General features: G+C 34.2%; 38 protein-coding genes and 1 tRNA gene (2 of these 39 running past the window's edge). 16 read left to right on the forward strand and 23 right to left on the reverse strand.

Annotated features, from left to right (window positions below):
- The 5 genes from ACNQGN_RS05085 to ACNQGN_RS05105 form a co-directional block, all read right to left on the reverse strand.
- A protein-coding gene (locus ACNQGN_RS05085) for a VCBS repeat-containing protein (protein WP_417986767.1) crosses the window boundary here: on the reverse strand, nucleotides 1-1,954 show its 5' portion. It extends 1,307 nt beyond the left edge of the window; 1,954 of the gene's 3,261 nt are visible here — the first part of the coding sequence; the start codon lies at nucleotides 1,952-1,954; the stop codon falls past the left edge of the window.
- Nucleotides 1,947-5,264, reverse strand: a complete 3,318-nt coding sequence (locus ACNQGN_RS05090) for a VCBS repeat-containing protein (protein ID WP_417986768.1) — start codon at nucleotides 5,262-5,264, stop codon at nucleotides 1,947-1,949. Before ACNQGN_RS05090 ends, ACNQGN_RS05085 begins: the two co-directional genes overlap by 8 nt.
- Nucleotides 5,265-5,443: 179 nt before the next feature.
- Complete coding sequence (locus ACNQGN_RS05095; protein WP_417986769.1) at nucleotides 5,444-6,988, reverse strand: RagB/SusD family nutrient uptake outer membrane protein; 1,545 nt, start codon at nucleotides 6,986-6,988, stop codon at nucleotides 5,444-5,446.
- Nucleotides 6,989-6,999: 11 nt separating this feature from the next.
- Nucleotides 7,000-9,993, reverse strand: a complete 2,994-nt coding sequence (locus ACNQGN_RS05100) for a SusC/RagA family TonB-linked outer membrane protein (protein WP_417986770.1) — start codon at nucleotides 9,991-9,993, stop codon at nucleotides 7,000-7,002.
- A 536-nt stretch (nucleotides 9,994-10,529) separates the two neighbouring features.
- A complete protein-coding gene (locus ACNQGN_RS05105) occupies nucleotides 10,530-12,536 on the reverse strand; it encodes a glycosyl hydrolase family 95 catalytic domain-containing protein (RefSeq protein ID WP_417986771.1) in 2,007 nt (668 codons plus the stop codon).
- A 196-nt stretch (nucleotides 12,537-12,732) separates the two neighbouring features.
- Between ACNQGN_RS05105 and ACNQGN_RS05110 the strand changes: the two genes are divergently transcribed.
- From ACNQGN_RS05110 to ACNQGN_RS05135, 6 genes are all read left to right on the forward strand, one after another.
- A complete protein-coding gene (locus ACNQGN_RS05110) occupies nucleotides 12,733-14,322 on the forward strand; it encodes a glycoside hydrolase family 32 protein (RefSeq protein ID WP_417986772.1) in 1,590 nt (529 codons plus the stop codon).
- 50 nt (nucleotides 14,323-14,372) lie between these two features.
- Complete coding sequence (locus ACNQGN_RS05115; RefSeq protein WP_417986773.1) at nucleotides 14,373-15,704, forward strand: sugar porter family MFS transporter; 1,332 nt, start codon at nucleotides 14,373-14,375, stop codon at nucleotides 15,702-15,704.
- Nucleotides 15,697-16,611, forward strand: coding sequence for a carbohydrate kinase family protein (locus tag ACNQGN_RS05120; RefSeq protein ID WP_417986774.1), 915 nt, complete (start codon nucleotides 15,697-15,699; stop codon nucleotides 16,609-16,611). The genes ACNQGN_RS05115 and ACNQGN_RS05120 overlap by 8 nt, the downstream gene beginning before the upstream one ends.
- A gap of 29 nt (nucleotides 16,612-16,640) precedes the next feature.
- The gene (locus tag ACNQGN_RS05125) at nucleotides 16,641-18,389 is read left to right on the forward strand and encodes a glycoside hydrolase family 13 protein (RefSeq protein ID WP_417986775.1); all 1,749 of its coding nucleotides are present in this window, start codon (nucleotides 16,641-16,643) and stop codon (nucleotides 18,387-18,389) included.
- 140 nt (nucleotides 18,390-18,529) lie between these two features.
- Nucleotides 18,530-19,549 carry a LacI family DNA-binding transcriptional regulator gene (locus ACNQGN_RS05130; protein ID WP_417986776.1) on the forward strand — a complete coding sequence of 340 codons (1,020 nt, stop codon included), beginning with the start codon at nucleotides 18,530-18,532 and terminating at the stop codon, nucleotides 19,547-19,549.
- Between the two features lie 231 nt (nucleotides 19,550-19,780).
- Nucleotides 19,781-20,809: a LacI family DNA-binding transcriptional regulator gene (locus tag ACNQGN_RS05135; protein ID WP_417986777.1), complete on the forward strand. Its 1,029-nt coding sequence runs from the start codon at nucleotides 19,781-19,783 to the stop codon at nucleotides 20,807-20,809.
- Nucleotides 20,810-20,847: 38 nt separating this feature from the next.
- On the opposite strand, the gene queG is transcribed toward ACNQGN_RS05135, so the two are convergent.
- From queG to ACNQGN_RS05185, 10 genes are all read right to left on the reverse strand, one after another.
- The gene (queG, locus tag ACNQGN_RS05140) at nucleotides 20,848-21,771 is read right to left on the reverse strand and encodes a tRNA epoxyqueuosine(34) reductase QueG (protein WP_417986850.1); all 924 of its coding nucleotides are present in this window, start codon (nucleotides 21,769-21,771) and stop codon (nucleotides 20,848-20,850) included.
- A gap of 93 nt (nucleotides 21,772-21,864) precedes the next feature.
- Complete coding sequence (gene ruvB, locus ACNQGN_RS05145; RefSeq protein WP_417986778.1) at nucleotides 21,865-22,887, reverse strand: Holliday junction branch migration DNA helicase RuvB; 1,023 nt, start codon at nucleotides 22,885-22,887, stop codon at nucleotides 21,865-21,867.
- A 193-nt stretch (nucleotides 22,888-23,080) separates the two neighbouring features.
- A complete protein-coding gene (locus ACNQGN_RS05150) occupies nucleotides 23,081-24,877 on the reverse strand; it encodes a cytochrome c oxidase subunit I (protein WP_417986779.1) in 1,797 nt (598 codons plus the stop codon).
- A 29-nt stretch (nucleotides 24,878-24,906) separates the two neighbouring features.
- Complete coding sequence (locus ACNQGN_RS05155; protein ID WP_417986780.1) at nucleotides 24,907-26,061, reverse strand: cytochrome c oxidase subunit II; 1,155 nt, start codon at nucleotides 26,059-26,061, stop codon at nucleotides 24,907-24,909.
- A gap of 19 nt (nucleotides 26,062-26,080) precedes the next feature.
- Nucleotides 26,081-27,433, reverse strand: a complete 1,353-nt coding sequence (locus tag ACNQGN_RS05160) for a quinol:cytochrome C oxidoreductase (RefSeq protein ID WP_417986781.1) — start codon at nucleotides 27,431-27,433, stop codon at nucleotides 26,081-26,083.
- A 27-nt stretch (nucleotides 27,434-27,460) separates the two neighbouring features.
- On the reverse strand, nucleotides 27,461-28,006 hold the full coding sequence (locus tag ACNQGN_RS05165) for a c-type cytochrome (RefSeq protein WP_417986782.1): 546 nt from the start codon (nucleotides 28,004-28,006) through the stop codon (nucleotides 27,461-27,463).
- A gap of 8 nt (nucleotides 28,007-28,014) precedes the next feature.
- A complete protein-coding gene (locus ACNQGN_RS05170) occupies nucleotides 28,015-28,539 on the reverse strand; it encodes a DUF3341 domain-containing protein (RefSeq protein ID WP_417986783.1) in 525 nt (174 codons plus the stop codon).
- Nucleotides 28,532-29,935, reverse strand: a complete 1,404-nt coding sequence (gene nrfD / locus ACNQGN_RS05175; protein ID WP_314898424.1) for an NrfD/PsrC family molybdoenzyme membrane anchor subunit — start codon at nucleotides 29,933-29,935, stop codon at nucleotides 28,532-28,534. Before nrfD ends, ACNQGN_RS05170 begins: the two co-directional genes overlap by 8 nt.
- 38 nt (nucleotides 29,936-29,973) lie before the next feature.
- Nucleotides 29,974-33,030 carry a TAT-variant-translocated molybdopterin oxidoreductase gene (locus ACNQGN_RS05180; RefSeq protein ID WP_417986784.1) on the reverse strand — a complete coding sequence of 1,019 codons (3,057 nt, stop codon included), beginning with the start codon at nucleotides 33,028-33,030 and terminating at the stop codon, nucleotides 29,974-29,976.
- A gap of 29 nt (nucleotides 33,031-33,059) precedes the next feature.
- On the reverse strand, nucleotides 33,060-34,391 hold the full coding sequence (locus ACNQGN_RS05185) for a c-type cytochrome (RefSeq protein WP_417986785.1): 1,332 nt from the start codon (nucleotides 34,389-34,391) through the stop codon (nucleotides 33,060-33,062).
- Between the two features lie 218 nt (nucleotides 34,392-34,609).
- Between ACNQGN_RS05185 and ACNQGN_RS05190 the strand changes: the two genes are divergently transcribed.
- A complete protein-coding gene (locus ACNQGN_RS05190) occupies nucleotides 34,610-34,999 on the forward strand; it encodes an SPOR domain-containing protein (RefSeq protein ID WP_417986786.1) in 390 nt (129 codons plus the stop codon).
- A 1,043-nt stretch (nucleotides 35,000-36,042) separates the two neighbouring features.
- Here ACNQGN_RS05190 and infB read toward each other — a convergent pair.
- The 3 genes from infB to rimP form a co-directional block, all read right to left on the reverse strand.
- Complete coding sequence (infB, locus tag ACNQGN_RS05195; RefSeq protein WP_417986787.1) at nucleotides 36,043-38,970, reverse strand: translation initiation factor IF-2; 2,928 nt, start codon at nucleotides 38,968-38,970, stop codon at nucleotides 36,043-36,045.
- A 100-nt stretch (nucleotides 38,971-39,070) separates the two neighbouring features.
- Nucleotides 39,071-40,324: a transcription termination factor NusA gene (gene nusA / locus ACNQGN_RS05200; RefSeq protein ID WP_143385956.1), complete on the reverse strand. Its 1,254-nt coding sequence runs from the start codon at nucleotides 40,322-40,324 to the stop codon at nucleotides 39,071-39,073.
- A gap of 13 nt (nucleotides 40,325-40,337) precedes the next feature.
- Nucleotides 40,338-40,802 carry a ribosome assembly cofactor RimP gene (gene rimP, locus ACNQGN_RS05205; protein WP_417986851.1) on the reverse strand — a complete coding sequence of 155 codons (465 nt, stop codon included), beginning with the start codon at nucleotides 40,800-40,802 and terminating at the stop codon, nucleotides 40,338-40,340.
- Between the two features lie 176 nt (nucleotides 40,803-40,978).
- Between rimP and ACNQGN_RS05210 the strand changes: the two genes are divergently transcribed.
- Complete coding sequence (locus ACNQGN_RS05210; RefSeq protein ID WP_417986788.1) at nucleotides 40,979-41,803, forward strand: universal stress protein; 825 nt, start codon at nucleotides 40,979-40,981, stop codon at nucleotides 41,801-41,803.
- Nucleotides 41,804-41,941: 138 nt separating this feature from the next.
- Here the strand turns inward: ACNQGN_RS05210 and ACNQGN_RS05215 are convergent.
- Nucleotides 41,942-42,012, reverse strand: a tRNA-Gln gene (locus ACNQGN_RS05215).
- Nucleotides 42,013-42,259: 247 nt separating this feature from the next.
- On the opposite strand from ACNQGN_RS05215, the gene ACNQGN_RS05220 reads away from it, so the two are divergent.
- The gene (locus tag ACNQGN_RS05220; RefSeq protein WP_417986789.1) at nucleotides 42,260-45,535 is read left to right on the forward strand and encodes a glycosyltransferase family 117 protein; all 3,276 of its coding nucleotides are present in this window, start codon (nucleotides 42,260-42,262) and stop codon (nucleotides 45,533-45,535) included.
- An 84-nt stretch (nucleotides 45,536-45,619) separates the two neighbouring features.
- Entirely contained in the window at nucleotides 45,620-46,273 is a 654-nt protein-coding gene (locus ACNQGN_RS05225) for a polysaccharide deacetylase family protein (RefSeq protein ID WP_417986790.1), read from the forward strand.
- A gap of 8 nt (nucleotides 46,274-46,281) precedes the next feature.
- On the opposite strand, the gene ACNQGN_RS05230 is transcribed toward ACNQGN_RS05225, so the two are convergent.
- The 3 genes from ACNQGN_RS05230 to ACNQGN_RS05240 form a co-directional block, all read right to left on the reverse strand.
- Nucleotides 46,282-46,578, reverse strand: coding sequence for a thioredoxin family protein (locus tag ACNQGN_RS05230; protein ID WP_039108730.1), 297 nt, complete (start codon nucleotides 46,576-46,578; stop codon nucleotides 46,282-46,284).
- Between the two features lie 73 nt (nucleotides 46,579-46,651).
- On the reverse strand, nucleotides 46,652-47,887 hold the full coding sequence (locus ACNQGN_RS05235; RefSeq protein WP_417986791.1) for a metallophosphoesterase: 1,236 nt from the start codon (nucleotides 47,885-47,887) through the stop codon (nucleotides 46,652-46,654).
- Nucleotides 47,888-48,257: 370 nt separating this feature from the next.
- Nucleotides 48,258-49,757 (reverse strand): autotransporter outer membrane beta-barrel domain-containing protein, encoded by a 1,500-nt coding sequence (locus tag ACNQGN_RS05240; RefSeq protein WP_417986792.1) that lies wholly within the window; start codon nucleotides 49,755-49,757, stop codon nucleotides 48,258-48,260.
- Between the two features lie 368 nt (nucleotides 49,758-50,125).
- Here ACNQGN_RS05240 and polA point away from each other — a divergent pair, with 368 nt between their 5' ends.
- A complete protein-coding gene (gene polA, locus ACNQGN_RS05245; RefSeq protein WP_417986793.1) occupies nucleotides 50,126-52,966 on the forward strand; it encodes a DNA polymerase I in 2,841 nt (946 codons plus the stop codon).
- Nucleotides 52,967-53,183: 217 nt separating this feature from the next.
- On the opposite strand, the gene ACNQGN_RS05250 is transcribed toward polA, so the two are convergent.
- Entirely contained in the window at nucleotides 53,184-54,209 is a 1,026-nt protein-coding gene (locus ACNQGN_RS05250; protein ID WP_417986794.1) for a LacI family DNA-binding transcriptional regulator, read from the reverse strand.
- Between the two features lie 346 nt (nucleotides 54,210-54,555).
- On the opposite strand from ACNQGN_RS05250, the gene rplM reads away from it, so the two are divergent.
- The 5 genes from rplM to ACNQGN_RS05275 all read left to right on the forward strand — a co-directional run.
- Complete coding sequence (gene rplM, locus ACNQGN_RS05255; RefSeq protein ID WP_073204674.1) at nucleotides 54,556-55,011, forward strand: 50S ribosomal protein L13; 456 nt, start codon at nucleotides 54,556-54,558, stop codon at nucleotides 55,009-55,011.
- Nucleotides 55,011-55,397, forward strand: coding sequence for a 30S ribosomal protein S9 (gene rpsI / locus ACNQGN_RS05260; protein ID WP_066080508.1), 387 nt, complete (start codon nucleotides 55,011-55,013; stop codon nucleotides 55,395-55,397). The genes rplM and rpsI overlap by 1 nt, the downstream gene beginning before the upstream one ends.
- 174 nt (nucleotides 55,398-55,571) lie before the next feature.
- On the forward strand, nucleotides 55,572-56,369 hold the full coding sequence (rpsB, locus tag ACNQGN_RS05265; RefSeq protein WP_417986795.1) for a 30S ribosomal protein S2: 798 nt from the start codon (nucleotides 55,572-55,574) through the stop codon (nucleotides 56,367-56,369).
- Between the two features lie 134 nt (nucleotides 56,370-56,503).
- A complete protein-coding gene (gene tsf, locus ACNQGN_RS05270; RefSeq protein WP_417986796.1) occupies nucleotides 56,504-57,328 on the forward strand; it encodes a translation elongation factor Ts in 825 nt (274 codons plus the stop codon).
- A 130-nt stretch (nucleotides 57,329-57,458) separates the two neighbouring features.
- Nucleotides 57,459-57,671, forward strand: the 5' portion of a protein-coding gene (locus ACNQGN_RS05275; RefSeq protein ID WP_417986797.1) for a queuosine precursor transporter. The gene runs 441 nt beyond the window's last position; only the first 213 of its 654 coding nucleotides appear in the window; the start codon lies at nucleotides 57,459-57,461; its stop codon lies beyond the right edge, outside the window.

Consider the following 57,671-nt stretch of genomic DNA (forward strand, 5'->3'; position numbering starts at 1 on the left):
CATTATTCAAATCTCCAATGGCCGTTGAAGGTCCGCGATCAGAGCGTTGATATGGAATTAACTTTTGAAAAACAAAATCGATATAATCATTCTCCTGGTGCGCAAAATCAATTCCTAAACCTGTTTCCACTTTTTTGAAAATAGGTAAAACAGCGGGATGTAATTTTCGATAATCAAACAATTTTCTATTCTTATTCGCTTTGATAGTAAGTGTTTGGTTGGCCTTTACATTTTTTAAAGTTTGGAACGTCTTATCTGGCCAAACTATTACTAACGAATCTATCTTGCTTATTTTTCCATAGCCAAAATGAATCATTGGTTCTGATGAAGATTGAAATCCTCTTGTAGTTTGCAGCTCTTTAAATTGTTTTTTGTTTTTAGTATAAGAAATTACCTTAGTACCAATTCCAAAAGTATTTTTTTTACCAAACTGCAATTTCAATTTTAAATAATTTGATGCACCATTTGTTTTATTGATATATACAGAGGCAACAGCATTGGTGTTATTAGTAATTACATCTAAATCCCCATCATTGTCTATATCAGCATAGCCCGCACCATTTGAAATTATAGAATCATTTTCTATCCAGTCATTCGATCTGTTTTTGAATTGCAAATCAGCTGCACCCTGAAAAACATAATTAGTCACGCTTCCTTTTGGCATTCGCTTCAAAGCTTCTTTATCCAATAACTTTGTGGTGTTGATTTTGTTTTTTATCTGATCGTTCGAATAGTATTTCACATAATCCAAATCGTTTGGACGTTTCGGAATTCCGTTACAAACGAATATATCCTGTTCTCCATCTTGATCATAATCGGCAAACAAAGTGCTCCAACTCCAATCCGTCGCTGCTACTCCACTCAGTAAAGCAGTTTCCGTGAAATGTTTTCCGGCCTGATTCAATTGCAACATGTTTCTGGTGTACTGATAATGATACCCTAATTTCTCAGTTCTCATTTTTATCATTTGAGCGTTATCATCCCCTAATGAAGATTTCAACACTTTTTCATCTTCCGGAAGCATATCTAAGCTTAGGATATCGGGGAAACCGTCGTGATTAACATCTGCAACATCAACGCCCATCGAGAATCTGCTTGTGTGCCCGAAATATTGTTTTAAACTTTCCGTAAAGGTTCCGTCACCATTATTAATATAATAATAATCGTCTCCATGAAAATCATTTCCAACATAAATATCAGCATAACCATCTAAATTAAAATCGGAAATTGCTAATCCTAAACCATACCCATTTGCTCCCCCAAAAATTCCGGCTTGTTCGCTTACATCTACAAATTTTCCGCTGTCATTTCTAAATAATTTGTCACCACATTCGTAGTTCCTCTTATTTCTGGTATCGGCATTCCCAAAAGACAATTCAGAATGAACCGCATGATTCAACAAATACATGTCTAAATCACCGTCTAAATCATAATCAAAAAAAGCAGCCGAAGAGCTGTAATTATCGAGGTCTAATCCGTATTCGGCAGCACTTTCGGTAAACGTATTGTTTTTGTTGTTAATAAACAGTTCATTTTTTCCTTCAAATCCATTAATTCCAACCACCGCACAAACATAAATATCAAGATATCCATCACCATTTACGTCAGCCATTATGGTACCTGCATTCCAATCGCTTTGTCCCTCAACTCCTGCTTTTGCAGAAATATCTTCAAATTTAGTATTGCCTTTGTTTAAATACAATTTATTTTTTCCTTGATTGGAAGTAAAATAAACATCCACTAAACCATCATTATTGACATCGCCAAGAGCCACCCCTCCACCATTGTAATAATAGAGATAATCTAAAATGGAAATGTTTTTGGATTCTAATAATTGATTACTGAACGTAATGTTGCTTTCCTCCGAAGAGCGTTTTTCAAACAGTTGGTCTTGTTTTTTGGAACAACCGATAAGCAGCAATGAAGCCATGCCTATTCTAAAAAAATTATTCATTGCGTTTAAATATTTTAGTGGTATTATCATTTACAGCTGCAATAATTGAAAAGTCATTATTCTTATTTTTTATTATTTTGAGCTGCTTTACTTCACCTTTTATAAAAAACCCTGATTTATTATAAGGTGTCCAAGAAAAAGTTCCTTTTTTACTTCCTAAAAGCACACCGCCGTAGCTAGCATCCAGTCGAGAGAATTGTGGTTTGAATTCGTATTGATTCCCTCCTAAAATAAGGTCCAAAAACCCGTCCTTATTTACATCCAATGCACAAATAGCATTTACACAGGAAAACTGAACTTCTTTAGGAAGCGCTTTAATTTCAAATTTACCATTTCCTTTATTGATTGCAATTACACTTTCCTGAATATTTACAGTCTTTTGGATGGAATTCTCAACCACTTCCTTAGCAAATAATTCTTGAAATGTTTTTTTCGAATAATCGGCATAACTCAAATTTTTCTTTTTAATGGATGGAATTTGCTTACCCAATTCCTGTTTTAGATTTATCGGTAAATCTTTACCATCAATGGATCTGGTTGCTATTTGCTCAATGGTCCCGTTATTATCAAAATCATTGGTAAACAATTTCATTGGATTCCCATTAGTGGCTCTGTAGGGAGTATTCGTCCCTTTATTTCCAAGAATCAAATCTTTTTTACCGTCATTATTCAAATCTACGCAGCTAACTGCATTCCAAAAACCATAAAAATTAGACAGATTCGATTTGAATTCCACCAATCGTCTGCCTGTGTTTTTGAAAATCATTGGTGCAGTCCAATCTCCTACAATGATTAAATCTTTTTTGGAATCGTTATCAATATCTTCCCAAACCGCACTGGTTACCATTCCTACAGTATTTAGTTTGAATGCTTTTTTATCTGTAGTATTAGTAAAATTTCCTTTCCCATCATTTTCCAATAATAAATGTTTAGGATCTATACCATAAACGCCCGGAACACTTCGACTTCCAATGAAAACATCGATGTCTCCATCATTATCAAAATCATTTGGTGCGATTACTGATACGTTATTGTTTGTTGTTGGAATAGTAGTTTTGCTTCTTACAAAAATTCCTTTCCCATCATTCAAATACAAGCGGTTCTTATAATTTGCCTGATCGGATTTTTCATTTCCACCTGAGCCCACTAATAAATCCTGATCGCCATCATTATCAGCATCGAAAAAAGTGGCTGCAGTATCTTCAAAATTAGCATCCTTATCTAAGTCTCTTTGAGGCGAAACAACATAGTTACTATTTCCTTTATCCCAATATATTTTTCCAGCTTGCCCCTTAGCTCCACCAATAAATACATCTTCATTTCCGTCACCATTTATATCGGCAACAGCTAACGACGGACCTTCCTGCGAAAGTATTTTTGAGATTAAACCCTCATGATCAAAATCTATATATTCATTTTCTTTGTGTGCCAAAAATGGTGCTTTCTTTTCAGAAAACAATGGTTTTGACATATCTTTTTTAGGTACATAATTCAATTTAGCATCTGTAATTTTCAAATTGATCGTGCAATTGTCAGTAATTTTTTTAAGAGTCTGAAATTTGCCATTTGGCCAAATTACATGTAATGAATCTATTTTTTTGGATCCAATTCCAAAAGTCATCACATAATCAATAGAAGATTGAAAACCTCTTGAAGGAATTAACTCTTGTCTTAAAATTTCTTTACCTGAGAATAATTCAACAATACTTCCTACTCCAAATTTATTTTGTTTATCTCCTTTTAATTTTACTTTTACGAAATGATTTTTTTTGTTTTTCTCTGAATTATTTTGATATACAAAAGCTTCCATGTTCACATTATTGACAATCAAATCTAAATCGCCGTCATTATCCAAATCTCCATATGCAGCGCCGTTAGAAAAACTTGGCGTATCCAATCCCCATTGCTGAGCTTCATTGGTAAATGTCAGATTATTATTGTTTTTGAAAGCATAATTAGGAATTGCTGTGCTTGGCATTTTACTGATAATCGTTTCGATTTCTTCCTTTTTGCCCGTAACGACCATTTTCTGCATGAATTCATTGGCAAAAAAATCAACAAAATCCTGATTTGTTAAATCGTGGTATATTCCGTTGCATACGTATATATCTTTGTATCCATCATTATCCATATCAAATAACAAAGCCCCCCAACTCCAGTCGGTTTTGGAAACTCCAGCATGATTGGCTATTTCTACGAATTGATTATTCCCGATATTGAGTTGCAAAGTATTTTGCATGTATTGATTGAAAAAATCCAGATTTAATTTTCTAAGAAATAAATCATAGTTTTCAAAACTTGTGGTGGTTTTCAAACGTTCATCTGGCTCCGGCAACATATCTGTCACAAAGATATCTGCTTTACCGTCATTGTTAATATCCGCCATATCAGCACCCATTGAGGATTGACTGATGTGTGATGTCCATCCTTGAATTTGTTCAGTAAAGGTTCCGTTTTTATTGTTTATGTATAAATAATCTCTTTCATAAAAATCATTGGAAATATAGATATCCGGATACAGATCATTATTTACATCACCGACTGTAACTCCCAGACCAAAGCCTATGAGACTCCCATATATTCCTGATTCCTGACTTACGTCTGCGAATTTTCCATTATCATTACGCAGTAGTTTATCGCCTCCCCCTTTCAGGATATCAGCCACATCCCAATCTTTATCCCTTAAGTCTCTTTTATTGGAATAATTAAGGCTGCTTACTGGAATAAAGCTATTGTTTAAAATATAAACATCTAAATCTCCATCTTTATCATAATCAAAAAAAGCGGCATGCGTCGTTATTCCAGTATCAGCAAGATTATATTCATCCGCTTTCTCTGTAAAAGTAGCATTGCCATTATTGATAAAAAGTTCATTTTTTTGTTGGCTTCCCACACTGTTCCCAGCATTACAAACATAAATATCAAGTAACCCGTCGGCATTAATATCGACCATAACTACACCTGTCGACCAAATTTTAGTTCCTTCGATTCCTGCTTTTTTGGAAATATCTTCGAATTTAAATTTTCCTTTATTTAAATAAAGTTTGTTGGCACCAAGGTTGGATGTAAAATAGACATCGGATAAGCCATCATTATTGATGTCGCCAATAGCAACACCACCTCCATTGTAAAAATTTCTGTATTTGAATATATTCATATTCTCCCCATTTTTAACTTCATTAAGAAAATTAATTCCTGTTTGTGAAGCCTCAAGTTTGGTAAATAAGGAGTCTTTATTTTTTGAATTCTCTTGGGAACAATTGGAGAAAAATAGAATTATAAGTGGCAATAAGACAAAACGATTTGACATATTATAATGGTAGAATTTAGTTAGTAATTCTTTTGATTAGAATTGCCTAATTTATATAATATTGATAAAAAAAAAGAATAAAATAGATATAAAATAAAAAAAATTCGATATAAAATAAAGAGGGTAATAAATACCCTCTTTATAACTAACTCAAAACATAATAAATTGTAAGCAATTACCTAATAACCAGGGTTCTGTGTTAAATTTGCATTAAACAACGCGTCCGCTGGTATCGGGTATAAAATGTATCTTGCATCTGAAACGTAAGGCTTCAACTCTCTAGCTTCTAAGAATTTACCAAAACGAATCATGTCATTTCTTCTCCATCCTTCAAACCATAGTTCTTTTCCTCTTTCAGCATAAATAGCATCTAAAGTAGTTGGGACAGTTCCTGCCACTTTACTTCTGGTAACTAATTGTGCCAATTTTACTAAATCGTTGGTTCCGGTTCCACCTCTTAAAATAGCTTCCGCTTTCATTAGCAAAGCATCAGAATAACGCATGAAAACAAAATCATTTTCAGGAGTTCCTACATTAGCTGCATCTGGAATATACTTTTGAGCTCTAATACCTGCTGATTCAAGTGTAGCACCACCAGTAATTAACGTCACTGCAGCTGTATAAATTAACGGCTGACCAAGTTGATTATTAGAAGCATTTTTGATTCTATCACGTGCAATTTCAACTCCTCCTGGTTTGTATATTTGACCTATTTGGAATCCAACTGGATTACCAAAATTAGCAATAATTCCTGCATCAGAATATTTGATACGTTCATCATTCGGATTGAATTTGTTATAATATTCAGCTACAGTAGAAAATCCATTCCATCCATCAGGCGTCTGATTGTAGTGCATAGACATTCTCCAATGGTACTGAATTCCTCCACCTGCTCCTCCACGAATGTTTTTTGAAGAGAATAATATTTCTGGTGAAGTATTATTATCCGGCTTAAAGTTATCCCAGTAATTTGGCGCTAAGCTACTGCTAATTGCATTAACATGCTCAACAACCTTAGTCATGTCAGCAGCATCAAATGTGTACGGACCTGCTGGTGTTGCAGCCGTAAAAACACCTTTATTCAAATACAATTTAGCCAATAAGAAATGAGCTGCATCCGCATTAGCAATACTTGCATCACCTGGAGTTCTTGCAGCCAACTGTGATACAACCGCTTCCAACTCACTAATTACAAACGTTGTTGCTTCAACTCTGGTCCAAACTTTTGGATCGTCTGTCAAAACAGAACCAGGTTCTCTATACGGTGCCTGACCAAATAAATCAATTACATTATAGTAATAAAATGCTCTTAAAAAACGTGCTTGAGTTACTTCCGCAGCCGAACCATTTTCTATCACTAAATTACAGTTATATACTTGAGACAACAAGGCATTCCAAGCATTTCTAACCTCATTATGATCGGGAGCCCAAGTGTGAACGTGGATTTGTCGCCAAGTAGCATTATCATCCCAGTCACCACCTCTCGTAGGACCAACCAAAGCATCAGTTGACATTTCATCCAGGGCAAACATTTGTCCTTGAGTCTGAAAACCTCTTAGCCCCTCATAAGCACTGACCAATAATGAAGCAGTGTTAACCGTTCCACTTCCCCCTGTGTCAATAACGACACCATCTAATACTTCCTCATCTAAATTTGTACAACTTACACCAAAAACAACTGTACTGGCGAATAAGATGGTTTTTATAATATTTATTCTTTTCATTGTTTTTTTAATTAAAATGTTACGTTAAGTCCAACCGCTACGCTTTTCTCTCTAGGATACGATAAATATTCCATACCTGCAGAAGGTACTCCATTCAAAGTTTTATCAGTATCTACCTCAGGATCTGATCCGGTATAATTTGTAATTACGAATAAATTATTACCATTTACATACAAACGAGCCGATTTGATTTTGAATTTATCTAATGCCTGCCCTTTGAAAGTGTACCCCAAAGTTAAATTACCCATTCTTAAGAAATCTCCTTTTTCAAGATATTTCGTAGAAGGTGAATTAGGATCTCCTTGTGATTGTGGAGATGTTGCAGCTTCTTGAGTTGTATTTCTACCCCCTAAAAATGCTCCTTTAAAGAAATACGCATTTGTTGTATTGTTGTAAATATAGTGTCCAAATGCACCGTAGAAAGAAGCACTAGCATCAAATCCTTTGTACGTTAAGTTAGTTGAAAAACCAACATTGATTTTTGGCAAAGGTTGTTTGTCTAATACTGATTTAGCAGCGGTACCTAAACCTGTATCATTTCCGGCAGCATCTGCATAAACAGAATTTCCATCTGCATCATATCCTCTCCATTCGTATAAATAATAAGAATAAATTGGTTTATTGTTTGTTACCACTTGCGCATAAGCTCCCGATAATCCTTGTCCATTTAATCCTCCTGTTGATAAAAATCCAGTGAAATTTGTCATTTCGTTTTTCAGGAAAGACGCATTACCAGAAATATCCCAAGTCAAATCCTCTGTATCAATAACTTTATAGTTCAATGACACCTCAAACCCTTTGTTGATTAAGTTTCCAGGTAAATTTTTGAAACGTGGAGAAGGCGGACCTGGTTGCGTTGCTGCAGCTGGTATAGGAAAGATTAAATCTTTAGTATCTCTCTGGAAGTAATCTACCGACCCTGTTAATTTATTATTAATCAATTCAAAGTCTGCACCTACACCATAAGATTTAGTAGTTTCCCATTTCAAATCCTCATTTGCATTACTATCAATGTTTAAATTACCATTCAAACCATATGATCCTCTTGCTATCGCAGAGTTTGGAGCAAATTCTTGATTCCCTGTAATACCATAATTCCCTCTGATTTTGAAGCTATTTACCAAACCTTCTTTATCTTCCACTACTTTATAAGCAACACCTACAGAAGGGAAATAATCATATTTGTTGTTTACACCTAATTTAGTCGAACCGTCTGCACGTACTGTCCCTGTAATAATTAATTTTTTATACAGAGTAGCATTTATTCTACCAAAATACGATTGCAACTCCACTCTATTTCTGTAGGAAGAAGCTCTGTATTCATTTTGCAGGCCTCCTTCAATATTATCAATTAAATTCGTTTGAGCGATATTATATCCCCTGCCAAAAGTTACGTTACCGTCAGCTGTATAATCGTAATATGAATATCCTACCAAGGCATCTAAATTAAAATTATCACTAAAATCATTGTTATAATTCAACGTGTGCTCGAAAGTTTTGTTGAATTTATTTTGATTTGATATTGAAGCATAACCTCTTTTAACTTCTGTAGGAATACCATTTACACCAGTTCCAGGAACAGTTGCTTGGAATATATCTCCTTGAATTTCAATAGTTGGCAGTAATTGACTTTTTCTACTAGAAGTTGAACTTTCAATACCAAATAAGAATTGGTATTTCCAATGGCTACTAATCTTCCAAGTGGTATTGATACTTCCTAATAATTTATTAGTGTCAGTGTAATCTTTGTATGAATTTAATAAGTGAACCGGATTCAAATAGGTATTACTTACTACATTATAGCTACCATTAGCATTATAAATAGGCAACGTTGGATTCCAATACAGTGCTGTACCAACAACATTACCGATAAAACCTGCATTGTTTGACAAGATAGTCGCTTCATCTTTTATAGCAGCATAAATAATTCTTGATTCTACTTTTACAGCACCGCCAAAGAAATCATTTGAATTGTAAAGAGAAGCACTGTACTTATCTAAACCTGTGTTTTTAACAATTCCATCTGTATTAGTAGCGCCAAAAGATACTCTAGTATTAGAATTTTCTGTTGTTTTACTAAAAGACAAATCATGATTCATTGTAAAACCGGAGCGTAAAACTGCATCTTTCCAATTGTAAGATCTTGATCCTTTATCATCTCCTCCTGCCGCTACAAATTCATCACCAGTCATAACGCCAAAATCACCTGACATTTTACTGAATTGTACTGAACTGCTATACGCTAACTGTGGTTCTTTAGATTTTCCTTTTTTGGTTGTAATTACAATAACCCCATTCGCTCCACGAGAACCATAGATAGCGGTAGAAGAAGCATCTTTTAAAACAGACATACTTTCGATATCATTTTGATTCACAAAGTTTAATGGATTTCTTGAAGATGAAGAACCTAATAAATCAGCTCCACCAGCAGAAACATTTCCTCCGTCTAAAGGAACACCGTCAATAACAATTAATGGTCCATTTCCAGAACGTATTGAGGAATTCCCCCTAACTCTGATAGAAACTCCACCTCCTGGCTCCCCACTTGATTGTGTTACTTGAACTCCGGCTACCTTTCCTCTTAATAATTGAGCAGGTGACGGTGAAGCTACATTGTCAAAATCTTTAGCTCCAATTTGGTCAACAGCACCAGTAGCATCTTTCTTTCTAACTGAACCGTAACCGATAACTACTACTTCTTTTAATTCAGCTGAATCTTCTTTTAAAATAATTTTTACTGAACTTTTTCCTGCTACACTTACTTCTTGAGTTTTAAGACCAATGTAACTAAAAATCAAAACTGCGTTTGAGCCAACATTTTTGATAGTAAAATTTCCATCGAGATCTGTTTGTGCTCCATTTGATGTTCCTTTAACTAATATAGAAGCCCCTGGAAGCGGACCGCTAGAATCAGATACTGTACCTGACACATCTTGCGAGTATGTCAAACTAGTACATAACATAGTTAGAAACACCATCAAGCCTTTTAGTAGACTATTTTTCATACGTAATAAATAAGTTGGTTAATAATTTGTTTTAATGGTTTGTTTTAAAATATATAGTAAACATAATACTAATTTTATGATAATTTTAAGAAAACTACTAACTATATCGTTTTCGTTGAGTCGAAAACGTTTTCGATTTTAAAATTAATACTTTAAAATATTAATACTAAAATTAAATTAAATATAAAAAAAGCAGTTAAAAAAAACACATTATCATAATTTATCCTATTTTATCAAACTATAGACCTAAACAGGCATCCGGAGCAAGGTCTTTTATCAAAAACCATTGAAAATTCTGTAATTTAATTACCTTTTATATTCTTGTTTAACAAACAGAACTTCTAGTACTCACCCAGTTTATTCCTTGCCGAATACTTTATTTCTACTTCGGCATTTTTAGATTTTCTATTTTTTATAATACTTCTATAAATTATTGCATGGGTAATTACTATAAAAAAGGCCGCGAATACAACTTCTAAAATAATCTTAAACAGATCAAAAAGTGTATTCGCGGCCAAAAGCATAGTTTTATGCTATTATTCTATCGTGATCGTTTTATTATCTAATCCTAAACCAATTATCTTCAAGGACTTCCATTTTTTTGGCAGTAGTCCTTTATTATATTTCAATCCAAGATCTGTTTGTTCCACACCACCAAACCCATAAATAACAGCCTGAAGCATCGCTCCAGCTCCTGTGGCAAAATATGGATTATTACTGTTGGCTGACTCTGAAAACACCCCAAAAGGAGGACGACTGTTTGGTAAATAGGATTTCACAAAATAACTGTAGGCCTTTTCTTTATCCCCTAATCGCGCATATAAAACAGATAAAACTCCTGAAGCCATTGCTGGCCCGTCTTTTTTATCAATTTTTTCAGCATAATACTCCAAATCTCTTTTGATTTGATCTTTATCTGTAATTACATGTAAAGGATACGCCAATAAGTTGACATCTGCTTGCTTAATAATTTGCCCCTGATATCCCTTATAATTTTGAGTAATACCATTTTCGACATGAATTGCCAATTTACTTGACACTTCTGCCCATCTTGGATCAATTGGTTCGTTTAAAATTGTAGCTGCCTTAATCGTGTTTTTGAGCGATTCTATGGCTGAAGCATTTGTAAAGGCATTGTCATCCACGTGTTGTGCATATTCGTCCGCTCCTACAACATTTAAAATAGAAAAACTTCCATCCTGATTTTTAACCACACGGCTGACCCAAAAATCAGCGGTCTCTTTCAGCACAGCCCATTCTTTTTTCAACCAAGACTTATCTTGCGTGTAAGAGTAATAATTCCAAAAAGCAATGGAAACATCTGCGGTAATGTGTTGTTCAAAAATCCCTGTTAATGCCCAGGTCGGCGTGGCTTCTTCTCCGGTATCATCAGATTCCCACGGATACATTGCTCCTTTATACCCATAAATAAACGCTTTTTGCTTCGCCTTTTGCAAACGATCAGAACGGTAATCTAAACATGATTTTGCCATATCTGGTTGTAATGCTAGGAGCGTTGGATACATCCAAAGCTCCGTGTCCCAAAAAATATGCCCGTTATATCCTTGTGAAGACAGTCCCATGGGAGCTATACTTTGTCTGGTTTCAGGACGGATATACGAATATAAATTGTACAATGCAAAACGAACACGTTGCTGCGCATCTAAATCCCCCTCTATTTGAATATCACCTGTATTCCATAATTCAGCCCAGGCTTGCTTGTGTCGATTGAGTAATTTATCAATTCCTTCCTGCAAAGCATAAATTGGCTGTCTTTCGGATTCGTTCAAAGGATCCGTAACATCTTTTGAAGTACAAATACCTCCCGCTATTGCAAATCGGTATTTTTTTCCTTTTACTAATTTTTTGGTAAACCCAACTTCATTACCAGTTTGTTTTAAGGATTCACTTTGCCCGTCGAAAAGAAAAGTCGTAGAAGCCGCAACAGTATATTTCCCAGTTAAAGTTTTAGCAGTAGTTCCAAAAACAGGCATCATATACTGATTATCTTTTAAAACGCGAAACTGACTTTTAGCATTGTTCAACTCATCCGGAACAATCATATAATTATTAGCAATTATTTCTATGTCTTTATTAGGCATAATTTCAACAATAGCCATTGCCGAAAAAGGGATTGCTCTATTGGCCAAAATCGTATAATTAATACTTGCAAAATCTTTGAAATTAAACGAAGTTGTGCTTGTGCCTTCTTTCATAGAAACCACTTGACTCCAGTTGTCTATATTATCGGATTTGATTTCTTGATTATTTATTGTCAAATGAAGATTCAAAAATTCTATTCCTCGGACAATTCTGCTAATTCCATTTTCGGGACTGCCATCGTAAACGCCACTAAGAATAATTTCTTTCGTTTTTAAAGGTGTGTCGTCTGTAACAATTCCTATTTGGCCATTTGCCATAGCAACTCCATAATAATTTTCTCTTGAGTTCGCATATAAATGCCACTCATCTGATTTTACTTGACCAAAAACAATTGGACACGCCAAAAGCATAATGAACAAATTTCTAAATATTGAAATCATAGTTATAATTTTTAATAATATTTTCAAACTTATATAATTTATTTCTTAAAAAAATATATAATTCCATATAGTACATTGAATATAAATCGAAAACGTTTTCGACATATCGAAAACGTTTTTAATTATTCCAGATTGAATAATTAAAAAAAAGAATTCTATTTTTATAGAGATAATATAAAAATAAATCATTTTTTATATGAAGTTCACAAGTAAAATTCCATTTACATTTCTTTTCCTCGGAATCATATTCTCTCTTTTTTCTTGTAAAAAAGAAGAAAATAATGATGCCATTACAATTCGTTCTTCTGAAAAAACAGAAAGCGATTCTTCAAGAATATACAAAGAGCTCTTTCGTCCGCAATTTCATTTTTCTCCAGAAAAAAATTGGATGAATGATCCCAATGGAATGGTATATTACAAAGGTGTTTATCATTTATTTTACCAGTACTATCCCAAAGATATTGTTTGGGGACCGATGCATTGGGGGCATGCAACCAGTACCGATTTAATTCATTGGCAACAAAAAAAAATTGCCTTATTCCCTGATAAACTTGGAATGATATTTTCCGGAAGTGCTGTTGTGGACTTAAAAAATACTTCTGCTTTAGGAACAGCAACAAACCCTCCATTGATTGCTATTTTCACCTATCATGATTTGGAAGGTGAAAAATCAGGAAAGACAAATTTTCAAACACAAGGACTCGCCTACAGTTTAGATGAGGGAAATACATGGTTGAAATATGAAGGAAATCCAATTATAGAAAATGTTGGTATAAAAGATTTTAGAGATCCAAAAGTTTTTTGGAATGCAACAACAAATTTTTGGAATTTGGTTTTGGCAACTGGTGATCATGCTCAATTTTACTCCTCTAAAAACCTAATTAATTGGACATTCGAGAGCGAATTTGGAAAAGGCATCGGAGCGCAAGGTGGCGTTTGGGAATGTCCTGATATTTTCAAATTAAAAGTAACCAATTCCAATGAAGAAAAATGGGTTTTACTTATTAGTATCAATCCAGGAGCACCCAATGGCGGTTCAGGAACACAATATTTCATTGGTGATTTTGACGGAAAAATTTTTAAAACTAATCAGAAAGACATTAAATGGGTTGATTTTGGAGCAGATAATTATGCAGGTGTAACTTATAATAATGCCCCAAAAAACAAACGCATCTTTATAGCCTGGATGAGTAATTGGCTTTATGCCCGAAATACACCAACAAAAAACTGGAGAAGTGCCATGACAATTCCCAGAGAACTTTCACTGGAAAAACTAAGAGGTGATTATGTCTTAAAAAACATACCGGTTGAACAACTCAAAAAACAAGTGATTTCTGAATTTTCAAAAAAGACATTAATTATCCCCGAAAATCATGCTGTTACATTAATTTACGATAATCTTAATCAATCAGAGCTAAAATTTAAGGCGCAGTCAAAGAATCTGAAATTGATATTTTCAAATACCGTAAAAGACTCTTTAATCATTGATTACAACGCTAAACAAAATATGTTTTCTATCGACAGACGGCATTCTGGATTTGTAAATTTTGAAGAAAATTTTGGAAAAAAGATTCACAGAACTAGAATTTCGAATATCATTTCAGAAACTGTAGAGTATCGCATACTCTTAGACTGGTCCTCGATTGAAATTTTCTTAAATGGTGGCATTTATAGTTTCACAGAACAAATTTTTCCAAAAAAACCGTATACCCGTTTAAGCATTCAATCCAATGAAGGACAAGAAATTAAAAACATCACAATCAACAAAATAAAAGAAATTCGGTAAATTAATCTCCTTTCCTGGAAAATCAAAACAACAACTAAAAAATTATAAAAATGAATAACGTCAGAAATTGGTCTCTTACCGTAGCTGTAGCAGGATTTTTATTTGGTTTTGACACCGTAGTGATATCAGGTGCAAATCTGCCTATCAAAGAATTATGGAACACCACACCATTATTTCATGGGATTTTCATCATGTCTATGGCGCTATGGGGAACTGTTTTTGGCGCTTTATTCGGTGGAATTCCATGTGACAGATTGGGCCGAAAAAAGACTCTTTTCTGGATTGGTATCTTATTTTTAGCGTCAGCATTAGGTTCTGCATTAGCGCCAGATCCATACACCTTTTCATTCTTCCGTTTTATAGGAGGAATTGGCGTCGGAGCTTCCTCGGTTGCAGCGCCTATTTATATTTCTGAGATTTCTAGTGCAAAAAACAGAGGAAAGTTAGTTGCTTTATTTCAATTCAATATCGTATTTGGAATCTTGATTGCTTTCTTCTCTAATTATTTATTCGAAGGCGTTGGAGGAGCAAACGACTGGCGTTGGATGATCGGAATTGTAGCTGTTCCCGCGTTCATTTATAGCATTATCGTTTTACAAATTCCGGATAGCCCGCGTTGGTTAATCTTAAAAAAGAGAGATGATGCCGCAGGCTTGAAAGTATTGGAAATGATTTACGAAAAAGAGGAAGCTCTGGAAAGTTTTAATGAAATTAAAAAAGATGTTGTTGATGCTTCAGTGAAAGAAACTATTTTTTCAAACAAATACGAACTCCCTGTGATACTAGCATTTTTGCTTGCTTTTTTCAATCAATTATCAGGAATCAATTTCATCCTGTACTATGCTCCGGAAATACTGGAAATGGCAGGCTTAGCCTCCAAAGAGTCTTTGCTAAACTCAATTTTAATTGGATTAACAAATTTAATCTTCACTATTGTTGGCATGCGATTAATAGATGTTCTGGGAAGAAAACAACTTATGATGATAGGTTCAATTGGATATATTGTGAGTTTAGGAATGGTTGCTTTAGCATTCCACAATAATTTAGGCGCTATTATTTTAATGCTGTCTATCTTATTATTTATTGCCTCACATGCCATCGGGCAGGGTGCTGTAATTTGGGTATTTATCTCAGAAATATTCCCAAATAATGTTCGTGCCAACGGTCAATCGTTTGGAACTGGAATTCACTGGATTTTTGCAGCTTTAATTACATTGGCTGGACCGGTCGTAATTGACCTATTTAAAGAAAATCCTTGGCCAATATTTGCTTTTTTTGCCTTTATGATGGTTTTGCAATTGGTATTTGTACTATTTATGATGCCAGAAACGAAAGGATTATCTCTAGAAGAATTAGAACATAAAATGCTTAACAATGAATAATATCAAGAAAAAAATCAGTGTTGTTTGTTTTGGAGAAGTGTTATTTGACGTATTTCCAACACATAAAAAAATTGGGGGAGCACCATTGAATGTTGCGCTTCGCTTAGCCTCTCTAGGAGTCAATGCTCAAATAATAAGTCGCGTCGGGAATGATGAAATAGGCCGAGAGCTCTTAAATTTCATCAAAGAAAGTGGAGTCCCTACGACCACTATTCAAATTGACGAACACTTTTCAACCGGCGAAGTATTAGTTCAGTTAAACGAGAAAGGATCTGCATCCTACACCATCAATTATCCTGTGGCTTGGGATAAAATCGAATGCAATCCAGAAGTTGAAAGTGTAGTAAAGAAAGCCGATGCATTTGTTTATGGGAGTCTTGTCTGCAGGGATGTAATTTCGTTCAATACTTTATTAGAGTTAATAAATTATGCGAAATACAAAATATTTGATGTCAATTTACGCGCACCATTTTACACAAAAGATGTTCTTATTAGATTAATGTTACAATCAGATTTCATAAAATTTAATGATGACGAATTATATGAAATCAGTGCTTTATTAAAATCCCCTTACCATTCGCTGGAGCAAAATATTCTTTTCATTGCAGCGCATACCAGTACAAAACACATCTGCGTAACCAAAGGTAGCCATGGAGCAGTCTTGTATTACAACGAAAAAATGTATTACAATAGTGGATATAAAATTGATGTTGTTGATACCGTAGGATCAGGAGATTCATTTTTAGCCGCACTACTTTTCAAATTATTAAGTAATGAAGATCCACAAAAAGCAATTGATTTTGCCTGCGCAATGGGTGCTTTAGTAGCAAAAAATGAAGGTGCAAATCCAAAAATAACAGATGTAGCAATTCAGGCATTTATGAACCCTACAAAAAACAACAGCTAAGAATTCAGATACAATAAATACAAACAACCATGAAACCTATTATCAAATTATGCTTATTATCTGCTCTGACTCTATTCGCAACTGAGGGCACAATCGCACAAAACATATCTGTAAAAACAACTCTAAAAAATGATCATAAATGGTGGAAAGAAGCCGTTGTTTATCAAATATACCCTAGAAGTTTCAAAGATAGTGATGGTGATGGTGTCGGAGATCTGAAAGGAATCATTTCTAAATTAGATTATGTCAAAAGCTTAGGGATAGATGCGGTTTGGCTCAACCCCATTTACACCTCTCCAAATGATGATAATGGTTATGATATCAGCGATTATCGAGAAATCATGAAAGATTTTGGAACAATGGAAGATTTCGATCTTTTGCTAAAAGAGATGCACAAACGGGATATTAAACTCATCATGGATTTAGTGGTGAACCACAGCAGTGACGAGCACGAATGGTTCAAACAATCCAGAAGTTCAAGAGACAATAAATATAGAGATTATTACCACTGGTGGCCAGCAGAAAAAGGAAAACCACCTTACAGATGGAGCTTTTTTGATGTGAACAGTGACGCATGGAAATATGATGCCCAAACCGATTCTTATTACCTTCATTACTTTTCACAGAAACAACCCGATTTAAACTGGGAAAACCCAAAAGTTAGAAACGAAGTATATGATATAATGAAATTTTGGCTAGACAAGGGCATTGATGGCTTTAGAATGGATGCTTTTCAATTTGCTTCAAAAGATACCACTTGGCCAGAACTACCAAAAGGATATGAAAAAAACATCATAAAATACTATGGAGTTGGCCCGCATTTACATGACTATTTGCAAGAAATGAACAGAGAAGTTTTTAGTAAATATGATATTATGACAGTTGCTGAAGGTGCCGGCAGTACTCCTGAAGATGCTTTACTATTTGTTGATCCAGATCGAAAAGAATTAAACATGGCCTACCATTTCGAAAGTGTTGATATCGGTAAGCATCTAAATGATTTTGGTCTTGTAAAGTACAAAGATATTTTTTCTCGGTATGATCAAGCCTTTAAAGACAAAGGATGGCTTTCTATTTTTCTTGGTAATCACGATCAACCAAGGATGGTTAGTAAATTTGGTAATGACACCCCTGAATTCAGAGAAATTTCTTCAAAAATGCTTTCTACCTTCATAATGACAATGCGAGGAACTCCATATTACTATTATGGAGATGAATTAGGAATGATCAACATACGATTTAATTCCATCGAGGATTATACCGATGTAGACACACGCAACAAATATATTGGCTTAAAAAACAGAGGTGGAGATTTGCAAGCTTTCTTAGAAGGTCAAAAACAAACGTCCAGAGAAAACGGAAGAACGCCTTTTCAATGGGATGCAACTCAAAGTGCAGGTTTTACTACGGGAAAACCATGGTTAAAAGTAAACCCTAATTACAAAACCATTAATGCAGAAGCGCAAGAAAAAGATCCAAATTCAGTCTTGAATTATTTTAGAAAATTAGTACAATTACGTAAAAAAGAGCCAACGCTTGTTTATGGGAAATACACTTTATTAGACAAAGAAAATCCAAATGTATTTGCTTACACGAGAGAGTTAGATGGTAAAAAACTAGTGGTGTTATTAAATTTTTCGGATAAGAACAGCACTTACAATATTGGGGTTTCCACTGCTAAATCTAAAATAATTTTGACCAATTACGCAGGAATTAAAAAACTGAAAAACAATATTTTACGCCCTTACGAAGCACTCATAATAGCGCTCAAACAATAATTATAATCAACAAATCAGATCCAAATAAATAATTTCTAATGAAACTGTTTCTTGAAAATTGAATTACAACAAATAAATTGTAAATTCGTTTTTCAAGAAACAGTTTATTATTTGGCTTTTACTATTAGAGTATTTGAAATATGAATAATACCACGCTCAAACAAATTGCCTCTCAATTGGGAATTTCTATAACAACCGTTTCAAAGTCTTTGAAAGGGTATTCAGATGTTAGTGAAAAAACAAAAAAAGCAGTTCTCGATTTAGCAAAGCAGCTAAATTACACTCCAAATAGTTTTGCTGTAAACTTAAGGACCAGGGAGTCCAAGACAATAGGTTTGATAATCCCTACCGTTGTACATAATTTTTTTTCAAATGTGATTGAAGGAGTTCTTGAAGAAGCTGAGAAAAGAGACTATATGGTTATCATCTTACAATCAAACGAAAAACTTGAACTTGAAAAGAAACAAATTGACCTTCTCATGAATAAAAGAGTCGATGGAATTTTAATCTCTTTATCTAACGAAACTGGAGAATTTCAACATTTAAACGCCATTCTTTCTCACAACACCCCTCTTGTACTTTTTGATAAAATTGCAAAGCTTGTTAATTGTTCCAAAGTGACAATCAATGATAAAAAAGCAGCTTACGATGCTGTGTCTTATCTTATAAAAAAAGGATATAAAAAAATTGCCCATTTTAGAGGCTCTTATCTGCCCCAAAATTCTATAGACCGCTTTTTAGGCTACAAAAAAGCATTAGAAGACAACAACATAGCATACGATTCCTCTTTAGTTTTTGTTTGCGAAAACAATATGGATTTTGAAGATGGTTACGAAAATGCTAGAAAGGCTGTTATGGAACATCCTGAAATTGACGCGATTTTTGCAGTAACTGATTTGGTTGCGATAGGGATTATTAAATATTTAAATGACGTCGAAATTGCAATTCCAAAACAAATTGCTGTTTTTGGTTTCAGCAATTGGTTTATGTCAAGTGTAATAAGCCCTAAACTTTCAACAATTGACCAGCCTGGTTTTGAAATTGGAAGAAAATCCGCTGCTGTTTTATTCGATGAAATTAATTTAAAAAAGAATAATTCACCTATAGTTTTTCAGTCAATTGAATTGGAAACTAGCATAATTGAAAGAGAGTCAACTTAAAATCTCTACTATTTTAAAATAGTTAACCCTACTATTTACTTAACTGATTATTACTAATTTGTTTATTTTGATAAAAAAAACAGAAATATAATAAAAATTAATACCTTGTAAAAGAATATATGAAAGCATAGTCATTTTTCATAAACATAAAAGAAAGGCTCATTAAGTCTTAAAAGAGAAGCTGTTTCTAAAAAATATTTTTATAAAATTAAATACATAGAAATCCGATTCATGAAAGACATCACTCTTAAAGAAATTGCAACGAAATTAGGTATTTCGATAACAACTGTTTCAAAAGCTTTGAAAAACTACCCAGATGTTAGTGCAAAAACGAAACAAGCAGTAATTGATCTTGCCCAAAATCTACACTATACTCCTAACAGTTTTGCTGTAAATCTAAGAACAAAGGAATCAAAAACTATTGGTTTAATTATTCCTGAAGTAGTACATCATTTTTTCTCAAATGTGGTAAATGCCATCATTGATGAAGCCGAAAAAAATGGTTATTTAGTTATTATTTTACAATCGAACGAATCATTAACTCTAGAGAAAAAGCAGGTAGAACTTTTGATCAAAAAAAGAGTTGATGGCATAATTATTTCACTTTCCAATGAGTCAAATAATGATGATCATTTAAAAGAAATCATCGACAGGAACATTCCTTTTGTCATGTTTGATAAAATCAACAAATTAATCAACTGTTCAAAAGTAATTATAGATGACCAAAAAGCTGCATTTAATGCTGTTCAGCACTTAATTACTACTGGCTGTAAAAAAATCGCTCACATTCGCGGCCCTTTAAATCCACAAAATTCAATTGACCGTTACATTGGATATAAGAAAGCATTAGAAAAAAGCAATATCCCTTTTGATGCCAGATTAGTTTACACATGCGAAACCGTGACTTTTCAAGAAGGATTAGATTTTGCAAAACAAATACTACATGACCACCCTGATGTTGATGGTATATTTGCAGTTACAGATTTGGTTGCAGTGGGCGTATTATCTTATTTCAATGACCATAAAATTAAAGTTCCACAACAAGTTTCGGTAATTGGTTTCAGCAATTGGTTTATGTCACAAGTCCTAACACCTAAATTGAGTACTATAGATCAGCCAAGTCACGAAATGGGAATTGAGTCTTTTAACTTACTATTAGAAGAAATGAATTGTCATAAAGAAGACATTCCATTTATACCAAGAACTATTGAATTACCAACAAATATTATTATACGAGAATCTACTATCAAATCTAATTAACTTCATCTAACTTAAAGTCAGTCAATTAGAAACTGGATTTATTGTAAAAAATCAATGTTTCGCTTAATTCCCTGAAATTTTGCTCTTTTAAGAGGCGAATTTTTAAACACAATTTTAAATGTTTCTTCAGTAACGTCTTTCCAGTCTTTTTTGGACATCGAAAGCAATTCTGGATTTGGATTTAACAACGGTTCACTATGTGCTTTTGAAAACTTATTCCATGGACAAACATCCTGGCATACGTCACAACCAAAAGCCCAATCATCAAATTTTCCTTTCATTTCTTGTGGAATATTTTCTTTTAGCTCTATTGTAAAATAAGAAATGCATTTACTGCCATCCACAATATACGGTGCCACAATCGCTTCCGTTGGACAAGCGTCAATACAAGCCGTACAAGTTCCACAATGATCTGTTGTAGCATTATCATATTCTAATTCTAAGTCGATAATAAGCTCGGCAATAAAGTAAAAAGATCCTGTTTTCTGAGTCAACAAATTACTGTTTTTACCGACCCATCCTAAACCACTTTTTGCAGCCCAAGCTTTATCGAGCACCGGCGCAGAATCTACAAAAGCACGTCCTGAAACTTCACCTATAGTTGCTTGAATAGAAAATAAAAATTCTTTAAGTTTTTCTTTAATTACAAAATGATAATCCTGCCCATAGGCATACTTTGAAATCTTATACGAATCAGCATTTTGAATCTGTTCCGGAAAATAATTTAATAAAAGAGAAACAACGCTTTTCGCATCATCAACCAGTAAAGTAGGATTTAAGCGTTTGTCAAAATGGCTTTCCATGTATGCCATTTCACCATTTCTTTTATTAGTAAGCCAAGCTTCTAACCGAGGCGCTTCCTCCTCTAAAAACCCGGCCTTAGAAATACCACATGACAAAAAACCGAGACGTTTAGCTTCGGCTTTAATGAACTGAGTGTATTTAGATTTGTGAATAATGATACAAAAGTTAAAATTAATAGTTTATCAAACTCCTGACAGAAGTGCCAAAACTATCTCATATTTTTAATAGCCAGCTGAAAAAAGTTCCTAAAATTAAAACAAGCCGCCTTGAATATTTGTATTTAATTTTCCTAAATGTTTATAAGCTTTATCGGTAACTTCCCTACCTCTAGGGGTCCTCATGATAAACCCTTCTTGAATAAGAAACGGTTCGTATACTTCTTCTATTGTTTCGCTACTTTCGGATACGGCTGTTGCCAAAGTTGACAAACCTACGGGTCCGCCCTTGAACTTTTCAATAATTGTTGTAAGTATTTTATTGTCCATTTCATCTAATCCATGAGCATCTACGTTAAGTGCTTTTAGTGCATAACGGGCAATTTCAATATCAATTTTACCATTGCCTTTTATTTGCGCAAAATCACGAACACGACGCAATAATGCATTGGCAATACGTGGCGTCCCTCTACTTCTACCTGCAATTTCAATCGCTGCTTCCATAGTGATAGGCATTTTGAATATGGCAGCGCTTCGTTCCACGATTGTGGTTAATAGCTCCGTAGTATAATATTGCAACCGTGATGATATTCCAAAGCGGGCTCTCATGGGAGCGGTTAAGAGTCCGGAGCGCGTCGTAGCACCAATTAATGTAAATGGGTTTAAATTAATTTGAACCGTCCGAGCATTTGGCCCAGATTCAATCATTATATCAATCTTGAAGTCTTCCATTGCCGAATACAGATATTCTTCAACTATGGGACTTAAACGATGAATTTCATCAATAAACAATACATCCCGCTCTTCAAGATTAGTTAACAAACCTGCTAAATCCCCAGGCTTGTCTAAAACGGGTCCTGAAGTAATTTTTATCCCTACTTGCAGCTCATTAGCAAGAATATTGGCCAAAGTAGTTTTTCCTAAACCTGGAGGACCATGAAAAAGGGTATGGTCAAGTGCTTCATTTCTCTGATTTGCTGCCTGAACAAAAACTTTTAAGTTTTCTAATATCTGGTCTTGACCAGCAAAATCATCAAATGAAAGCGGCCTTAATCTTTTTTCCAGATCAAGTTCTTCTGCATTATAACCGTTTGCTGTTGGGTCTAAATTCTCATTCATTTAACAAAGATAAAGAAAGTATTTAGTTTGGAAGAATTCCGCCTAAAGACTTTACCAAAATTGTCCATGAAAAGCAATTATGGATTGCTCCTGACAAACACCTTTGCTATTGGTACTACTTCTTAGAAAAACCCATACCGACAAATCATAAAAAAAGCCCCTACTTTCGTAGCGGCTAAATATTATATTAAGATTAGTGATGTAATACTTCTTCACCTTCTTTCATTGGTACATTTTGAGGTACAAAATCAACATCGTGTGCTGGATTACTGTAATCATAAGGCCAACGGTATACTTCAGGAATTTCTCCTGGCCAGTTACCGTGCATATGCTCTACAGGCGCAGTCCATTCAAGAGTATTAGATTTCCAAGGATTTTGAACCGATTTTTTTCCGTAAAAAATACTACTGAAAAAATTGTATAAAAACACCAATTGAAAAGCTCCACCAATCAAAGCGAATGTAGTTATAAGAACGTTTACATTTTGTAAATCATCAAATAATGGAAAGTTTGTATTTGTATAATAACGTCTTGGCAAACCAGCTAATCCTATAAAGTGCATTGGAAAAAACACACCGTAAGCACAAACTGCCGTTACCCAAAAGTGAACATACCCCAGATTCTTATTAAGCATTCTTCCATACATTTTTGGAAACCAGTGATAAATACCGGCAAACATACCATAAAGAGCAGAAATACCCATTACTAAGTGAAAGTGAGCAACAACAAAATACGTATCGTGAACATTGATGTCCAATGTACTATCTCCAAGGATAATACCCGTCAAACCACCTGTTATAAAAGTAGAAACTAAACCAATTGAAAACAACATGGCCGGATTCAATTGTAAATTTCCTTTCCAAAGTGTTGTAATATAATTAAAGGCTTTTACAGCAGAAGGAATAGCAATCAACAAAGTTGTAAATGTAAATACAGACCCTAAGAATGGATTCATTCCTGATATGAACATATGATGCCCCCAAACAATTGTTGACAAGAATGCAATTGCTAAAATTGACATAATCATCGCTCTGTATCCAAAAATTGGTTTACGAGAGTTAGTAGCAATAACTTCAGATGTAATACCCAAAGCAGGTAATAATACAATATAAACTTCAGGATGTCCTAAAAACCAAAATAAGTGTTCAAACAAAACTGGAGAACCACCTTGATAATGCAATACTTCACCAGCAATATAAATATCAGATAAGAAGAACGATGTTCCAAAGCTTCTGTCAAAAATCAACAACAAAGCAGCTGACAATAAAACTGGAAAAGAAACAATACCAATGATTGCAGTAACGAAGAAAGCCCAAATAGTAAGTGGCAATCTTGTCATAGACATTCCTTTAGTTCTAAGATTGATAACTGTAACTACATAGTTTAAAGATCCCATTAGTGAAGATGCAATAAATATAGCCATAGAAACTAACCATAAAGTCATACCCATTCCTGAACCTGGAATTGCTTGTGGCAACGCACTTAACGGCGGATAAATAGTCCAACCAGCTGACGCTGGTCCAGCCTCTACGAATAATGAACAAACCATGATTACACTTGATAAAAAGAATAACCAATAAGAAATCATATTCATAAAACCAGATGCCATATCCCGCGCACCAATCTGAAGTGGAATCAATAAATTACTAAAAGTTCCGCTCAATCCGGCGGTAAGAACGAAAAACACCATTATCGTTCCGTGAATTGTTACTAATGCCAAATAAATATCATTAGCCATAACTCCATTTGGAGCAAATTTATCACCAAGTAAAATATTAAATATTTTAAATGATTCTTCTGGCCATGCCAATTGCATTCTAAAAAGCATAGACATACCAACACCAATAACCCCCATAATTATACCAGTTAAAAGGTATTGTTTGGCAATCATCTTGTGATCAATACTAAAGATATATTTAGTAATGAAAGTGTCTTTATGGTGATGTTCGTGTTCGTGATCGTGTCCGTGATCGTGACCTTCTGCTGACATATATGTATACTTTAAATTTTTCTTAATAATTATTTCATAGCTATTTTAACAACAGCTGCGGAGTCTTTGGTACCTGTAGAATCTGTACCTGTTCCTCCTTCAACGGGAGCCGGTTCAGTGGCAGTTTTCACCTCTTGTACTAAAGTTGCTTTATCACTTAACCATTTTTTATAATCTTCCGGAGTATCTACAATAATCTTCATTTGCATATTGTAATGAGATGCCCCACATATTTTATTACACAACAACAAGTAGTCAAAAGTATATGGATCAAGTGCCGTTTCTCCTTTAGCTACCAACTCAATACTTTTTTTAGATCTTAGCGTATTTATTTTAGATACTTTTTCCACCATAAAAGGTAACTCTCTATATTCGGCTGTTGTATAAATTGGCGTAAATGCAAATTCAGTAACCATTCCAGGAACACAGTTCATCTGAGCTCTAAAATGTGGCATATAAGCAGAATGCAAAACATCTTGTGAACGCATTTTAAAATGCACTTTTTTGCCTTTAGGGATATGTAATTCCGTTACAACAATGTCATCTTGCGAATATGGATCAGACAAATCAACACCTACTGAGTTAGCACCTTCAATAAATCTAACATTAGCCTTACCTAATACATTATCATTTCCTGAATATCTAGCTTTCCAGTTAAATTGTTGTGCATACAATTCTATAACAATAGTATCTTCGTCTTCATCAACAAACATAATATTTGTCCAAGCATACAAACCATAAAGAATTAAACCTGCAAGAACAACAGCCGGAATAACACTCCAGATTGCTTCTAGTTTATTGTTGTCTGCAAAATATAATGCTTTTTGATCCTTTTTACCTCTGTATTTAAACGCAAAATAATGTAAAAGAACTTGAGTAATTGCTTGAACAATAAAAATCAAGACCCATGTAATATTCATAAGACTATCTACAAGTGTTCCATGCTCTGAAGCAGGTGTATGAAGAACAAGCGGACCCCATTTAAACAATCCGTAGATTGTAAAAATATAAATGAATGCCAAGAAACCAAACATTAAATAACCTTGTACATTGTTATCATTATCAGTAGCTACTTGAGAACTGTCCGAATTTGAACCTACTTGCGTAAGGTCGAATATTTTCGTCAATTGCCACAAAGCAACAGCTAATAAAACTAAAACTATAATTACCAACAAACTTGTCATCTGTTTTTTTCTTTAAATATTAATAATGAAAATGTTTACTTTCTTCTATAAATGGATTTCTTTTTGGCAACAAAGGAGCTTTAGTCAATGCTGTAAAAACAACATAAATAAATAATCCTAGAAAGAAAAGAACCGATGCAATTTCTGAAATTCCGATAAACCATCTATCTCCTACTGTTCCTGGCATTATCATATTAAAGAAATCTATATAATGTCCTAGTAATATTACAATACCTGCCATTACTAGTACCCATGTAATTCTTTTGAAATCTGTATTTATCAAAATCAAAATTGGAAACAAGAAGTTCATCACAACAGCACCAAAGAAAGGAAGATTATACAATTGTATTCTTGTTATAAAGTAAGTTACCTCTTCTGGAATATTCGCGTACCATATTAACATGAATTGTGAAAACCATAAGTAAGTCCAAAAAACACTTATTCCAAACATAAATTTAGCTAAATCATGGATATGACTTGTATTAACATGTTCTAAATATCCTCTTGATTTTAAATACAATGTCACCATAGTAATCATAGTGATACCACTTACAAAAAAACTGGCAAAAACATACCATCCAAATAATGTACTAAACCAATGAGGGTCAATAGACATAATCCAATCCCAAGACATAATAGATTCTGATACAATAAAGAACACTAAAAATCCTGCAGATATTTTAAAATTCTTTTTGTACAAATTGTCATCTATAGCTTCATCCTGCGCTAAACAATTTTTAGTAGAATAATAACGGTATAAATTCCATCCAAATAAAAATATAGCCGCTCTAACAATCCAAAAAGGAAAATTTAAATACCCCGCTTTCGTTTGGATTATTTTATCGTGAGCTACAACTTCAGGATCTAACCAAATAAACAAATGATTAAAATGCAAACCACATAATATCAGGAAAATAAAAAACAAAACCGATCCTACCGGTAAATAAGCTGTTATACCTTGCATTACTCTGAACAAAACTGGAGACCACCCCGCTTGTGCTACTTGTTGAATAGCATAAAAAGCTAGAACACCCATTGACATAAGCAAGAAAAAAATACAAGCGACATATAATGCGGCCCATGGCTTATTCTGCAGTTGATGCAAAACATGAGTTAAATGTTCTTTGTGCTCAGTAGCTTCTTTAGCATGACTTGCTTCTTTGTGCTCAGCTGTCACTTCATTTTCTTTGTGAGAAGAATTTGAAACTTCATGCTGAACTTCACCATGACCACCATGACTATCAGCAGCAAGCAGATTCTCAACTTCTTGAATATCTTTTGGTGCAGTTAAAAAACCATATCCAATTCCCAAAAGACCAACAGCCATTAAGATGAAAGAAAAAGTTTTTAATTTACTTGAAAATGTATACATATCTATTACGATCAGTTTGTTCAACAATTATAATTCGCTTTTTAGTTTTAGAACATAGTCAGTAACTAACCATCGTTCATGGGCACTCAATTGATTAGCGTGTGAACCCATTGCATTTAAACCATACGTTATTACATGGAAGACACTTCCTTCTGTAATTGGTCTATCAGCATAGCTTGGTACCCCAAGAAATTTTTCTCTTTCAACTAATTTACCTTTACCATTTCCAGTTGCACCATGACAACTTACACAATAAATTTCAAAAAGTGCTTTCCCCTCTTCAGAATTAGTATTCAAAGAATCTAATGGTGACTTAAGATTGGCTTTTGCCAATTCATAACCAGCAGTAGAATTTTCATAATCATAAACTTCAAATCCTCTGTTTATAGTTCCTGACACAGGAAGCTGACCTACTTTACCATTGTTAAATGCATCCGATTCAGAATAAGTTTCATACCCAACTGACTCATACATATTTGGAAAATACTGATAGTTTGGCGCTGCATTATTATGACAAGACGCGACTAAAATAGTTAAACCAAATAAAAGTGTTATTTTATATATCCTTTTCATAGCTATGATTACTGCTTTTCTATTACTTTAACTTCTACTGCTCCTGTATTTTTGAAAAATGAAACTAACTCTTCTTCATTATCATTAATAGCAACTTCCATCAAAAAATGATCATCTGTTGTTCTCACGTCTGGATTCTCAGCTTCCTTGAATGGCCATAATTTACTTCTCATATAAAAAGTAATAACCATTAAATGCGCAGCAAAGAAAACCGTTTCTTCAAACATAATCGGCACGAACGCCGGCATATTTTCTATATAACTAAAACTTGGTTTACCACCAATATCCTGTGGCCAATCCTGAATCATTATATAGTTCATCATCCAAGTTCCAAAAGACAAACCAATCAATCCATAAATAAAAGCACAGATAGCTAATCTTGTAGGAGCAAGCCCCATCGCTTTATCCAAACCGTGTACCGGAAAAGGAGTAAAAACTTCTTCAATATGATGATGTGCTGCACGCGTTTTTTTAACGGCATCCATCAATATATCATCGTCATTGTATATGGCGTATATTACTTTATTACTCATGATGTAAATCTTTATTTGCTTCTCTTTCTCTTTTATAATTATCTCCAGTCCCTTTTAATATTGTTTTTACTTCCGCTTGAGCAATTACCGGGAATGTTCTAGAATATAATAAAAACAAAACAAAGAAGAAACCTATTGTTCCAATAAAAATACCAATATCCACGAATGTTGGTGAGAACATTGTCCAAGAAGATGGTAAGTAATCTCTATGTAAGGAAGTTACAATAATTACAAATCTTTCAAACCACATTCCAATATTTACAACAATTGAAATTATAAAAGAAAACATAATACTTGTTCTCAATTTTTTGAACCACATAAATTGTGGCGAAAATACATTACATGTCATCATTGACCAATATGCCCACCAGTAAGGTCCGGTAGCTCTGTTTAAGAAAGCATATTGTTCGTATTCCACACCAGAGTACCAAGCAATAAATAGCTCAGTAATATAGGCAACACCCACGATAGAACCTGTAATCATAATTACAATATTCATTAACTCTATGTGTTGTATTGTGATATACCCTTCTAAATTAGATACTTTTCTCATAATTATAAGCAAAGTATTTACCATCGCAAATCCAGAGAAAACCGCTCCAGCAACAAAGTACGGAGGAAAGATTGTAGTATGCCATCCAGGAATAACTGAAGTAGCAAAGTCCATGGATACAATAGTGTGTACAGAAAGTACAAGTGGAGTAGCTAAACCTGCAAGAACCAAAGAAACTTCTTCAAAACGCTGCCAGTCTTTTGCTCTACCACTCCATCCAAAACTTAGAATTGAATACACTCTTTTGTTAAAAGGAGTTATTGCTCTGTCACGTAACATGGCAAAATCAGGCAGTAAACCAGTCCACCAGAAAACTAATGAAACAGAAAGGTACGTTGAAATTGCAAATACATCCCAAAGTAATGGCGAGTTAAAGTTTACCCAAAGCGAACCGAATTGATTCGGAATTGGTAAAACCCAATACGCTAACCATGGACGACCCATGTGAATAATTGGAAATAGACCCGCTTGAATAACGGAGAAAATTGTCATTGCTTCTGCAGAACGGTTAATAGCCATTCTCCAACGTTGACGGAAAAGTAATAATACAGCAGAAATTAACGTTCCTGCGTGGCCAATACCAACCCACCAAACAAAGTTCGTGATATCCCAAGCCCAACCAACTGTTTTATTTAATCCCCATGTTCCAATACCTGTAGATACGGTGTAAATTATACAGCCTAATCCCCATAGGAAGGCTATTAATGCGATTGAAAACACAATCCACCAATGTTTGTTTGCTTTACCCTCAACAGGTGCAGCTACATCTACAGTTACATCGTGATATGATTTATCACCTATAACTAAAGGTTTTCTAATGGTTGCTTCGTAGTGAGACGACATAATCCTTTATATTGATTCTTAATTAATTATTTTTTGTACTAGGTATTTCTAACTTTAACGTGATAAATCACATTTGGTTTTGTTCCAACATGCTCCAATAAATGATACATTCTATCATCAGCAGCTAATTTAGTCACTTCTGCTTCTTTATCATTTACATCACCAAATACCATTGCTCCAGTAGAACAAGCACTTGAACATGCAGTTTGGAATTCACCATCTACGATTGCTCTTCCTTCTCTTTTTGCTTTTAAAATTGTTGCCTGCGTCATTTGAATACACATAGAACATTTTTCCATAACACCACGTGAACGAACATTAACATCTGGATTTAATACCATACGTCCTAAATCATCATTCATATGATAATCGAATTCACTGTTTTTGTTATATAAAAACCAGTTAAAACGACGCACTTTGTAAGGACAGTTGTTAGCACAGTAACGCGTACCAACACATCTGTTATACGCCATATGATTTTGACCTTGACGACCATGTGAAGTTGCAGCAACTGGACAAACCGTTTCGCAAGGCGCATGATTACAATGTTGACACATTACAGGTTGAAAAGAAACTTGTGGGTTATCACCCGCTTTTTCCATTTCATTAAATGTAGATAATGAACTTGATAAACCAGCTATATTTTCTTTTCTTTCATTATCTCCTTCGAATGTACTTTCAGATGAATAATATCTATCGATACGCAACCAGTGCATGTCACGACTTCTTCTGACTTCTGACTTCCCAACAACTGGAACGTTATTTTCTGCATGACAAGCAATTACACAAGCACCACAGCCGGTACAAGCATTTAAGTCGATAGAAAGATTAAAATGATGTCCGATAGAACGGTCAAAAGAATCCCATAAATCAACTTTAGTTGCTTCTACTTCTTTGTGATCTAACGACACCATTGGTTGTTCGTTCCACTCTTTAGCATCTTTTGTATTGAATATCTCCAAAGAAGTTTCTTTAATAATATCCCCTCTTCCCATCAATGTTTTCTGACCTTGAACACAAGCAAACTCGTGTTCTCCTCCAGCTTTCACCAATGTAATAGACTGTACATTATTGAAACCTTTATATAAAGAATAGGCATTTAAACCTACCATCATTTCTTCTTTCAAAGCCGCTTTACGACCATATCCTAAAGCTAAACCAACAGTCCCAACAGCTTGACCAGGTTGAACAATTACTGGAACATTTTCTAATTTAATTCCATCTGCAGTAGTTATAGTAGCGTAGCTTCCGTTTAAACCACCATTAGCAACAATTTCATTAGACAATTCGTATTTCTTAGCATCAGCATTCGAAACAGTAACATAATTATCCCAAGAAACTCTTGTAATTGGATCTGGAAACTCTTGCAGCCAAGGGTTATTAGCTTGCTGTCCATCTCCCATACCTGTTTTAGTATACAAAACAAGCTCTAATCCTTCAGTTGCTTTTGATTGCGCTAAAGCGTTTGCAGCAGCACTATAATCGGCAGAACCTGCAGATACCGTTGGCACAACACCAACAAAAATACCATCATGTAATACTTTATTCCAAGAAGAACCTGCGATTAATGTTGAAGCATTAGCTTTAATATAATCATAGAATGTTCCTGAAACACCGTTTAAGGATAATAAAATATCTTGAAATTGCTTAGTCTTGAAAAGAGGACGAATCGTAGGCTGTGTTATTCCGTAAGTACCTTTGGTAATACTAACATCATTCCATGATTCTAAATAATGAGGAACTGCAGCTGCAATCGTACTTACTAGAGCAGTTTCATCTTCTTTTAAAGAAAATGATACAGATGTTTTTACTTTTTTAAGCCCCTCAACAAAAGAAGCACTATCGGCTAAAGTATACACTGGATTAACACCACTCATAATTAAAGTATGAACACTTCCTGCCTTCATATCCTTAATTAATTGAGCCACTTTTTCGTTAGATCCTTTTCTTATTTGTCTTGTACCAGAAGCATTAAAAGCTTCACTTGCCAACACCTGATTGATCGCTAAAACTAATAATTGAGCATTTTTGTCCTGAATACCAGAAACCAACACTCCTTTTGAACCGGCAGCTGTTAATTGTTGAGCTGCTTTTGTTACTTCCGCTTTAAAATTCCCATCTAAACTTACTGCAACTGCAGAACCAGTCACAATATTATAAATGTGCACTAATGCTTGTTTTTGATTAGCGGTTGACATTGGCACACGCTTATCAGCGGCAGCACCAGACAAAGTCATATTAGCTTCTAGTTGAAAATGACGAGACATTTTTCCGTTTTTCGGAATTCTACCTTGAGCATAACCAGAATCATAACCTCCACCTTGCCAATCTCCAAGAAAATCTGCACCAACAGAAACTATAAGAGAAGCTTTTGAAAAATCATAATCTACCAAAGCTCTTTCACCGTAAACCGCTTCAAATGCATCAAGTGCCTCAGAAGAAGATACAGCATCGTAAACTACATGTTTTGAGTTTGGGTTTTTAGCGATAAAATCTCCAATTAACTTTTCAGTTGACGGACTCGCTAATGTATTTGTTAACAAGACAATTTGACCACCATTTGCTTTGGCCTCATCAATACTTGACTTAATTTTTGAATCAACAACAGACCAAGCTACATCTTTACCTTCCATTTTTGGCTCCTTCAAACGCATGCTATCATATAATGATAAGATAGACGCGTGAATTCTTGCATTGGCAGTAAATTTTGCTCCAGTAATAGTATTATTATCTATTTTAATAGGACGCCCTTCACGTGTTTTAACTAAAAGGTTTGCAAAATCAAAACCGTCAAAAACAGAAGTTGCATAATAATCTGCTACTCCAGGAATAATTTGCTCTGGTTGCAACACGTAAGGTATTGACTTATGCACAGGTCCTTCGCAAGCCGCAAGCGTAGCTGCCGCAGTACTAAATCCAACGTACTTTAAAAAATCACGACGTGTTGTAGAAGAAGACGACAATGCATCATTATTTCCTAAAAATTCATCTGTAGGAATTTCTTCAACAAATTCGTTGTTTTTAAGCGCCTCAACAATAGAACTATTTCCGTCTAGTTCTTCAACACTTTTCCAGTATTTTTTGTTTGATGACATATATAAATATTAAAATCTTAATAATTTGATTAATAGTGACATTTACCGCATTCTAAACCTCCCATTTGTGCTGCAGTCAATTTTTCTACACCATATTTTTTAGAAAGCTGTTCATGGATTTTAGTATAATACTCATTGCCTTCCATCTTAACATCTGTTTTTCTGTGGCAATCTACACACCAACCCATTGTAAGCGGAGCGAATTGTTTTTGAATCTCGTATTCCTGAACAGGACCATGACAAGTCTGACATTCTATACCAGCAACCGTAACGTGTTGCGAGTGATTAAAATAAACGAAATCAGGTAAATTATGAATTCGAACCCATTTTACCGGTTGTGTTTTTCCAGTATACGTCTGAGTTGTTTTATCCCATCCCACTGCTGTATATAATTTTTGGATTTGCTCATCATAGAACGCCTTGCTGTATTCTGGAGTAGCAGTAGTCTCGGCAACTTCCGAAATGTTTTTATGACAATTCATACAAACATTCAACGAAGGAATACCTGCAGTTTTACTTACTCGCGCAGCAGAGTGACAATATTTACAATTTATTTCATTATCACCAGCATGTATCTTGTGCGAATAATGAATTGGCTGAATTGGCGCATAATCTTGATCAACACCTACCTGCATTAAAAAACCATACACAAAATACGCACCTGACAACAATAGAAAAATTGAAGTAACTAACACCAAAAATTGATTTCTTGCAAATGCCTTCCAAATTGGTAATGTCGGCTCTTTTGGAGCAACTACTATTCCATTTGATTTAGCTACTTTTCGCAATACATTGTTTACCAAAAACAACATTACTACAAGCATTGCCATAACAAGCGCGAGAGCACCTAGAATAACGTTGTTTGAAATACCACCGCTTTCAGTACCAGCAGTACCCGCAGCAGTTGCAGCACCTGCCGCCACCGGAGCTTCCGCTTTTGGTTCAGAAGTATATGCAATAATATTATCAATATCCCCAGTTGACAATTGAGGGAAAGCAGTCATTACTGCTTTATTGTTTTCTTCAAAAACTTTTACAGCCTGAGCGTCTCCAGATTTAATCAAATCAGAGCTATTACTAACCCATTTGTAAATCCACGACATTTCATACTTACCAGACACGCCTCTAAGAGCCGGGCCCGTAGATTTAGCATCCAATTTATGACATGCAGCACAATTTGCATTAAAAAGTTCTTTACCTTTTACAGCATCTCCACCTGTTGCTGCAGCAGGAGCCGCAGACGCATCGACTGCTGCAGGTGCAGCGTCTTGAGCAAATGAAGTTAGAGAGAAAATTAGCGTTAAAGCTAAGCCTAAATATAATTTCCTTGAGATCGAATTATGGTTACCCACCTTTTTCATATAGTATAATGATTATCTACTAAAATTGGTACGGTTTTTTCTATAAACATTTTGAGAAAAAACGAATACATTATTTTAAAACTTGCACAAAAATACGACTTAAGAACTATTCTCAAAACCTTAAAATAGTCTTAAATTCAATTTATATTAATTCTAAATAATATTTATTATTTCCTTTCAATCTATAAATACTACTTTTGTCTAAAAACTATCACATTATGAGAATTTTAACAACTAAAAAAGCCTTTTTTTACGCAGCAACTTTATGCCTCACCGCTAGCTATATAAATGCCCAAGATGCAAATATCTCCGTAAGTCAAGACCCAAAATTCGAACAATTACTAAATGAAAAAAGAAAAACAAACGTTTCAAACGCCGTAAACGACCGGTATAAAATTCAAATTTTTAGCGGAGACAGTGAAAAGGCAAAGAAAACATTGACCGAATTCAAACAAGAATTTAGCGACGTCGACGGAACAATTATATTCAACACCCCGAATTATAAGGTCTGGATTGGGAATTTCAAATCACGCATAGAAGCAGAAAGAAATTTAATAAAGATTAGAAAAAAATACACTAACGTGCATTTGATAAAACCTAACAAGTAGCATAAATTACTCAAAGTCTGCCGCGTGAATACAACTATTCTAAAAACCTTTTTGTAAATCCAGGCTACTATATTGCAGATTTAAAAAACAAGCGATTGTTGAATAGAAGCAATTCTATTCTCAATCGCTTATTTGCTAACACTATTTACTAATAAGACAATGAGTGAAAAGCGACTCCGAAGCCAAGGTGATAAATTAGTTACTGTAAAACTTTACAATCAACAAACCAAGTTACTTCCAAAAACACTCTTCAAATTGTGTCAACTTGTATCGAAGACAAAACCGAATCACTACGATTCTAACACCTTGCATTTTTTGTGTAAATTTGAAATAGAGACTATAAATAAACTATCTATTAGAAAGAACAAACACTCATAACTGTAGCGTCGAAGAAAAGAATCTTGCGATGGGATTGGCTAAAAAAGAAACCCTGGGAAAACAAAAGGAATCATAACTGCCGACATCGAACGAATACTATTCGTGAACTTCACTTGTCTCTGCACAAACATTTACTGATTCAATCATGATTTAATAAAATTTTTGGCAATAAAATCAAATTGTTCATTATCTAAGTTCTTAACCGCTCCAACAAAACGCACACAATTGAACTTAACGGAATAAAAAAACAACCCTCGAAATATAGCATTCAAATAGCATCACTGCATTAGAATAGAAGAAGGCCTCAAAATCTAAAAAAGTGAATACACCTAAAACACACAATCAACACTATCCTTATATACTACAGTAGTCAAATCTAGAATTCACATACTTAATCAGAAATTTCACCATGCTTAATCTAAACGCAATCAATTTGAATATAAATTTTAAGTTACTCTCCTTTCCAAGAAAAATTACGGTTCGGTAATCCAAAAATTATCCCACATTCACTAATACCTTACACCTCCCATTAACAGTTTCAAACTATAATACAGACTGCCTTCCATTATTAGCATCAAAGAAAATCCAACTAATTTATACTGGGTATATTTTAAAACAAAAAAAATCCCGATTTCTCGGGATTTTAATTTTAATATATTGAAATTCTATTTCAATTTCTTTTTAACCGCTACCTCATGGTACGATTCAATAACATCTCTTTCTTCAATATCGTTATAACCTTTTACTTGAATACCACAATCGTATCCTTTAGCTACTTCTTTCACATCGTCTTTGAAACGTTTCAACGCTAACAATTCTCCTGTAAAGACAACAACACCTTCTCTAATGATTCTCATTTTAGCACTTCTGGCAATTTTACCGTCCATTACCATACATCCTGCAATTGAACCAACTTTAGAAATCTTGAAGATCTCTCTAATCTCAGCAGTACCCAAAATTTCTTCTTTCATTTCCGGAGCTAACATTCCCTCCATTGCATCTTTCAAATCATCTATAGCAGCATAGATAATAGAGTAGTAACGGATATCGATTTCCTCTTTATCAGCTAATTGTCTTGCATTTCCAGCAGGACGAACATTAAATCCGATAATAATTGCGTCTGACGCAGAAGCCAACATTACGTCAGTTTCTGTAATAGCACCAACACCTTTATGTATAATATTAATTTGAATCTCTTCAGTAGATAATTTAGAGAACGAATCAGACAATGCTTCAACAGAACCATCAACATCTCCTTTAAGGATAATGTTCAATTCTTTAAATTGACCCAATGCTATTCTACGTCCAATCTCATCTAAAGTAATGTGTCGTTGCGTACGAACAGATTGTTCACGCATCAATTGAGAACGTTTCGAAGCGATTTGTTTCGCTTCTTTTTCGTCTTCAAAAATATTGAACTTATCACCCGCAGTTGCTGCTCCATCAAGACCTAAAACCGAAACCGGTGTCGAAGGGCCTGCAACAGTTACTATATTCCCCCTTTCATCATGCATGGCTTTAATTTTACCATGATGCTTACCAGCCAACATATAATCACCAATTCTCAAAGTTCCATTCTGAACTAATATCGTAGAAACATACCCTTTCCCTTTATCAAGGAAAGCCTCAACAACAGTTCCAGAAGCCGCTTTATTTGGATTTGCTTTCAAATCTAAAAGCTCAGCTTCTAGTAATACTTTTTCTAATAATTCTTTAACACCTGTTCCAACTTTTGCGGAAATATCATGTGATTGAATTTTTCCACCCCAATCTTCTACAAGCAAATTCATTCCCGCTAACCTTTCTTTTACTTTTTCAGGATTAGCATTTGGCTTATCAATTTTATTGATAGCAAATATGATAGGAACACCAGCAGCCTGAGCATGACTTATTGCTTCTTTAGTTTGCGGCATGATATCATCATCAGCAGCAATCACAATAATAGCAATATCGGTAACCTGAGCACCACGAGCACGCATCGCTGTAAAAGCTTCGTGACCCGGTGTATCTAAGAATGCAATTTTTTGACCGTTATCTAAAGTTACTCCATAAGCACCTATATGCTGTGTGATTCCTCCAGATTCACCTGCAATTACATTTTCTTTACGAATGTAATCCAGTAACGAAGTTTTACCGTGATCGACATGTCCCATTACTGTTACAATTGGCGCTCTGAAAACTAAATCTTCTTCTCTATCTTCAACAACCTGAATCGCTTCTTCTATGTCTACTGTAATAAATTCAACTTCATAACCAAATTCGTCAGCAACGATAGTTAAAGTTTCTGCATCAAGACGTTGATTCATGGTAACCATGATTCCAAGTGACATACAAGTACCAATAACTTTAGTAATTGGCACATCCATCATGATAGCAATTTCACCTACAGTTACGAATTCAGTAACCTTAATAGTTTTACTTCCTTCATCAATAGCTCTTTGCTCATCATCAGATTTCTGACGGTGCGTATCTCTTTTATCTCTTCTATATTTAGCCGCTTTAGATTTACCTCCTTTACCTTGTAATTTTTCTAAAGTCTCTCTAATTTGATTTTTAACTTCTTCTTCCGTAGGCTCAACTTTCGCAACAATTGCAGGTCTGTTTCCTTTTACAAAACCAGGTCTTGCACTTCTGTTTGCATTGAATCCGCCACCACCTACATTAGGTGTAATCTTGTTAGGATTTGGAGCACCAGGAACTCCTGGTGTTGCAGGCGGCCTTGGAGCACCCGGCTTAGGAGCAATCCTTTTACGCTTGTTTTTATTTGCATTGGCTGCAGCCGAACCTGGAGCACCCGGTTTATTTGGAGTAATCTTAGGTTCTTCTTTTTTCTTTTTTGGTTTGTTGAATTGAGACAAATCAATTATCTGACCCGTCAAAGTAGTTCCGGATAGTTTTTGATATTGCGTTGTAATGGTTTCATCAACAGGCACCTCATCCGTCTTAACTACCTCAGCTTTTACAATCTCTTTTGGCTCTGCAGCGACTTCTTTAACAGCCTCTGGTTTTACCTCTTTAATTCCAACAACAGGTTTTACCTCTTTCTTGTCTGAAACAACTTTTTCTTCCAAAGGTTTTTCTTGCAAAGGTTTTTCTTGTGATGGCTTTTCTTGCGATGGTATTTCTGCTGAAATTTCTTTTTGAACAGATTTTACCTCAGGAGCTTTTGCCTCTGGAACCTCCGTTTTTTCAACAGCTTTTACAGGCGGAACGACGATAGCTTTCTTTGGATTAAGATCAATCTTACCCACTTGAACAGGACCTGCTATAACCGCTCTCGCTTTTATAACCTCTTGCTGTTTTAGACGCTCTTCCTCTTGTTTACGTTTATCTTCGATTTCTTTCTCTCGCTCTAAACGCAAAGCTTCTTTTTCTTTTCTTTTCTCTTCCCCTACTTCTTTCGAAGCTTCCTTATTCCCTTTGTCACCTGCAAACTGACCGCACAAGACATTGTATACATCATCAGAAATTTTTGTGTTTGGATTTGCCTCAATAGCAATCCCCTTATCTTTTAGATAATCCACAGCTCTTTCCAAAGAAATATTCAATTCCCTTAAAACTTTGTTTATTCTAATAATTCTCTCTTCAGACATAAAACCTTTTTATTATTACCTTTTTTGTTGTTCCTCACTCTAACCCTTTCCTAAGAAAAGGAATGCGAAAGTGGAATATTTATTTTGCTAGAAGAAATGACTAACTGTCAAATTCTTCTTTCAGTATTCTCATTACATCCAGAATCGTTTCCTCTTCTAGGTCTGTTCTTCTTACCAAATCTTCTACATCTTGTTTTAAAATACTTTTTGCAGTATCTAAACCAATTTTTGCAAATTCTTCAATAACCCAGTCTTCAATTTCATCTGAAAACTCAGTTAATTCAACATCATCCTCATCAGCAGTTGCCCCGGCTACATCACCCTCACGGATAACATCTAATTCATAGCCCGTTAATAAACCTGCTAATTTGATATTATGCCCACCACGACCAATTGCTTTGGAAACTTCTTCAAGCTTCAAGAAAACCTCTGCTCTTTTAGTATCTTCATTAATTTTAATCGAAGAAACTTTCGCAGGGCTTAATGCACGGGTGATATACAATTGAATGTTGCTGGTATAATTAATAACATCAATATTCTCGTTTCCTAATTCACGGACAATTCCATGAATACGAGAACCTTTCATACCTACACAAGCTCCAACTGGATCAATTCTATCGTCATAAGAATCTACAGCTACTTTTGCTTTTTCACCTGGAATCCTTACTACTTTTTTAACCATAATCAAACCGTCAAATACTTCTGGAATTTCTTGTTCAAATAATTTTTCCAAAAACTTCTCAGAAGTTCTAGACATAATAATTTGAGGTTTATTTCCTTTTAATTCAACGCTTTCAATTATTCCTCTTACATTATCTCCTTTGCGGAAAAAATCAGAAGGTATTTGCTTTTCTTTTGGTAAAATAATTTCATTTCCTTCATCATCAACCAAAATAACAACTCTAGGTCGTACATGGTGCACTTCCGCTGTATAAATATCACCTATTAAATCTTTAAATTGCTTGTAAAGATTCGTATTGTCATGTTCGTGAATTTTCGAAATTAAGTTTTGACGCAAGGCCAAAATAGCTCTTCTCCCTAAATCAATTAATTTTACCTCTTCAGAAACTTCTTCGCCAATTTCAAAATCAGCTTCAATCTTTCTAGCTTCTGTCAAAGTAATCTCTTCGTTTTCAAAATCTAGATCCTCGTCTGCAACGATCACTCTTCTTCTCCAAATTTCCATATCTCCCTTATCAGGATTTATAATAATATCGAAATTATCGTCTGAACCGTATTTTTTTTTCAATGCATTTCTAAATACATCTTCTAAAATTGCCATAAGCGTTACACGATCAATAAGTTTATCATCTTTAAACTCTGAGAATGAATCGATTAATGCTAAATTTTCCATGCGAATTCTTTAATTAAAATGTTACTGTAACAATTGCTTCTTTAATGTCTCCGTAAGGCAGTTTAAGTTCTTTTTGAACTGTTTCCTTTCCTTTTCCTATCTTTTTAGGCTCTCTTGCTTTCCATGACAAAATTACAAAATCATCATTAGCTTCCACTAATTCTGCTTCAATTATTTCTGCCCCAGTCTTTACAATCAATGTACGCCCTATATTTTTCTTGTACTGTCTTACTAATTTCAATGGCGACCCAACCCCTACCGAAGCTACCTCTAAAGAATAATCTTGTTCCTCCCGATCCAAATTATTATCTATAAAACGACTCACATCGATACAATCCTGAAGTGCGACTCCATTATCTCCATCTAAAGCCACAATAACCTTGAAAGCATCAGTGACAGTAAGGTCTATCAAAAAAATTGATGGCTTTTCTAAAAGGCATTCTGCCAATAACGTATTTACTTTTTCTTTAAATGTCATATTTTTATAAAAAGAGGGGACATTTAGTCCCCTCATTATCTAGATTTTAATAAATAACGGTGCAAATATAGTGTTTTTTTTTATTAATTAAAATAAACGATTGCTGTTAATATATTTCTTATCTTTAATGTAGCATTAAAATAACTGTTTTTTACATAATTTAATACTTTTTAATTATGAAACGAATTTTAGTACCAACCGATTTTTCAGAACACGCCGAGGACGCCTTGAAAGTAGCCGCACAAATTGCAAAAAAAAACAATTGCGAAATATTCTTACTGCATATGCTGGAATTACCAAGCCAGATGAGCGACGCTATTTCTGGTGGGAGCGGCATTCCAGAAGTAATGTTATTTATAAAAAAAGCAAACGAAACCTTTCAAAAAATCAAAGAACGTCCTTATTTAAATGGCATTTCAGTTAGCGAAACTGTTCACTTTGAAAGAGCATCGGATGGCATATTATCATTCTGTAAAAAAAACAAAATTGACTTAATTATTATGGGTTCCCATGGATCTTCCGGAATTGAAGAAATGCTAATCGGCTCCAATACTGAAAAAGTAGTGCGCCTTTCAGACATACCGGTTTTGGTCATTAAAAAAGATATCGGCAAATTTGAGGCTAGAAATCTCGTTTTCGCATCTGATTTTTCGCAAGAAATAAAAAAACCATTTAAAAAAATGATTGAATTTGCTAAAATCTTTGATGCAAATTTATTTTTAGTAATGATTTGCACTCCTAATAGTTTCAAAACAACCCTAGCTGCCGAAAAGACAATGAGTGCTTTTATTGCGGACTTTGACATTCAGAATTATTCCTTCCATATTTTCAACGATGTGAATGTCGAAAACGGAATACTTAATTTTTCAAATACAATTAATGCAGATATAATTGGACTTTGCACACATGGCAGAACTGGATTAGCCCATTTTTTTAACGGAAGCATTAGTGAGGACTTGGTAAACCATACCGTTAAGCCCGTAATTACTTTTAAAATTTGATTTTTAGTTCTTAATACTAGCCTTAGAACAACAACAATCTCCCAAAATCATCAACGGAATTACTACTTAAGACCTATCGTTATAAGGCCTGGATCGCACGTATAAAAAAAGCCTCTCAAAAAATTGAGAGGCTTTACGTTGGTCTACAAGGACTCGAACCTTGAAAGACTGCACCAAAAACAGTTGTGTTACCATTACACCATAGACCAGCATTGCTTTTGTTAAGCGAGTGCAAATTTAATACAAATTTTAATTTGTACAAATTTTTAAGCGCTTTTTATTCAAAAAAAAATCATAAAAAATTTCAACCACCCTTTAAAATTCAGAAAAAGACTAAAAACCAGACCATTACCCGACCCCATTTGTTTTTTAGAAAATTTTGTTAATGCTCGTATCATTACATAAAAAAACATTTTCTTTGTAACTCAAAATTTAACTACAATTTAGCACTGAAATATGGCAACATTCAATTTCAATAAATGGAATACGATTATAGGTTGGTTTACATTTGGAATCGCATTAGTAACATACACGCTCACAGTTGAACCCACAATGAGTTTCTGGGATTGCGGAGAATATATTGCCACAGCAGCAAAATTAGAAGTTGGACACCCTCCTGGAGCACCTTTATTTCAAATGATTGGCGCCTTTTTCGCAATGTTTGCTTCGGATGACCAACATGTTGCATTAATGGTCAATATGATGTCCGTTTTCTCAAGTGCCTTTACTATATTATTTATGTACTGGTCTTCAACAATTTTATTAAAAAAGCTAATTTCTCGATTTTCTGAAACAAATACAAACAACGACATTGTTATTTTAGGAAGCTCATTAGTAGGCACGTTAGCCTATACTTTTTCTGATAGTTTTTGGTTTAATGCAGTAGAAGCAGAAGTTTACGCCATGGCTTCTTTACTAATTTCCCTGCTTTTTTGGTTAGGTTTACGTTGGGAACAAGACATGGAAACACCCAGAGGAAACAAATGGTTGTTAATAATTTCACTAATTATCGGACTTACTTTCGGAGTGCATTTTATGGCTTTATTAACAATTCCTGCGATTGGTTTTCTTTATTATTTCAAACATTATAAAGTTGTTACCGTTAAAAATTTCATTATCGCAAACATAGTAGTTATAGCCATTTTACTGTTTATTTTTAAACTACTACTTCCTTTGACAATGGCCTTTTTTGGTAAAACCGAGGTTTTTATGGTCAACAATTTAGGACTACCCTTCGATTCAGGGACTATTTTTGTTGGACTATTGTTCATCGCCTTCTTTTACTTTGGTTTAAAATACACCAAACAAAAGGGCTTGATTTTCTACAATACAATAATACTTTGCATCTTATTTATTTTAATTGGTTTCTCTACTTGGATGATGTTACCGATCAGAGCAAATGCCAATACGGTAATAAATGAAAACAAACCTTCCGATGCCCGTGAAGTTTTAGCCTACTATAACAGAGAACAATACGGTGTTAATCCATTGTTCTATGGACCTCAATATACAGAAACCTTTGCTGGTTTAGATAAAGATAATCCTTATCTAGATAAAGCTCCCAACTATGAAAGAGATTACAAAATAGGAAAATATGTCATTGTAAATAATTTCAAAAATGCAGAACAAAATAGCGACGATAATCAAAAAACTATCTTACCTAGAATGTGGAGTACTGAGCATATAGAGAACTATATGAATTTTACCAATCCTCCCGAATTTAAAATAAATCCGGATTACCCTTACGAAGATGACTTAGGCAAATATGGCATTGACCCAAGCCAACTAAGCGAAGAAGATTACAATAAAGCCATTGCTCAGTTGAGAAATGAAGTCGAAAAAACAGTAACTGAGTTTAGACAGGCTTACGCTCAAAAACAAATAGACAATGGAGGTTATGTTTCTTTCTTGAAAAGCTACGGAGATTACCTCATCATAGAAAAGCCATCAACGGTTGACAATTTTAGTTTTATGTTCGAATACCAATTTGGTTATATGTATTGGAGGTATTTGATGTGGAACTTTGTTGGACGCCAAAGCGACGTACAAGGAAAATACGATAATTTAGACGGCAATTGGATTAGCGGAATAAAATTTATGGATAGCCTGCATTTAGGCTCACAAGAAAATTTACCATCAGATGTACTGAACAATAAGGGCAGAAATGTCTATTTCTTCTTGCCTTTTATTCTAGGCCTTATTGGTTTGATGTATCATGCCAATAAAGATTTAAAGAGTTTTTATGTTTTGTTAGTCTTGTTTTTATTTACTGGCCTCGCCCTAAAAATTTACTTAAACGAACGACCTTTTGAACCTCGTGAACGAGATTATGCCTTAGTAGGTTCTTTCTATGTATTTGCAATATGGATAGGATTTGGAGTGTATGCACTATACGAAAGTGCCTGTAAGTATTTAGCTCCAAAAATAGCAGGACCAGTATTAATAGTAGCCAGTTTATTAGCTGCTCCGGTTCTTATGGCTGCTCAAAACTGGGATGACCATGATCGTTCTGATAGATATACAGCTGTTGCAATGGCAAAAGCATATCTTACTTCATGTGATCCAAATGCAATACTGTTTACCATTGGAGACAATGATACTTTTCCCCTTTGGTACGCTCAGGAAATTGAAAAAATAAGAACTGATGTTAAAATCGTAAATACAAGTCTTTTCATGACCGATTGGTATATAGACCAAATGAAAACCAAAACATACGAATCAGACCCTTTACCTATTTCGTTTATACACGATGAATATGTAGGAGACAAACTGGATTATGTAGCTCATATTCCAAAAGTGGAAAGCAGATGGGAAGTAAAAGACTTTATAAGTTTTATTAAAAACCCAAAATCTACTGTTGAAATGCAAAATGGGCAAACTATTCATTTCTACCCAACGAATAAACTCAGAATTCCTGTCGACAAAAATATTATTATCAAGAACAAAGTAGTTTCTGCAAAATACAATGATTCAATTGTTCCCTACATTGATATTGACATCAAAGGAAATGCATTATATAAAAACAGATTAATGATGCTTGACATTGTAGCCAACAACAACTGGAAAAGACCTATTTACTTTAGTGGTGGCGCCTTTGACAATGAAGATTATTTATGGATGAAAGATTACCTACAGTTAGACGGAATGGTTTATAAATTAGTTCCTTTAAAAACCAAAATGGGCAAAGATGACAATCAAATGGAAATGGGACAGATAGATGCCGACAAAATGTATTCGAACGTTATGAAATGGGATTGGGGAAATAGTGAAAGCTTAACTATTTATCATGATCCTGAAACCAGAAGAAATAGTATTACGTACCGAATGAATCTTGCTCGATTAATGAACCAGTTAATCGCTGAAGGAAAGAAAGACAAGGCCAAAAACATTATCGATTTAGCCATGACAAAAATGCCACTGGATAAGTTTGGTTATTATTCACTTGTTGAACCGTTTACCAAAGGATATTATGCCATTGGTGAAAAAGCAAAAGCTCAGCAACTGTTAGAAAAATTGATGACAAAATACAAGGAAAATCTTAATTACTACGCAAATCTTAATGCCGTAGATCAAACTGACATTGCAGTGGATATAATAACAGATATTGAACGTTACAGAGGCTTACTTGTCGTAATGAAAGAAAGTGGCGATTCAACTTTTTACAATAAAAATAAAATAATATTCAACACGTATATTAAAATGTTTGAGCGTTTTGGCCGTGAAAAAGAGTAATTGAACACTAAAATTTGACTATAAGAAAATGTGGCGATATTGAAAAATGTCGCTATTTTTTTTTTTACTTTTAAATAAAAAAAAATGAACTTTTACTGGATAAAAACAAATCAGATTATTAAGCAAATATTCTCAAATTTCATTTGGGACATACCCAATACTGAAAACAAAGTTTACCTCACCTTTGACGATGGGCCTATTCCAGAAATCACAGAATGGGTTTTAGAAGAGCTAAGAAAACACAACTCAAAAGCAACTTTTTTCTGTATAGGAGATAATATTAACAAACATCCTGAACTATTCAAAAAAGTAATTAGTGAAGGTCATGCGATAGGGAATCACACCTATAAGCACCTTAATGGCTGGAAAACAGCAACGCAGGATTATTTAGTGAACACAGAGTTATGCCAGGAAATGATTTACAAACATTCTGAAGTTTCTAATTTAAAACCTAAACTCTTTCGTCCTCCTTATGGCAAGATAAAAACATCTCAATCTAAACAAATACGAAAATTAGGATACCAAATAATAATGTGGGATGTTCTAAGTGCTGATTTCGATCAAAACTTATCCAAGGAAGCTTGCTTGGAAAATGTACTTTCAAACGTAAAATCAGGAAGCATAATTGTATTTCATGACAGCATAAAAGCCTTCAAAAACTTAGAATATGCACTTCCCAGAACTTTAGCTTATCTAAATGAAAACAACTTTATTTGCGATGTTATAAAACAGAAATAGGGACAATACTAAAATTGCTCTTGAACAATACTAATAATAGTGTTAGCATCTAATTCTCCGGATTGTCTCCAAATCATTAAACCCTCTTTGTAAATCATAAGCGTAGGAAGACCTTTTATTCGTAAAGCTTCCGCTAATTCTTGATTTTTATCAACATCTATCTTAATTACTTTTGCCTTATCACCAAGTGCTGCAGCAACATCTCTAATAACAGGATGCATTGAAACAGAAGATTCGTTCCAATCCGTATAAAAGTCGATTAACACAGGAATTTGTGTATTTATAAGTTCTCCAAATTTTGACATAAAACCAAAAATTTAATTTTATAAATTTACTAAAAAAAGATAATTATTCTACAAATGTAACATTTTAAACGAATTAAGCCACATCCTTAGCTTTTTTTAGTTCGATGACAGTAATTTCGGGCATTATTCCGACCCTTCCAGGATAAGCATGAAAGCCAAACCCTCTATTTACATAAACATACCTGCCTACATTTTCATATAAACCCGCCCATTGCTTGTAAACATACTGCGCCAAACTCCATTTGAAATAACCTGGAATTTCTATTCCAAATTGCATTCCATGTGTGTGACCTGAAAGTGTTAAGTGAAAATGTTTATCATGATGCTGTACTTCATGCTCCCAATGCGAAGGATCATGACTCATCAAAATTTTAAAATCTTCTTTTTTTACATATTGAGAAGCTTTGTTTATATCTCCTGCTTTCTTAAAATTATGACCCCAATTTTCTACACCAATTAAAGCTATTTTATCATCCCCTTTTTCAATAAAAGTGTGTTCGTTTAACAACAGTTTAAAATCAATTTCACCATATAAATTTTTTATGGCTTGAAAATTATCTTCCTTATCCTTTTCTGTAGGCCAGGTTACATACTCCCCATAATCATGATTCCCCAAAACCGAATATTTTCCATACTCATGTCTTTTTATTCTGTTGAACGTTTCAATCCAAGGATGCATTTCTTTAGCGTCTGTATTTACAATATCACCAGTAAACAAAATCATATCTGAATTTTGTTCATTCACTAAATCTATCGCATAATTTATTTTCTCTGGATTATCAAAACTTCCGCTATGAACATCTGATATTTGAGTAATCGTAAAACCATCAAACGCATCAGGTAAATCCGGAAAAAAGATCTGTTGTTTGATTACTTTATAATTGTATTTACCAATAGTCACTCCGTAGATTAATGATAAAAAAGGGACTGCTGCCAATCCTAACCCAATCTGACTGACAAATTTCCTTCTTGAAGCAAAAAAAGCTACATTATCATTCTTATCTATAAAATAATTTACGGAACCCGCTCCAATTCTAAAAATATCTTCTCCAAGCAACACGAGAGTCAAAATTAATTTTGGGACGTATACTATAAGTAACAAACCCATTGTAACCATCATTTGTCTGGTTTGACCTACGCTTCTATCAAATTGATATAAGGAAAAAATGATGTATGCTAAAACTAGTATACTTATAAGTTGAAATGAAATCAGTACCCACTTTAATTTTATTAAAGTCTTTAATACCTGAAAAGTATAAAACTCAATAATAAGAAGGACGAGACATAATAATAGTATGCGAAGAATCATTTTGTAAAATTTTAGACAAAATAACAAATTAAGAAAACACCATGAGTTTTTATTAATCAAAATTTAACTAAAACCACACCAAATTTATTACCAATACCATTTTCTTCATAAAAAAAAGAGACTACCCTCTATTGTTTTTCGGATAGCCTCTTAGTTTTAGTAGGCACTTAAAATATTGCTTCTAATTCAAAAACAGTAATTGGAAACAAACATGCGATTAGTAGAACAAAACGTAAAAAATTAATTAAAATTTAACGGACTTAAAGTAGGCATCGTTTTCAATCTACAAGAAGATCGTCGCCATTGTAATAATAATCCATTTAATCATGACCTTGAAAAATCAAATAAAAGTGGTGTTTACAGTTCAACATTAATATAATGACAAATTTAACGAAACAGTCAACATAGAGCCCGAACCAGCAAAACGTTCTGCCCAAATTTCGACATAATCATTTGTTGATAATTCAACCGTTGCAACTAATGGGATAGCCAAAACATCATTTGATGAATTTGACCTAACATATACCTTTGACTGGTTGACAACTGTACCGTTTTTAGCAACATAGACGATATAGGTCGTGTTATCTGCTGAAGATTGAAATGAAAGTGCACCATTTGCGGTAAAATAACGTTTCTTTTTGCCTAAATATTTTAATCTGTTATTTTGTGAATCCGTTGAAAATCTAAATAAATTATTAGAAGTAGTGTTTCCTGCAAGTTTAGTTTTAACACTACCTCCTGAAAAAGTAGTTGAAGCACCAGAACCCACGGCATAGTCAAAATTCACATCTCCCACTGCCACACCATCCCCTTCATTCGGCACTCCTCCAGATCTAACCGTCCATCTATCATTAAAATTATAGCCCGTATAACTGCCTACTGTATACCCTTTAACATATTGTCCCGTTGTAAGTGTACCAGTAAAAACAACCGATTCCACTACCGCATCTCCTGTAATTGTCGGATTACTGGAAACATCAATACCAATACCAGCTCCGTATACTTCACTAAATCCCCCAGTTTTTTCAACTAAACCAAAAGTTCCTTGAAATGCTTCATACGTTCCTGAATTATTCCCAAACCAAGCTGCATTACTTAATAATACTTTACTAATATCTTTATACACTATTCCAGTAGTATTTCCTAAAAACTGTACAATACTTACAAAGGCTAATGCAAAATTTTCTATCTTACCTACATTAGAAGAACTCGCGACAATACAATCCCTTAAAACTAAACTTTGTGTTTGGGTCCCCCCTGCTATAGACCCTGTGCCTATAACGTTAACAACATTACCGCTTGTTGCTGTCAAAGTTAACACCTTAACAGAACCTCCTGTAGTACCCGTAAAAAGATCCCCAGACGCCTTAATCAATTTATCTTCCCCTGCGTCCATACCGATAAGATAAGCATTATTCAATTCTATAGGCAAATCAACATTAACGATACCGTTGATTTCATACAGGGTGTTAGTATCCAAAAGGTACTTGGCACCTCCGCCAGCAGTCTTTTCAGCAGCTAAAACAGTCGCTAAAACATCAGTAGATCTAATGATTTTGAATTTTAGTCTCCCATTACCCTCGCTACTAATCTTATTCCAGGATGACAAAGTTGAATTGTAATGACAAAAAGATTTTAGATCTGTATCGTACACTATAAGACCATCAGCAGGAGATGCAATAGCGGTCCGTTGAAGTGTAGTCATCCTAGGCGTCAACATCCCTTGTGTGGTAGAATACACATCCAAAACAGAACTTACATTTGGAGTAACAGTTCCAATTCCCACTTGGCCAAACATATTTGTCGTTATTATCATGAAAAATAATAGGGAGGCTTGCAAAACCATTTTTGCAGAGTAATTTTTTTTCATAATACACGAATTAAAAGATTAAATATAAAGAACATCATTGAGCAATACTTCATCTAGTAAATTTACGTAATATCACGTTTAAATGCATATTTAATCGATTAAATGCATTCAATTTATTACTATGCATTTATTATCTTACAAAATATATTTTGAAATATTCGCCAATTTAATATAAGTAATCATTTTCTCTCAGATAATAATAGTTATGTAAATACCTCTTCAAAAAAATTCTCTATCAAGTAATTTTTATACCGCATTTTTTTGCCTTCACAAAATAAATTAAGCCACGAATTCTAAGAAATATTTCAAACTGCCTGTTCTTTATCTAACAAGTTTTGTACTTTTGAAAACTTTACAAAAACACACTTATGTCACAACAAAAACGATTGTTCCTTCTCGATGCTTATGCTTTAATCTTTCGTGGCTACTATGCTTTTATAAAAAATCCTCGAATCAATTCTAAAGGAATGGATACATCAGCAATTATGGGATTCATGAATTCCTTAATGGATGTAATAAAAAGAGAAAGACCAGATCACCTGGCAGTTGCTTTTGACAATGGCGGAAGTCAATTGAGAAATGATATTTTCCCGGAATATAAAGCCCATCGTGATGCAACTCCCGAAGCTATAAAAATTGCCATTCCATATATACAAGATTTATTGAAGGCCATGCACATTCCAATTATTGAAGTCAAAGGTTATGAAGCTGATGATTTAATTGGAACGATTGCTAAGCAAGCCGAAAAACAGAATTACAAAGTCTTTATGGTAACGCCTGATAAGGATTTCGCACAACTGGTTTCCGAAAATATTTTCATGTACAAACCTGCCCGAATGGGAAATGGAATTGAAATTTGGGGAATTCCTGAAGTATTAGAAAAGTTCGAAATCGAAAGACCTGATCAGGTAATTGATTTTCTTGGAATGATGGGTGACACAGCCGATAATATTCCAGGATTACCTGGTGTAGGCGAAGTTACTGCAAAGAAGCTACTAAAAGAATTTGGAACAATGGAAAACCTTTTGGCAAATACTGATAAGCTAAAAGGAAAAATGAAAGAAAACATAGAAGCCAACAAAGAAAAAGGATTATTATCTAAAACTTTGGCCACTATACTTTTGGATTGCCCAGTTATTTTTGACGAAACCGATTACGAATTGTCAACTCCTGATGTTGAAAAAACGGATGCACTTTTCAATGAATTGGAATTTCGCAGAATGGCCGAACAATTTGATGCCATATTTAAAAAAGGAGGAACAACAACGGCCAACAAACCGGTTGATGAAGCCAAATTATATAAAAAGCCACAACCAAAAAACGAAGAACAATTTGATCTTTTTGGCAGTACGATTCCATCTGAAACTTCGGAAGAAACGCGTCATCAATATTACAACTCATTAGAAAATACCGAACATTCCTATCAGATTATCCAAGGTGATTTAGGTCTGAAATTATTGTTGCAAAATTTACAAAACCAACCTGCTGTTTGTTTTGACACCGAAACAACAGGATTAGATGCTTTACATGCTGAATTGGTTGGAATCGCGTTCTCCTATGAAAAAGGGAAAGGATTTTATGTTCCATTTCCAGAAAACCAAGAAGAAGCACAAACTTTAATCAAAAAATTTATTCCTTTTTTTGAGAGTAAATCTATTGAAAAAATTGGACAGAATTTAAAATACGATTTAAAAATTCTTTCTAATTACGATATTAAAGTAGAAGGAAAATTATTCGACACCATGATTGCACATTATCTTATTAATCCAGATATGCGTCATAACATGGATATTTTAGCGGAAACTTATTTGAAATACTCCCCAAAATCTATTGAAAATTTAATTGGAAAAAAAGGCAAAAACCAGAAACCCATGCGTGAAGTTGAACTGGAAGAAATTAAGGAATATGCCGTTGAAGATGCCGATGTCACTTTACAACTGAAAGAAATTTTTACTCTGGAATTAGACAAAACGGGCACCAAAAAGCTTTTTGACGAAATCGAAATTCCGTTAGTAAAAGTCTTGGCAGATATGGAAAAGGAAGGGATACGTGTGGATGTTGATTTCTTGAAATCCCTTTCAAAAACATTAGATGACGATATTAAAGCTTTAGAAAAAAGCATTTACGAAACTGCGGGCGAGAAATTCAATTTGGCTTCTCCAAAACAATTGGGAGATATATTATTCGATAAATTAAAAATTGGAGGACTTAAACAAAAGAAAACCAAAACAGGCCAATATGCCACCGGAGAGGAAATCTTGAGTTATTTAGCTACCGATTATCCAATTGTCAAAGACATTCTCGACTGGCGTCAGTTTATAAAACTGCAAAACACCTACATTGATGCTTTACCAAACCAAGTTGACAAAATTACGAAGCGAATACATACCGATTATATGCAAACTGTGGCAGCAACCGGTCGTTTGAGCTCTAATAATCCAAACTTACAGAACATTCCTATTCGCACCGAACGTGGTCGACAAATCAGAAAAGCATTTGTCGCAAAAGACGAAGATCACACTATCGTTTCTGCCGATTACTCTCAAATAGAACTTCGTATTATTGCAGCATTAAGCGGTGAAGAAAATATGATTGCCGCCTTTAAGAATCACGAAGATATTCACAGATCAACCGCTTCGAAAGTGTTCAATGTTCCACTGGACGAAGTAACAAGAGAACAACGAAGCCATGCAAAAACAGTAAATTTCGGCATTATTTATGGCGTTTCAGCTTTTGGTTTGAGCAATCAAACATCCTTATCAAGAAGCGAAAGCGCGGCTTTGATTGAAGCATATTATCAAACATATCCCCGATTAAAATCGTACATCCAAGAGCAGATTGAATATGCCAGAGAAAATGGCTATGTTCAGACTATTTTAGGTCGACGTCGCTATTTAAAAGACATCAATTCAGCCAATGCAGTAGTCCGTGGTGCTTCTGAAAGAAATGCAGTAAATGCTCCAATACAAGGAAGTGCTGCCGATATTATCAAAATAGCTATGATTAACATTCATAAAAAACTAACATCCGAAAACTGGAAAAGTAAAATGCTATTGCAGGTGCATGATGAGCTTGTCTTTGATGTGCACAATAGTGAACTCGAAAAAATCAAACCAATGATAAAACACGAAATGGAAAATGCCTTTAAACTTGACGTACCTTTAGATGTCGATTTAGGCGCCGGTAAAGACTGGCTGTCAGCACATTAAATACACTTACTTCAGCGAAATCACATTAAAAACTATAAAACTCCCTTTACAAGTAATTTGCAAAGGGAGTTTCTATTTAAATAGTTTGTAGTAAAAATGAGATATTGTTAAAATTAGAATTTTCAATGAGACACCTTTTTACAATTTTCTGCCGGCAGATTATATAGTGCCTTAACAGCTCATTCTTTCAATCATTTGTAAAAAAAAGGATTTTTAACTACACTTTCCTCGTTGACTCTCTTTCTTTCAACTTTGTCTTTATCACAACCGTTTCGTAAGGAAGATCCTCTTCTTTCGATTCTAATCTATCTATAAGAAGTTTGGCTGCTACTTCACCTATTTCTATACCATGCTGACTTACGGTAGTTAAACTTGGAGACAATCTTCTGGAAGCAAGTATCCCATCCGCAAATCCTATAATAGAAATTTCTTCCGGCACTTTATACCCTTTTTTAATAGCAATACGTAATGCAGCTACAGAATCGTTTTCATCCAAAGCAAATATTCCATCAATTTTATTATTATCAAAAACGGCTTTAATCCTATCTTTCAAATCGTCCTCAGAATCTGTTCGGATAATTAAACTTTCATTTACAGGTATATTATTTTTCTCCAATGCCTTAAGATATCCCTCAGCTCTTAACTTCCCAACACTTAAATTATCCACAGAGGAAAATAAAGCAATATTTTTACAACCCAAATCTATCAAACGCTGTGTAGAATTTAAAGCCGAATCGAAATCATCAACTATTACTTTATCACATTCTACGCCTTCAGCAATTCTATCAAACATAACTATAGGAGTACCATCGTTAATAATTTCTTTGAAATGATTGTATTCATGAAGTTTTTGGGCTTCTTCTGAAACAGACAAAATAAATCCGTCAATAGTTCCATTACTTAACATTTCAAGAGTATGTGCTTCTTTTTCTAAGGATTCATTAGAGATACACATTATTACATTATATCCTTTTTTATCAGCAATTTTTTCAATTCCGCTAAATACCTTCGCAAAAAAAGAATTCAAAATATTAGGAATAATTACCCCAATCGTTTTTGTTTTTCTGTTCTTAAGATTTAAACCAATAATATTTGGTTTATAATTTTTGAGTTTTGCGTATTCTTTGATTTTAATTTTTGTTAATTCACTAATTTCAGGACTATCATTAAGTGCTTTTGAAACTGTAGAAACAGAAACATTTAGTTCTTTTGCAATTTGTTTTAAAGTTGCTTTAGCTTTCATAGGTCGGAATTTATTGCTTTTTAATGATTATAAAAAAAAAGGCCAATTTAAAATAGATTTATAATTGTGTTTCTTAAACAAAATAGTTATTTCGTAATGCAAAAACTGCGTTTACAAAAGTGGAATATACAAATTTTATTTGACAACAAATGTAATACAATTATTGAAAGACCTATTATAAGTACAATTCGAAAAAAACATATCTTAAATTTAATCTAAATATACATTTGATTATCAGAGCAAAAACAAGGAAAAAATAATCATTTAAGCTATTTGTATTTAAAATAATTAATTGTACTTTTGCAACCCCTTTATCGGGGATGGAATGTTTAATTAAAAAAATATTATGGACGCATTAAGCTACAAGACACAATCAGCAAGCAAAGCCACAGTTACAAAAGAGTGGATTGTTGTAGATGCTGATGGTCATAACTTAGGTCGTCTTGCTTCAAAAGTCGCTATGATTTTGAGAGGTAAGTACAAACCAAGTTACACACCACACGTGGACTGCGGAGATAACGTAATCGTTATCAACTCAGAAAAAATTAACCTTACAGGTAACAAAATGGATGAAAAAACATACATCCGTCACACTGGTTACCCAGGAGGTCAAAGAACTTTAACTGCTAAAGTATTGCAAGCTAAGAATCCTGCATTACTAGTTGAAAAAGCAATAAAAGGGATGTTACCTAAAAATAAATTAGGGGCTGAACTTTTTAGAAATTTAAATGTTGTTGTAGGATCAGAGCACAAACAAGGCGCTCAAAAACCTAAAACAGTTAACCTTAACGATCTTAAGTAATGGGAGTTATTCACAAAATCGGTAGAAGAAAAACCGCTGTTGCACGTGTTTACGTTTCAGAAGGAACAGGAGTAATCACTGTAAACAAAAAAGCATTCGAAACATACTTCCCAACTGCAACTTTACAGTACAAAGTGTTACAACCTATGTCTATGACAGAAAATGTAAGCAACTTTGACGTAAAAGTTAATGTTTACGGTGGTGGTTCAACTGGTCAAGCAGAGGCTGTAAGAATGGCATTAGCACGTGTTATGTGTGAAGTAAATGCTGAAAACAGAGCTATCTTGAAACCAGAAGGTTTATTGACAAGAGATCCAAGAATGGTTGAACGTAAGAAATTCGGTCAGAAGAAAGCTCGTAAGAGATTCCAATTCTCTAAACGTTAATATTACCTGTCTTGTTCAAATCGGACAAGACATCGTTCATTTATTATTGAATTTAAAAAACAAAGTTGTTGTTGCTCTCCTACCGAGGTAGGAAATAGTTTAGCATCTAAATGTATAAAGCCGAGAAATCGCCATTTATTCATTGCTAATCAACAGAACGTAAACTAGAACAAAATGGCAAACAAAGTAGAAGTAAAAGAATTACTAGAAGCAGGTGTTCACTTCGGACACATGACTAGAAAATGGGATCCAAATATGGCTCCTTACATTTATATGGAGCGTAATGGTATTCACATTATCAATCTATATAAAACTGCAGCAAAAATCGAAGAAGCTAATGAAGCTTTGAAAAAAATCGCTGCATCAGGTAGAAAAATATTATTCGTTGCTACCAAAAAACAAGCAAAAGATATCGTTGCTGAAAAAGCAAAAGCTGCAAACATGCCTTACATCACTGAAAGATGGCCTGGTGGAATGCTAACTAACTTCGTAACTATCCGTAAAGCTGTTAAAAAAATGGCTACTATTGATAAGATGAAGAAAGATGGTACATTCATGACCCTTTCTAAAAAAGAGCGTTTACAAGTTGATCGTCTTCGTGCTAAATTAGAGAAAAATTTAGGTTCAATCGCTGACATGTCTAGACTACCAGCTGCATTGTTCGTAGTTGATATCAAAGCGGAACATATCGCAATAAAAGAAGCTCAAAAATTAAACATTCCAGTTTTCGCAATGGTGGATACAAATTCTGACCCAAGAGAGGTTGAATACGTAATCCCATCTAACGATGATGCTTCTAAATCAATTGATAAAATTTTATCTTTAGTTACGGCTGCAATTGTTGAAGGACTTTCTGATAGAGGTTCTGACAAAGAAGGTGAAGCTACTGCTGAAGTTGTTGCTCCTGCTGCTGAAGCTGTAGAAGCTGCTCCTGCTGTAGAAGCGGCTGCTCCAACTGCAACTGAAGAATAAATAAACACTTAAATTCCAAGTTTTAAATTCCTCTCCATAAAAAATTAGAAACCTAAAGTTGATAATTTAATAAAATTGGAAATTGGATTTAACACTTGGAATTTTTTACTTTTAACCTTAAAAAATAATACAACATGGCAACAATTACTGCTGCAGACGTAAATAAATTAAGAACAATCACTGGTGCAGGAATGATGGACTGCAAAAAAGCTTTGGTTGAAGCAGACGGAGATTTTGATTTAGCGATCGAAAACTTACGTAAAAAAGGACAAAAAGTAGCTGCAAACCGTTCTGATAGAGAATCTACAGAAGGTGCTGCAATTGCTGTTGTAAATACTGACAAAACTGCTGGTGTTGTTATCACATTGAATTGTGAGACTGACTTCGTAGGAATGAATGAAAGCTTTGTAAAAATGGCTACTGAAATGGCTAATTTAGCATTGAATTTTGACAACAAAGAATCATTTTTAGCAGCTGACTTCAATGGAGTAACCGTTGCTGATAAATTAATCGAACAAACTGGAGTTATCGGTGAAAAACTAGAAATTAGAACTTTCGAAAAATTAGAAGGTGCTTTTATCGGATCTTACATTCACTCTGGAAACAAAATCGCTACTTTAGTTGCTTTATCTTCAAAAATAGAAGGTGCTGATGAAGTAGCAAGAAACATCGCTATGCAGGCTGCTGCTATGTCACCTATCGCATTAGACGAAAGTGGTGTTGACGCAGAAACTATCGAAAAAGAAATAGAAATAGCTAAAGATATCCTACGTCAAGAAGGAAAACCAGAAGCAATGCTAGACAATATCGCTAAAGGTAAATTAGCTCGTTTCTTTAAAGATAACACTTTAGTAAACCAAGATTACATTAAAGACAATAAAATGAGCGTTGCTGCTTATGCTAAATCTTTAGATAAAGATCTTATCGTTACCGGTTTCAAAAGAGCTGCATTAGGATAATCTAATTTTTAGATTTCATAAAATATTAAATCCCATTTTGTTGTAAAACAAGATGGGATTTTTTTATTATATAATTCTCGCTTTGGTAAAAAACAAATAAAATACTAAATTTGAGTACTAATTATTTCTTATGTTTAAAACCAAAAAAGAGCTTGTATTTGTTATCCTGGCCGGAATCTTTATTACCAATGCTGTCACAGCAGAATTAATCGGAGGAAAACTGATACAAATTGGCCCATTTGTAATGAGTATCGGCATTTTACCTTGGCCAATCGTTTTTTTAACAACAGATTTAATCAATGAATACTTTGGAGAAAAAGGTGTTAAAAGACTATCCTTAATC

Source organism: Flavobacterium rhamnosi (assembly GCF_048286515.1).
GTDB lineage: Bacteria > Bacteroidota > Bacteroidia > Flavobacteriales > Flavobacteriaceae > Flavobacterium.

Coding starts and splice junctions, on each gene's coding strand:
- nrfD (WP_314898424.1), bottom strand. CDS start 29,935: ATGTCGTCTCACTACGAAGCAACCATTAGAAAACCTTTAGTTATAGGT.
- ACNQGN_RS05160 (WP_417986781.1), bottom strand. CDS start 27,433: ATGTATACATTTTCAAGTAAATTAAAAACTTTTTCTTTCATCTTAATG.
- ACNQGN_RS05100 (WP_417986770.1), bottom strand. CDS start 9,993: ATGAAAAATAGTCTACTAAAAGGCTTGATGGTGTTTCTAACTATGTTA.
- ACNQGN_RS05125 (WP_417986775.1), top strand. CDS start 16,641: ATGAAACCTATTATCAAATTATGCTTATTATCTGCTCTGACTCTATTC.
- ruvB (WP_417986778.1), bottom strand. CDS start 22,887: ATGAATGAGAATTTAGACCCAACAGCAAACGGTTATAATGCAGAAGAA.
- ACNQGN_RS05250 (WP_417986794.1), bottom strand. CDS start 54,209: ATGAAAGCTAAAGCAACTTTAAAACAAATTGCAAAAGAACTAAATGTT.
- rplM (WP_073204674.1), top strand. CDS start 54,556: ATGGACGCATTAAGCTACAAGACACAATCAGCAAGCAAAGCCACAGTT.
- rimP (WP_417986851.1), bottom strand. CDS start 40,802: ATGACATTTAAAGAAAAAGTAAATACGTTATTGGCAGAATGCCTTTTA.
- ACNQGN_RS05095 (WP_417986769.1), bottom strand. CDS start 6,988: ATGAAAAGAATAAATATTATAAAAACCATCTTATTCGCCAGTACAGTT.
- ACNQGN_RS05110 (WP_417986772.1), top strand. CDS start 12,733: ATGAAGTTCACAAGTAAAATTCCATTTACATTTCTTTTCCTCGGAATC.
- ACNQGN_RS05220 (WP_417986789.1), top strand. CDS start 42,260: ATGGCAACATTCAATTTCAATAAATGGAATACGATTATAGGTTGGTTT.
- ACNQGN_RS05130 (WP_417986776.1), top strand. CDS start 18,530: ATGAATAATACCACGCTCAAACAAATTGCCTCTCAATTGGGAATTTCT.
- ACNQGN_RS05090 (WP_417986768.1), bottom strand. CDS start 5,264: ATGTCAAATCGTTTTGTCTTATTGCCACTTATAATTCTATTTTTCTCC.
- ACNQGN_RS05150 (WP_417986779.1), bottom strand. CDS start 24,877: ATGTCAGCAGAAGGTCACGATCACGGACACGATCACGAACACGAACAT.
- infB (WP_417986787.1), bottom strand. CDS start 38,970: ATGTCTGAAGAGAGAATTATTAGAATAAACAAAGTTTTAAGGGAATTG.
- tsf (WP_417986796.1), top strand. CDS start 56,504: ATGGCAACAATTACTGCTGCAGACGTAAATAAATTAAGAACAATCACT.
- ACNQGN_RS05185 (WP_417986785.1), bottom strand. CDS start 34,391: ATGAAAAAGGTGGGTAACCATAATTCGATCTCAAGGAAATTATATTTA.
- ACNQGN_RS05115 (WP_417986773.1), top strand. CDS start 14,373: ATGAATAACGTCAGAAATTGGTCTCTTACCGTAGCTGTAGCAGGATTT.
- nusA (WP_143385956.1), bottom strand. CDS start 40,324: ATGGAAAATTTAGCATTAATCGATTCATTCTCAGAGTTTAAAGATGAT.
- rpsI (WP_066080508.1), top strand. CDS start 55,011: ATGGGAGTTATTCACAAAATCGGTAGAAGAAAAACCGCTGTTGCACGT.
- ACNQGN_RS05165 (WP_417986782.1), bottom strand. CDS start 28,006: ATGAAAAGGATATATAAAATAACACTTTTATTTGGTTTAACTATTTTA.
- ACNQGN_RS05190 (WP_417986786.1), top strand. CDS start 34,610: ATGAGAATTTTAACAACTAAAAAAGCCTTTTTTTACGCAGCAACTTTA.
- ACNQGN_RS05120 (WP_417986774.1), top strand. CDS start 15,697: ATGAATAATATCAAGAAAAAAATCAGTGTTGTTTGTTTTGGAGAAGTG.
- ACNQGN_RS05225 (WP_417986790.1), top strand. CDS start 45,620: ATGAACTTTTACTGGATAAAAACAAATCAGATTATTAAGCAAATATTC.
- ACNQGN_RS05230 (WP_039108730.1), bottom strand. CDS start 46,578: ATGTCAAAATTTGGAGAACTTATAAATACACAAATTCCTGTGTTAATC.
- ACNQGN_RS05155 (WP_417986780.1), bottom strand. CDS start 26,061: ATGACAAGTTTGTTGGTAATTATAGTTTTAGTTTTATTAGCTGTTGCT.
- ACNQGN_RS05240 (WP_417986792.1), bottom strand. CDS start 49,757: ATGAAAAAAAATTACTCTGCAAAAATGGTTTTGCAAGCCTCCCTATTA.
- ACNQGN_RS05135 (WP_417986777.1), top strand. CDS start 19,781: ATGAAAGACATCACTCTTAAAGAAATTGCAACGAAATTAGGTATTTCG.
- rpsB (WP_417986795.1), top strand. CDS start 55,572: ATGGCAAACAAAGTAGAAGTAAAAGAATTACTAGAAGCAGGTGTTCAC.
- polA (WP_417986793.1), top strand. CDS start 50,126: ATGTCACAACAAAAACGATTGTTCCTTCTCGATGCTTATGCTTTAATC.
- ACNQGN_RS05105 (WP_417986771.1), bottom strand. CDS start 12,536: ATGATTTCAATATTTAGAAATTTGTTCATTATGCTTTTGGCGTGTCCA.
- ACNQGN_RS05210 (WP_417986788.1), top strand. CDS start 40,979: ATGAAACGAATTTTAGTACCAACCGATTTTTCAGAACACGCCGAGGAC.
- ACNQGN_RS05170 (WP_417986783.1), bottom strand. CDS start 28,539: ATGAGTAATAAAGTAATATACGCCATATACAATGACGATGATATATTG.
- ACNQGN_RS05235 (WP_417986791.1), bottom strand. CDS start 47,887: ATGATTCTTCGCATACTATTATTATGTCTCGTCCTTCTTATTATTGAG.
- ACNQGN_RS05180 (WP_417986784.1), bottom strand. CDS start 33,030: ATGTCATCAAACAAAAAATACTGGAAAAGTGTTGAAGAACTAGACGGA.